Annotated in this window: 41 protein-coding genes and 2 pseudogenes (2 of these 43 only partly in view); 33 read left to right on the top strand and 10 right to left on the bottom strand. The window is 46.3% G+C overall.

Translation table 11 applies throughout. The features are described 5' to 3' along the window. The 13 genes from mraY to mutT form a co-directional block, all read left to right on the top strand. Positions 1-692: the 3' portion of a phospho-N-acetylmuramoyl-pentapeptide-transferase gene (mraY, locus tag ACJJIY_RS22225; RefSeq protein WP_444893034.1), read on the top strand. The gene continues 394 nt to the left of window position 1, outside the view; 692 of the gene's 1,086 nt are visible here — the last part of the coding sequence; the start codon falls outside the window, past its left edge; the stop codon is at positions 690-692. 8 nt (positions 693-700) lie between these two features. After that, positions 701-2,083 carry a UDP-N-acetylmuramoyl-L-alanine--D-glutamate ligase gene (murD, locus tag ACJJIY_RS22220; RefSeq protein ID WP_444896369.1) on the top strand — a complete coding sequence of 461 codons (1,383 nt, stop codon included), beginning with the start codon at positions 701-703 and terminating at the stop codon, positions 2,081-2,083. Beyond that, positions 2,080-3,303 (top strand): putative lipid II flippase FtsW, encoded by a 1,224-nt coding sequence (ftsW, locus tag ACJJIY_RS22215; RefSeq protein WP_444896370.1) that lies wholly within the window; start codon positions 2,080-2,082, stop codon positions 3,301-3,303. The genes murD and ftsW overlap by 4 nt, the downstream gene beginning before the upstream one ends. Next, a complete protein-coding gene (gene murG / locus ACJJIY_RS22210; protein WP_444896371.1) occupies positions 3,303-4,400 on the top strand; it encodes an undecaprenyldiphospho-muramoylpentapeptide beta-N-acetylglucosaminyltransferase in 1,098 nt (365 codons plus the stop codon). Before ftsW ends, murG begins: the two co-directional genes overlap by 1 nt. A 29-nt stretch (positions 4,401-4,429) precedes the next feature. Then, a complete protein-coding gene (murC, locus tag ACJJIY_RS22205; protein WP_413663009.1) occupies positions 4,430-5,893 on the top strand; it encodes a UDP-N-acetylmuramate--L-alanine ligase in 1,464 nt (487 codons plus the stop codon). 130 nt (positions 5,894-6,023) lie between these two features. Beyond that, positions 6,024-6,713 (top strand): cell division protein FtsQ/DivIB, encoded by a 690-nt coding sequence (locus ACJJIY_RS22200; protein WP_445359683.1) that lies wholly within the window; start codon positions 6,024-6,026, stop codon positions 6,711-6,713. Positions 6,714-6,828: 115 nt separating this feature from the next. Continuing rightward, positions 6,829-8,064, top strand: a complete 1,236-nt coding sequence (gene ftsA, locus ACJJIY_RS22195) for a cell division protein FtsA (protein ID WP_282933862.1) — start codon at positions 6,829-6,831, stop codon at positions 8,062-8,064. Between the two features lie 88 nt (positions 8,065-8,152). Further along, positions 8,153-9,394 carry a cell division protein FtsZ gene (ftsZ, locus tag ACJJIY_RS22190; RefSeq protein ID WP_444896373.1) on the top strand — a complete coding sequence of 414 codons (1,242 nt, stop codon included), beginning with the start codon at positions 8,153-8,155 and terminating at the stop codon, positions 9,392-9,394. A 394-nt stretch (positions 9,395-9,788) separates the two neighbouring features. Then, entirely contained in the window at positions 9,789-10,703 is a 915-nt protein-coding gene (gene lpxC, locus ACJJIY_RS22185; protein ID WP_282933860.1) for a UDP-3-O-acyl-N-acetylglucosamine deacetylase, read from the top strand. Between the two features lie 157 nt (positions 10,704-10,860). Continuing rightward, positions 10,861-11,796, top strand: coding sequence for a M23 family metallopeptidase (locus tag ACJJIY_RS22180; RefSeq protein ID WP_413663007.1), 936 nt, complete (start codon positions 10,861-10,863; stop codon positions 11,794-11,796). Between the two features lie 163 nt (positions 11,797-11,959). Further along, entirely contained in the window at positions 11,960-14,710 is a 2,751-nt protein-coding gene (gene secA / locus ACJJIY_RS22175) for a preprotein translocase subunit SecA (protein ID WP_445358846.1), read from the top strand. Positions 14,711-14,942: 232 nt separating this feature from the next. Beyond that, entirely contained in the window at positions 14,943-16,145 is a 1,203-nt protein-coding gene (argJ, locus tag ACJJIY_RS22170) for a bifunctional glutamate N-acetyltransferase/amino-acid acetyltransferase ArgJ (RefSeq protein ID WP_445358845.1), read from the top strand. Between the two features lie 9 nt (positions 16,146-16,154). Next, a complete protein-coding gene (gene mutT, locus ACJJIY_RS22165; RefSeq protein WP_444896376.1) occupies positions 16,155-16,553 on the top strand; it encodes an 8-oxo-dGTP diphosphatase MutT in 399 nt (132 codons plus the stop codon). 53 nt (positions 16,554-16,606) lie between these two features. Here the strand turns inward: mutT and yacG are convergent, their stop codons facing one another. The 5 genes from yacG to pilB all read right to left on the bottom strand — a co-directional run bounded on the left by yacG (position 16,607) and on the right by pilB (position 21,571). Next, a complete protein-coding gene (gene yacG / locus ACJJIY_RS22160) occupies positions 16,607-16,822 on the bottom strand; it encodes a DNA gyrase inhibitor YacG (RefSeq protein ID WP_108734183.1) in 216 nt (71 codons plus the stop codon). A 52-nt stretch (positions 16,823-16,874) separates the two neighbouring features. Continuing rightward, the gene (coaE, locus tag ACJJIY_RS22155) at positions 16,875-17,483 is read right to left on the bottom strand and encodes a dephospho-CoA kinase (RefSeq protein WP_445358844.1); all 609 of its coding nucleotides are present in this window, start codon (positions 17,481-17,483) and stop codon (positions 16,875-16,877) included. A gap of 111 nt (positions 17,484-17,594) precedes the next feature. Then, positions 17,595-18,479, bottom strand: a complete 885-nt coding sequence (locus ACJJIY_RS22150) for a prepilin peptidase (RefSeq protein ID WP_444896378.1) — start codon at positions 18,477-18,479, stop codon at positions 17,595-17,597. An 11-nt stretch (positions 18,480-18,490) separates the two neighbouring features. Then, positions 18,491-19,705, bottom strand: coding sequence for a type II secretion system F family protein (locus tag ACJJIY_RS22145; RefSeq protein WP_444896379.1), 1,215 nt, complete (start codon positions 19,703-19,705; stop codon positions 18,491-18,493). Positions 19,706-19,858: 153 nt separating this feature from the next. Then, a complete protein-coding gene (gene pilB / locus ACJJIY_RS22140) occupies positions 19,859-21,571 on the bottom strand; it encodes a type IV-A pilus assembly ATPase PilB (protein WP_445358843.1) in 1,713 nt (570 codons plus the stop codon). 365 nt (positions 21,572-21,936) lie between these two features. On the opposite strand from pilB, the gene ACJJIY_RS22135 reads away from it, so the two are divergent. Then, positions 21,937-22,407 carry a pilin gene (locus ACJJIY_RS22135; protein ID WP_445358842.1) on the top strand — a complete coding sequence of 157 codons (471 nt, stop codon included), beginning with the start codon at positions 21,937-21,939 and terminating at the stop codon, positions 22,405-22,407. A gap of 75 nt (positions 22,408-22,482) precedes the next feature. Further along, positions 22,483-23,151 carry a hypothetical protein gene (locus ACJJIY_RS22130; protein ID WP_445358841.1) on the top strand — a complete coding sequence of 223 codons (669 nt, stop codon included), beginning with the start codon at positions 22,483-22,485 and terminating at the stop codon, positions 23,149-23,151. Between the two features lie 287 nt (positions 23,152-23,438). Here ACJJIY_RS22130 and ACJJIY_RS22125 read toward each other — a convergent pair whose 3' ends face one another. The 3 genes from ACJJIY_RS22125 to imuA form a co-directional block, all read right to left on the bottom strand. Further along, complete coding sequence (locus ACJJIY_RS22125; protein WP_445358840.1) at positions 23,439-26,612, bottom strand: error-prone DNA polymerase; 3,174 nt, start codon at positions 26,610-26,612, stop codon at positions 23,439-23,441. An 82-nt stretch (positions 26,613-26,694) separates the two neighbouring features. Then, positions 26,695-28,200: a Y-family DNA polymerase gene (locus tag ACJJIY_RS22120; protein WP_445358839.1), complete on the bottom strand. Its 1,506-nt coding sequence runs from the start codon at positions 28,198-28,200 to the stop codon at positions 26,695-26,697. A 21-nt stretch (positions 28,201-28,221) separates the two neighbouring features. Next, the gene (gene imuA / locus ACJJIY_RS22115) at positions 28,222-28,929 is read right to left on the bottom strand and encodes a translesion DNA synthesis-associated protein ImuA (protein WP_445358838.1); all 708 of its coding nucleotides are present in this window, start codon (positions 28,927-28,929) and stop codon (positions 28,222-28,224) included. 206 nt (positions 28,930-29,135) lie between these two features. Here imuA and dcd point away from each other — a divergent pair, with 206 nt between their 5' ends. The 6 genes from dcd (at position 29,136) to ACJJIY_RS22085 (ending at position 37,506) form a co-directional block, all read left to right on the top strand. Then, positions 29,136-29,705 (top strand): dCTP deaminase, encoded by a 570-nt coding sequence (gene dcd / locus ACJJIY_RS22110; protein WP_282933840.1) that lies wholly within the window; start codon positions 29,136-29,138, stop codon positions 29,703-29,705. A 33-nt stretch (positions 29,706-29,738) separates the two neighbouring features. Beyond that, the gene (locus ACJJIY_RS22105; protein ID WP_445358837.1) at positions 29,739-30,947 is read left to right on the top strand and encodes a BaiN/RdsA family NAD(P)/FAD-dependent oxidoreductase; all 1,209 of its coding nucleotides are present in this window, start codon (positions 29,739-29,741) and stop codon (positions 30,945-30,947) included. Positions 30,948-31,660: 713 nt separating this feature from the next. Further along, positions 31,661-32,467: a TnsA endonuclease N-terminal domain-containing protein gene (locus tag ACJJIY_RS22100; protein ID WP_152454496.1), complete on the top strand. Its 807-nt coding sequence runs from the start codon at positions 31,661-31,663 to the stop codon at positions 32,465-32,467. Positions 32,468-32,469: 2 nt separating this feature from the next. Beyond that, positions 32,470-34,614, top strand: coding sequence for a TnsB C-terminal domain-containing protein (locus ACJJIY_RS22095; protein WP_152454495.1), 2,145 nt, complete (start codon positions 32,470-32,472; stop codon positions 34,612-34,614). A gap of 59 nt (positions 34,615-34,673) precedes the next feature. After that, positions 34,674-36,068, top strand: a complete 1,395-nt coding sequence (locus ACJJIY_RS22090; RefSeq protein ID WP_216646257.1) for an ATP-binding protein — start codon at positions 34,674-34,676, stop codon at positions 36,066-36,068. A 22-nt stretch (positions 36,069-36,090) separates the two neighbouring features. Next, positions 36,091-37,506, top strand: coding sequence for a TnsD family Tn7-like transposition protein (locus ACJJIY_RS22085; RefSeq protein WP_445358836.1), 1,416 nt, complete (start codon positions 36,091-36,093; stop codon positions 37,504-37,506). A 9-nt stretch (positions 37,507-37,515) separates the two neighbouring features. Here ACJJIY_RS22085 and ACJJIY_RS22080 read toward each other — a convergent pair whose 3' ends face one another. Beyond that, positions 37,516-38,631, bottom strand: coding sequence for a hypothetical protein (locus ACJJIY_RS22080; protein ID WP_152454493.1), 1,116 nt, complete (start codon positions 38,629-38,631; stop codon positions 37,516-37,518). A 327-nt stretch (positions 38,632-38,958) separates the two neighbouring features. Between ACJJIY_RS22080 and ACJJIY_RS22075 the strand changes: the two genes are divergently transcribed. The 3 genes and pseudogenes from ACJJIY_RS22075 to ACJJIY_RS22065 all read left to right on the top strand — a co-directional run bounded on the left by ACJJIY_RS22075 (position 38,959) and on the right by ACJJIY_RS22065 (position 42,260). Beyond that, positions 38,959-39,564, top strand: a complete 606-nt coding sequence (locus tag ACJJIY_RS22075) for a 3'-5' exonuclease (protein ID WP_216646256.1) — start codon at positions 38,959-38,961, stop codon at positions 39,562-39,564. Between the two features lie 447 nt (positions 39,565-40,011). Further along, positions 40,012-41,217 (top strand): annotated as a pseudogene (locus ACJJIY_RS22070) (IS256 family transposase). A 102-nt stretch (positions 41,218-41,319) separates the two neighbouring features. Beyond that, positions 41,320-42,260, top strand: a pseudogene (locus tag ACJJIY_RS22065) (IS1595 family transposase). Between the two features lie 57 nt (positions 42,261-42,317). Here the strand turns inward: ACJJIY_RS22065 and ACJJIY_RS22060 are convergent. Continuing rightward, positions 42,318-43,061: a transglutaminase-like domain-containing protein gene (locus ACJJIY_RS22060; RefSeq protein ID WP_152454492.1), complete on the bottom strand. Its 744-nt coding sequence runs from the start codon at positions 43,059-43,061 to the stop codon at positions 42,318-42,320. 516 nt (positions 43,062-43,577) lie between these two features. Between ACJJIY_RS22060 and ACJJIY_RS22055 the strand changes: the two genes are divergently transcribed. The 9 genes from ACJJIY_RS22055 to ACJJIY_RS22015 form a co-directional block, all read left to right on the top strand. Next, on the top strand, positions 43,578-43,979 hold the full coding sequence (locus ACJJIY_RS22055; RefSeq protein WP_282933837.1) for a hypothetical protein: 402 nt from the start codon (positions 43,578-43,580) through the stop codon (positions 43,977-43,979). 75 nt (positions 43,980-44,054) lie between these two features. Further along, on the top strand, positions 44,055-45,386 hold the full coding sequence (locus tag ACJJIY_RS22050) for a TolC family protein (RefSeq protein WP_152454491.1): 1,332 nt from the start codon (positions 44,055-44,057) through the stop codon (positions 45,384-45,386). Between the two features lie 14 nt (positions 45,387-45,400). Then, entirely contained in the window at positions 45,401-46,750 is a 1,350-nt protein-coding gene (locus ACJJIY_RS22045) for an efflux RND transporter periplasmic adaptor subunit (RefSeq protein WP_152456399.1), read from the top strand. A 13-nt stretch (positions 46,751-46,763) separates the two neighbouring features. After that, positions 46,764-49,895 carry an efflux RND transporter permease subunit gene (locus tag ACJJIY_RS22040; RefSeq protein ID WP_152454490.1) on the top strand — a complete coding sequence of 1,044 codons (3,132 nt, stop codon included), beginning with the start codon at positions 46,764-46,766 and terminating at the stop codon, positions 49,893-49,895. A gap of 457 nt (positions 49,896-50,352) precedes the next feature. Then, complete coding sequence (locus ACJJIY_RS22035) at positions 50,353-50,970, top strand: cation efflux transmembrane domain-containing protein (protein WP_253868658.1); 618 nt, start codon at positions 50,353-50,355, stop codon at positions 50,968-50,970. A gap of 2,386 nt (positions 50,971-53,356) precedes the next feature. Next, positions 53,357-54,544 (top strand): LuxE/PaaK family acyltransferase, encoded by a 1,188-nt coding sequence (locus ACJJIY_RS22030; protein WP_152454489.1) that lies wholly within the window; start codon positions 53,357-53,359, stop codon positions 54,542-54,544. A 28-nt stretch (positions 54,545-54,572) separates the two neighbouring features. After that, complete coding sequence (locus ACJJIY_RS22025) at positions 54,573-54,953, top strand: iron-sulfur cluster assembly scaffold protein (protein WP_152454488.1); 381 nt, start codon at positions 54,573-54,575, stop codon at positions 54,951-54,953. Then, the gene (locus ACJJIY_RS22020; protein ID WP_152454487.1) at positions 54,950-56,131 is read left to right on the top strand and encodes a cysteine desulfurase family protein; all 1,182 of its coding nucleotides are present in this window, start codon (positions 54,950-54,952) and stop codon (positions 56,129-56,131) included. The genes ACJJIY_RS22025 and ACJJIY_RS22020 overlap by 4 nt, the downstream gene beginning before the upstream one ends. Positions 56,132-56,143: 12 nt before the next feature. Continuing rightward, positions 56,144-57,671, top strand: partial view of a fatty acyl-AMP ligase gene (locus tag ACJJIY_RS22015; protein WP_152454486.1) — the 5' portion only. 182 nt of this gene lie beyond the right edge of the window; the window shows 1,528 of its 1,710 coding nt (coding positions 1-1,528); it begins with the start codon at positions 56,144-56,146; its stop codon lies beyond the right edge, outside the window.

The raw sequence follows: 57,671 nt of genomic DNA, 5'->3' as shown, positions 1-57,671 counted from the left end.
GGAAATATTTCTGGCAATCCGTTGCCGGATTGGGTGCAGCTATTTATCTGTATATGAGTGCTTCAAGCCCGGCAGAGACCCAGTTTTTTGTTCCCTTTTTTAAAGATGTTGCGATAAACCTGGGACCGGTATCTTTTATATTGCTGACCTATTTTGTCGTTGTTGGCTCCAGTAATGCGGTTAACCTGACTGATGGCCTTGATGGCTTGGCGATTATGCCTACTGTGATGGTGGGTGGAGCACTTGGGGTGATTGCTTATCTATCCGGCCATATGGAGTTTGCTGACTACCTGCATATTCCCGCAATTCCAGGAGCTGGGGAGTTGGCGGTGTTCTGCGCTGCCCTCGGTGGTGCCGGACTCGGGTTCTTATGGTTTAACACTTATCCGGCCCAAGTGTTTATGGGGGATGTGGGCGCTCTGGCACTGGGGGCGGCGCTGGGAATTATTGCGGTAATTACTCGTCATGAAATTATTCTGTTCATTATGGGCGGTGTGTTTGTGATGGAGACGGTTTCCGTAATTTTGCAGGTGGCATCCTTTAAATTAACGGGGAAGAGAATTTTTCGCATGGCGCCTCTGCACCACCACTTTGAGTTAAAAGGGTGGCCGGAGCCACGAGTCATTGTGCGCTTTTGGATTATTACCGTCATTCTGGTCTTGGCTGGTTTGGCAACACTGAAAATTCGATAAATAGATAAATGAGCCTGATCGCGACTTCTTCACAGCAGAAAGTGGTAATAGGTCTTGGTGCTACCGGAAAGTCGGTGGTGCGCTACCTGCTGCGTCACGGCCATACGCCGGTCGTGGCAGACAGTCGCGATAACCCGCCGGGGCTCGAAGCTTTCCGTCAGGAGTTCCCTGAGGTTGCGGTGGAAACAGGTCCACTGCGCCCGGGGACAATACTCGCTGCGAGCTTGATTATTGCCAGCCCGGGAGTTGCGCTTGCTGAACCCGTATTGCAGCAGGCGATTGCGGATGGGATTCCTGTGGTTGGGGATATTGAGTTATTTGCCCAGGCTCTGACTCGGATGCAGTCGACAGCAAAGCTCGCCGCGATCACCGGCTCCAACGGAAAGAGTACAGTGACCACACTCCTGGGGGAGATGGTTGAAGAAGCGGGGCTGATAGTTGGTGTGGGTGGCAATATCGGTGTACCGGTGCTGGATTTGCTTGAGAAACCTCTGCCGGACATCTTTGTTTTGGAGCTTTCCAGTTTTCAATTGGAAACCACCTACTCGCTGGCGCCTACTGTAGCCACCATTTTAAATATGAGCGCGGACCATATGGACCGCTACCCCAGTATGGTGGAGTACCACCGGGCCAAGCAGCGTATTTATCGCGGAGCGGATCAGTTCGTGATAAATCGCGCGGACCCTTTATCCCAGGGGCCTCTTTCCCGAGAGAGACGGGAGTGGAGTTTTGGGCTTGATCAGCCGGATCTCAATCAGTTTGGCCTGCGCTTGCATGAGGGGCAGAACTGGTTGGCTCGAGGCACAGAAGTTTTAATGCCTGTGGCCGATTTGGCTATGGTGGGTAAGCATAATATTGCCAATGGTTTGGCAGCCCTGGCAATGGGCTATGCACTGGACCTGCCCACTGAGGCGATGCTAAAAGTTTTACGCAACTTTCGCGGGTTGAAACATCGCTGTGAGCGCGTGGCTGATTTTGAAGACGTTGTTTATGTTAACGATTCAAAAGGCACCAATGTAGGAGCAACCCAGGCGGCATTGGATGGCTTGGCTACGGCAAGCAGTAAAATAGTGCTTATTGCTGGAGGGGATGGCAAGGGTGCTGACTTTGCTCCCTTACGAAAAAGTGCAAGAGCACTCCGGGCCCTGGTTTGTATCGGTGTAGATGGAGACAAAATAGCAGGTGTCTTTGATGGCCTGTGCGAGATTCGCAGGGCTAGCACAATGATAGAGGCCGTCGCTGAGGCCAGGCAATTAGCTAATAGTGGTGACTATGTATTGTTATCACCGGCATGTGCCAGCTTTGATATGTATCGCAACTTTGAAGCCCGTGGTGATGATTTTCGCCAGGCCGTTCTGGAATTGTGCGATACCGCTGGAGGCTCCCGGTGAGTGCCCAGGTAATCAAGACTCAAGGTAGTGAATGGCAGGATGGGCTGCTGCTACTCAGTGTTCTGGTTCTGGCTAGCATTGGTGTGGTGATGGTTGCTTCAGCATCTATCGCCTTTGCTACGGATATTTATGGTGACCCCTGGTATTTCCTCAGGCGTCATTTGGCTTTTTTGATGGTTGGCGGATTAGCTGGATTTGTCGTTAGTCAGATTCCCCTGTCAATTTGGTCGCGACTGTCCTGGCCATTATTACTGTTTGCTTGCCTGCTATTGATCGCCGTGCTTGTGCCGGGGATTGGGCGGGAGGTGAACGGTAGCCGGCGTTGGCTGGTATTTGCAGGCATAACTGTGCAACCCGCGGAAGTGGCTAAGTTCTGTCTGCTAGTTTTTTTTGCCAGTTTTTTAACACGTCGAAATAAGCAACTACGCCATTGGACCAGCTTTATGGTGCCAGTGGTGATTCTCGCAACGGTTGCTTTGTTACTGCTTTTACAGCCGGACTTCGGTTCGGTGGTTGTAATTTCAGGCACCGTGCTGGCAATGGTTTTTTTGGCGGGAGCGCGTCTTCCCCATACTTTTTTATTGGTAGCTGCGGCTGCGAGTGGACTGGCGTTAATGGCACTGATGAGTCCCTATCGCTTACAACGATTGCTGACGTTTCTGGATCCTTGGGGGGATCAGTTTGCCAGTGGCTACCAACTTACCCAGTCCCTGATTGCATTTGGTCGCGGAGAGTGGTTTGGAGTTGGTTTGGGCAATAGTGTGCAGAAACTGTTTTACCTGCCTGAGGCCCATACGGATTTTATTTTTGCCATTCTGGCAGAGGAATGGGGAATGTTGGGTGGCGTAGTGCTGGTAGGGCTTTTTGTTGTTCTCACCTACTCACTGCTCCGCCTGGTAAAAGAGGCCCTGGTGCAGGAGAAATTTTTCGCTGCACTTCTAGCTTTTGGTATGGCAGTGTTATTGGCAGGACAAGCTTTCGTGAATATGGGCGTTGCTTCAGGCCTGTTGCCGACTAAAGGGCTAACACTGCCATTTGTCAGCTCTGGTGGCAGCAGCCTGATTGTATGTTGTGCATTACTCGGCTTGGCGATGCGGATTCGGGCTGAACTAAAAGAGCCTGTTGAAAACGGAAGCGGGGGGCTTGAGCTATTGCGTCAGCTGCCAATATTCCATTCACCCAAGTCTAGTGTGAAGGGCAGCAACGGAGAAACGGTTTGATGTCTGAAGTAAATAAGCGTTTTTCTGGAAAGAAGTTTTTGCTGATGGCCGGTGGTACCGGCGGTCATGTGTTCCCAGCGTTGGCTGTGGCTAAAGCGTTGCAAGAGCAGGGAGCTGTTGTCGAGTGGTTAGGCACTGCCCGTGGGATTGAATCCCGATTAATACCTGCGGCGAATATTCCTTTGCACTGCATTAAAGTGGAGGGTATTCGGGGGAAGGGAAAGTTGGCCTTACTTAAAGCCCCGTTGCAAATTTTGCGGGCAATTGCTCAGGCCAGGACAGTTGTTAAGCAGGTACAACCCGATGCAGTACTCGGCTTTGGTGGCTTTGCGACCGGCCCAGGGGGCGTTGCAGCCCGTCTCGGGGGGATACCGTTGATTATTCACGAACAAAATGCTGTTGCCGGAACGACAAACCGCTTGTTAGCGCGGATTTCCAGCCAGGTGCTTGAAGCATTTCCCAGTGGGTTACCCGGTGCTAGGCAAGTGGGCAATCCAGTGCGCAAAGAGATTGCAGAATTGCCTGAGCCAGAAACTCGAATTGGCAGCCAGTCGTCTCTGCGCCTTTTGGTATTGGGCGGTAGCCTCGGTGCTGTAGCAATTAATGAACTGGTTCCTAAGGCAATCGCATTGCTGAAACCCTCCCTGCGCCCGGTAGTGGTCCACCAGGCTGGAGAGCGCCACCTTCAGGCTGCCAAAGATGCCTATAAAGAGGCGGCAGTAGAAGCTGAGGTGGTCCCTTTTATTGCGGATATGGCTGAGGCCTACCGCTCTGCGGACCTGATTATTTGCCGTTCCGGGGCTTTGACTGTTTCTGAAATTTCAGCTGCGGGAGTCGGTGCAATCATGGTGCCTTTCCCCTTTGCAATTGATGATCATCAAACGCGTAATGGCGAATGGTTGCAAAATGCTGGCGGAGCGATTGTTATGCAGCAGCGGGAAATGGACGAGCAGAAGTTATCCGGCTTGTTACAAAGCCTGTTAGAAGATCGTCAGAAACTATTGCAAATGGCGACCTCCGCGCGGCGCGCGGCAAAAACTGATGCGACTGAGCAAGTGGTTAACGCTTGCAGAGAAGAGCTGGCCTCGGCCAGGTAACACAGAATAAGTGGACGAAGGTTAAAGTAATGTCTTCAGTGCGGACAAACGAAGATAAAAGTTATGCGGTACCGGCCATGCGCCGTATCCGCCGTATCCACTTTATTGGTATCGGTGGTGCCGGTATGAGCGGCATTGCAGAGGTACTGCAGAACCAGGGCTACGAAGTCTCAGGTTCTGACCTGCGTGAATCTGCGGTTACTGACAGGTTGCGCAAGTTGGGTGTTAAAGTCCAAATTGGGCACAGTGAGGAAAATGTTCGCGGCGTTGATGTTGTGGTTAATTCCTCTGCCGTACATGGCGATAACCCGGAGCTGATTGAAGCGAGAGAAAAGAGAATCCCTATTGTACGCCGTGCCGAAATGCTCGGTGAACTGATGCGCTATCGCTATGGCATTGCTGTGGCAGGAACCCACGGAAAGACCACCACGACCAGCTTAATCGCCTCAATCTTTGCGGCAGACAAAAAAGATCCGACCTTTGTTATCGGTGGCCTGGTCAACGCTGCAGGTGCCAATGCTGCCTTGGGCGAAAGTCGTTATTTAGTGGCTGAAGCAGATGAGAGCGATGCGTCTTTTATTCACTTACAGCCGATGGTGACGGTGATTACCAATATCGATGCAGACCATATGGAAACTTATGGTGGCGACTTCGAGAAGGTAAAGCAGATCTTTATTGATTTTGTTCACAACCTGCCGTTTTACGGTTTGGCGGTAGTTTGCGGGGATGACGCCAATGTTCAGGAAGTTATTCCCAAGTTTTCCCGCCCGGTTCTGACCTATGGATTTGATGAGGGTAATGACTATCGCATCGTTGAAGTAAAGCAAGAACCACTGCGCAGCCATTTCACGGTACAGAGACCCAAGGGTGATCTATTGCAGGTTTCTGTGAATACACCGGGTATTCACAATGTTCTCAATGCGACTGCAGCAATTGCTGTAGCTAGTGACGAAGGCGTTAGTGATGAAGCAATTCGCCAAGGTCTAATAGGCTTCCAGGGCGTTGGTCGTCGATTCCAGATCTACGGTGATTATGCCGTTAGCGATGATACCGAAGCTGATAAGGTGATGTTGGTAGATGACTACGGTCACCACCCACGCGAGGTAGCGGCTACCGTAAAGACAGTTCGAGATGGCTGGCCGGATCGTCGCTTGGTAATGATTTATCAGCCCCACCGTTATACCCGTACGCGGGACTTGTTTGAAGACTTTGTCCAGGTCCTCTCTGAGGTGGATAAGTTAATTTTGCTGGATGTATACAGTGCGGGTGAAGCGCCAATTGCTGGTGCCGATGGCAGAACGCTTGCGCGAAGTTTACGCAACAGGGGACAGGTAGATCCGATTTTTATGGAAACTATCGATCAGGTTCCACCGGTATTAGCTGATCTGTTGGAGCCAGGTGATATTGTCCTGACCCAGGGAGCTGGCAACGTCGGAGCACTTTCGCAAAGGTTGGCTGATTGGCGCTTGGGCGAGCGCAGCGGCGAGGGCTAAGTAGCTAGTGAAAGGAGCTGGAACGAAATCAGCCGGGAGAAAAAAAAAGACAGCTCGCGGAGCGAGCCCTCTTGGAACCGATGATCCCGAGAAGCTTCGTCTGAACTGGAAGCGGTGTTTTTTTTTATTGGTGTTGTTCGCAGGCTTTAGTGCTTTGCTCTATGGTGCAGTTTGGTTATGGCGATGGGTGCCATCGGTTGAGTTGAGTAATGTTGATGCCCTAGAGCAAGTTGAAGTACGCGGGGCTTTTAATGCGGTAACTGAAGAAGAGTTAAGAGAGGTGCTTCTTCCTCACTTGAAAGCGGGCTTTTTTTCAGCGGACATTCAGGCGATGCAGCAGACATTACTGTCTAACCCCTGGATTACTTCCGCCTCGGTGAGCAGGCGTTGGCCGAAGGGCGTTGAGGTTGATATCACTGAAGCGCAACCTCTCGCCACCTGGGGTAAAGATAAATTGTTGGTAGCGAATGGGGATCTGTTGCCGCGTCCGTCACATATGGGGGTTCAGTCCCTGCCCGAGCTTGCCGGGGATGAAGAGTTGGTAGAGCGGATTATGCTGCAATACCGCGCGCTTGCGGGGTTGCTGACCACGCGGGATATGGAGGTTAAACGGTTGTCATTTGACGACCTAAGCGGTTGGCATCTGGAGTTAGTGTCGGGAATTGAATTAAAACTTGGCCATGATGCTTTATTGGAGCGAGTACACCGTTTTTTGTATTTGAGTCGGGGTGTACTGGCGCCGCACTTGCAAAAAGTTGTCAGCGTCGATACGCGCTACAGCAATGCGGTAGCGGTTCAATGGAAAGACGAAGAAAAGTAAACATCGAGGCAGCCCGGGTGGCTGTTTTATAGATAAAAGTTTAAAAGCGAATGCTGTGTTCTGGTCCGATAGCAGAACCTGAAACAGAATGCAGCTCAGCGAGGTTGGCACGAAAATGACACAGGTATCCGATCAGCGCATGATTGTTGGACTGGATATAGGCACCTCTAAAGTAGTCGCTATTGTCGGTGAAGCTTCCGGTGATGGGGAACTTAATATTGTCGGTATCGGCTCTCATCGTTCCACTGGAATGAAAAAGGGCGTAGTGGTTAATATTGAATCAACCGTGCAATCTATACAGCGCGCTGTGGAAGAAGCTGAGTTGATGGCGGGTTGTGAAATTCACTCTGTGTACGCAGGGATTGCGGGAAGTCACATTCGCAGCTTGAACTCTCACGGTATAGTTGCGATTAAGGATCGAGAGGTTACCCAACAGGATCTCGATCGTGTTATTGATGCTGCCAGGGCTGTCGCTATTCCTGCGGACCAGAAGATTTTGCACACGCTTCCGCAGGAATACCTGATTGATAATCAGGAAGGGGTAAAAGAACCTCTCGGAATGTCTGGTGTTCGCCTCGAAGCAAAGGTCCATTTGGTCAGCGGTGCAGTGAATGCTGCACAGAATATTGAAAAGTGTATTCGTCGATGTGGTCTGGAAGTAGAAGATGTCATTCTTGAACAATTGGCTTCAAGTTACGCAGTCCTGACCGAAGATGAAAAAGAGTTGGGAGTATGCATGGTAGATATTGGTGGGGGAACTACCGATATTGCTGTGTTTACTGGTGGATCTATTAGGCATACCGGTGTGATACCGATTGCTGGAGACCAGGTTACCAATGATATTGCCATGGCTTTGCGCACACCGACACCGCACGCAGAAGATTTGAAAATCAAATATGCGTGCGCGTTGGCAAAACTCGCTCGCGAAGGTGAGACCATTAAGGTACCGAGCGTTGGTGATCGCGCGCCTAGGGATTTATCCCGACAGGCATTGGCCGAGGTCGTTGAGCCGCGCTACGACGAATTGTTTACATTAGTACAGGCGGAGTTACGTCGCAGCGGCTTCGAAGATTTGTGTGCGGCGGGTGTAGTACTTACCGGCGGCTCTTCAAAAATGGAGGGCGCGGTTGAACTGGCTGAGGAAATTTTTCATATGCCGGTTCGCCTAGCAGTGCCTCAGGGTATTGCAGGTTTGACGGATATCGTCAGCAACCCAATTTATTCCACTGGAGTTGGATTATTGATGTATGCGATGCAGCAGGAAGAGGCTCGAGAGGGCAAAATACAGCCTGTGCGCAACGATAATCAGTGGTGGGACAAGGTAAAGCACTGGTTTCGCGGAAATTTGTAATAGAGTGCAACCAGATTTAGCCATCCGGTGAAGGATTTTTTTTAGGCATGGCTGTAAAATTCGACATGAGCAAGAAAGGGGAACAGCAATGTTCGAACTAGTTGATAGCGTACAGGATAAGCCTGTCATCAAGGTGATTGGTGTCGGCGGCGGTGGTGGTAATGCTGTTAAGCATATGATCGCCAATGATGTTGAGGGTGTAGATTTTATCTGTGCAAATACAGATGCACAGGCCCTCAAAGATGTTGAGGCCCGCACTATCCTGCAACTGGGTAACACAATTACACGCGGTTTGGGCGCAGGGGCAAACCCGGATATTGGCCGTCAGTCCGCACTTGAAGATCGCGATCGCATTGCTGAGGTATTAACCGGTGCGGATATGGTATTCATCACTGCCGGTATGGGCGGTGGTACCGGTACCGGTGGTGCTCCGATTGTCGCTGAGATTGCAAAAGAACTGGGCATCCTTACCGTTGCGGTAGTTACTCGCCCATTTAAGATCGAAGGGCGCAAACGCACAGTTGTAGCTGAAGAGGGTATCCTCGAGCTGCGCGATAAAGTTGATTCTCTGATTACTATCCCCAACGATCGTTTGCTGGAAGTACTCGGTAGCAAGATCACAATGAAATCTGCTTACAAAGAGGCAGATAACGTTTTATTGGGTGCTGTACAAGGCATTGCCGACCTGATGATTCGTCCGGGCATCATGAACGTGGACTTCGCCGATGTGCGCACCGTAATGTCTGAAATGGGCATGGCGATGATGGGGTCCGGTTCTGCCGTCGGTGAAAACCGTGCGCGTGAAGCGGCTGAGAAAGCCGTGCGAAGCCCGCTACTGGATAACGTCAACCTGGCAGGTGCTCGCGGTATCCTGGTAAATATCATCACCGGTAGCGAAGAGGCGGGCTGTCAGGAACTGACCCTGGGTGAGTACTCTGAAGTAGGTGAGATTGTCCAGGAAATCGCCTCCGATGAAGCTACTGTGGTTATCGGTACAGCGGTAGATGATAAGCTCGGTGATGAGATGCGGGTTACCGTTGTGGCCGCAGGTCTTGGCGAGGGTACTCCTGCAGCGCGTCCGGCGAAGGTGGTGGATAATACCCGCCGCCCAGAGCCTCGCGAGCCTGTTCGTGAAACCCGTGAGGTTCGCGATAGTCACAGCGCTCACACTGGCCACAGCTCTGCGGGACTGGCAAGCCGCGAGGCCATTGATCCGCGCCCTCGTGCTGAAGCGGAGCGCCCCAAGCGCCCGGCTCCTGCCCTGAATCCCGCTGATGCGGATATGGAGTACCTGGATATTCCAGCCTTCCTGCGCCGCCAGGCAGACTAGAAAACGGTACCGCAGAGGCAGAACACCGCTCATGTCTGCCCGGCTCCGGCTGGGTATTGCCGCTGCGGTGCGGCTTTTGCTCGGGTCTACCTTGTCGAATGGGTGGGCCCTTGCCCCGTTTGTGTAGATTTTGATCAGAATTGGTGAGTCGCAATAACTATCTAAAATAATTAACAATTATTAACAGCGCTTGCGGAGCTTAGGATCTTAGAATGCTGTCATAGCGACATGCGTTGGCGCTGCAATCTTTGCTTGATCTATCCTCATATAGGTAGGTGGTGAACAGTTGTGGTGACCACTCGCCCAGAATTGGTATTGGCGTCGCAATTGTGCTAGTATCGATGGCTTGCTGCGCCTTAGGGGCGTAGTCCACCGACGGGGAAAAGATAGTTTCATGATCAAACAGCGCACGCTTAAGAATGCTATTCGCGCCACTGGCGTAGGTCTGCACACTGGCAAGAAAGTTGTACTTACCCTTAAACCAGCGCCCGTAGACACCGGTATCGTGTTCCGTAGAACCGATTTAGACCCGGTTGTTGAAATCGAGGCTCGTGCGGAAAATGTCGGCGACACTCTCCTTTCAACCACCCTGGAAAAGGGTGATGTTCGCATTGCGACGGTAGAGCATTTGCTCTCGGCAATGGCGGGCCTTGGCATTGATAACGCGGTTGTCGAGTTATCCGCGCAAGAAGTGCCCATTATGGATGGCAGTGCCGGCCCATTTGTATTTCTAATTCAATCTGCAGGTATCCAGGAGCAAGCAGCTCCGAAGAAATTCCTGCGAATCAAGAAGCCGGTAACTGTAGAGGATGGCGATAAGGTTGCCAGCTTCCTGCCTTTTAATGGCTTTAAAGTGTCCTTCACAATCGACTTTGACCACCCGGTTTTCCAGGGGCGTAACCTGAGTTCATCCGTGGACTTCTCCAGCACCTCCTTTGTGAAGGAAGTGAGTCGCGCCCGTACCTTTGGCTTTATGCACGAGATCGAGTACTTGCGCTCCAAAGGCCTGGTTCAGGGCGGTTCCGTTGATAACGCAATTGTGATTGACCAATACCGTATTCTGAATGAAGGCGGGTTGCGTTATGAAGACGAATTTGTGAAACATAAAATTCTGGATGCGATTGGCGATCTCTATCTTCTGGGAACCAGCCTGATTGGTGAGTTCAAGGCCTTTAAGTCTGGCCATGCGCTGAACAATAAATCCCTTCGCAACCTGATGGCTCAGGAGGATGCTTGGGAAATGGTCACCTTTGAAGGTGAGCAGGAAGAAGCACCGATCTCCTATATTAAGCCTATTTTGGCAGTTTGATACTTTCGCAAGAAGCCGGCATTATAGTGCCGGCTTTTTTGTATGATTGTTTCACAGAGAAAGCCTATAGATTTTTGGTATCCTTATCGGTTTGGCACCTCGGCTTGTGAGCTGGGGACTAACGAAAATTAAAAATGTCGAACTCCTCACAGTTCCTATGAAAGTAATCCTGGTTAATGAGCGCGGTGCGACTCGCAGCTTTAATTTTGGCAGTTTGAGCAAAGCCCTGTTGGGGTTGTGCTTGCTGAGCCTCCCTGTGGGTGCATTTCTGCTGGGGGCGAATTTACCGGTTACTAAAACTGACCTATTTGATTCCCGAACGGCCAAGGCCTGGAGCCGCGCACTGCGCAAACAGCAGGAAGAAATTGCTGAAGCAGACAGAGAGGCGCGGGAGCAGCTGGCAGCTCTTACCGTTAAGCTTGCAGAGTTGCAGGCGCGTTTAACTCGCCTTGATGCACTGGGTGAGCGTTTAACCTCTGTTGCCAATCTCGATGAAGGAGAGTTTGAGTTTGGCAGTGCACCTGCTATCGGTGGGCCGGAAGACCCCGGAATCGCAGGTGCATCGGAGTTGCCGTATCAGCCACCGGAATTCCTGGATGTTATTGGAGATCTCTCTCATCAGATTGAGGATCGCCAAATGCAGCTGAACACACTCGAATCCCTGATGGCGAACCTCAAGCTTGAGGACGAGCAGTTTTTAGCGGGCCGCCCGATCAGCAAGGGGTGGATGTCTTCCCGTTATGGTTATCGCACCGATCCATTCACTGGCCGTAGGACCTGGCATAAGGGTGTGGATTTTGCTGGCAAGATGGGCTCCGATGTTGTTTCAGTAGCCGCAGGTGTTGTCACCTGGGCTGATGAGCGCCATGGGTATGGTCAGTTGGTAGAAATTAATCACGGCAATGGTTATTCAACCCGCTATGGGCACAATAGTGAGCTGAAAGTGGGATTGGGTGACGTGGTCAAGAGGGGGCAGACTATTGCCCTGATGGGTTCCAGTGGCCGTTCTACCGGGCCCCATGTTCACTTTGAGATATATAAGAACAACCGCACGGTTGATCCAGCTAGCTATATCCGCCGCACAGGCAGATAAGAACTATCCTTCCTTTACGCGTAATTGTTGGTAGCTTGGCATAAGAGTTGCCAGCGCTTGCGCCTTCCTGTTTACTTGCACCCCTCGCATAAAGGAGCGTCGGTGCATCGATCTGCCCGATATTAGCGCCGACAGCGCAAATAAGATAAGTGGTTTCTAGATAATGATTGGCAAACTGATTAAATCGGTCTTTGGTTCAAAAAATGACCGCGAGCTGAAGCGCATGCGACGCGTCGTGGGAAAGATCAACGCTTTGGAAGAGGATTTCCAGAAGCTTGACGATGCAGGCCTGCGGGCTAAAACGGATGAGTTTAGGCAGCGACTCGCTGACGGGGAAAAACTCGATCAAATCCTGCCTGAGGCGTTTGCGGCGGTGCGTGAAGCGGGTCGCCGGGCCATGGGTATGCGCCACTTCGATGTTCAGCTGATCGGCGGGATGACCCTGCATGAAGGGCGTATTGCAGAAATGCGTACCGGCGAAGGTAAAACCCTGGTTGCAACCCTGCCGGCTTATCTGAATGCACTTGAAGGCAAGGGCGTTCATATTGTTACGGTGAACGATTACCTCGCTTCGCGGGATGCCAATTGGATGCGTCCGGTGTATGAATTCCTGGGTATGACGGTGGGAGTTATTGTTTCCCAGCAGCCACCGGAAGAAAAGAAAGCGGCCTATGAGGCTGACATTACTTACGGCACTAATAACGAATTCGGTTTTGATTACCTGCGTGACAACATGGTGTTGCGCAAAGAGGACCGTACCCAGCGCCCTCAGAACTTCGCTATTGTCGATGAGGTGGACTCCATCCTGATCGATGAGGCGCGTACTCCGCTAATCATTTCTGGAGCCGCCGAAGACTCGTCCCACCTTTATATGGCAATGAATAAGTTGGTTCCCCAGCTGGAGCGTGCCGAAGAAGGTGGGGAGGGGCACTACACCGTTGATGAAAAGACTCGCCAGGTTGAGCTGACGGAACAGGGTCACTTGTTGATCGAGGACCTGCTGTCACGCAGCGGGTTAATGAAGGAAGATCAGTCCCTTTACGCCCCCGGGAACCTGGGTCTGTTGCACCACGTGCACGCTGCCCTGCGCGCGCATGTACTGTTTAATCGCGATGTGGATTACATCGTGCAGAATGGCCAGGTGGTGTTAATTGATGAGCACACAGGTCGGACCATGCCGGGTCGCCGTCTCTCCGAAGGCCTGCACCAGGCGCTGGAAGCAAAAGAGAGTGTGCAGATTCAGAGTGAGAGCCAGACTCTCGCTTCTACAACATTCCAGAACCTGTTCCGCTTCTATCCCAAACTGTCGGGAATGACCGGTACAGCGGATACAGAGGCGTTTGAATTCCAGCAAATTTATGGCCTGGACGTGGTGGTGATCCCCACCAATAAGCAAATTCAACGTGAAGACCTCAATGACCTGGTTTACCTGAGCCAGGAAGAGAAGATGGAAGCGATTATTGAGGATGTGAAGCACTGTCGCGAAAAGCAGGCTCCAATCCTTGTAGGTACCGCTTCTATCGAAACCTCTGAAGAAATGTCCCGCAAGTTGCAAAAGGCGGGCATTAAGCACCAGGTTCTCAACGCGAAATACCACGAGCGCGAAGCGCAGATCATCGCCCAGGCGGGTCGCCCGGGTGCAGTGACTATCGCTACCAATATGGCTGGTCGCGGTACCGACATTGTTCTCGGTGGTAACTGGGAAGCTGAAGCGACGGCCTTGGGGCAGGAAAAAGATCGCGAACTGACTGAAGCGGAACTCGCACAAGTCAAGAAAGATTGGAAGAAGCGTCACGAGCAGGTGATCGCTGCGGGCGGTCTGCATATTATCGGTACTGAGCGCCATGAATCCCGCCGTATTGATAACCAGCTGCGAGGTCGTGCAGGTCGTCAGGGTGACCCGGGTGTTACTCGTTTCTACTTATCTCTGGAAGATAACCTTATGCGCATCTTCGCCTCTGACCGGGTGAAGAATTTTATGCAGATGCTGGGTATGGAGCGCGGTGAGGCGATTGAGCACCGCATGGTTTCCAACGCTATCGAAAAAGCCCAGCGCCGTGTTGAAGGTCGCAACTTTGATATTCGCAAGCAGTTGTTGGAATACGATGACGTGGCCAATGACCAGCGTCAGGTGATTTACGGCCAGCGCAATGAGCTGCTGGAAGCTGAGGTTATCAGTGATACCATCTCTGCCATTCGCGAAGATGTGGTTGACGGCATTGTCTCCGGTTCTATTCCTCCCCAGAGCGTAGAAGAGCAGTGGGATATTCCAGCCCTTGAGCAGCAGCTCTCTGGCGAATTGGGTATCCAGTTGCCGGTTCAGCAGTGGCTCGATGAAGATCGCACTCTGCACGAAGAGAGCCTGCGGAAAAAGATTACTGTCGCCGCGCAGGAGGCTTATGCGGCAAAAGTTTCCCGCATTGGTGAATCTTCCGGTGATGCCAATCTGATGCCGACTATCGAGCGTCAGATTATGCTGCAAGTATTGGATCAGTTGTGGAAGGAGCACCTTTCCAGCATGGACCACTTGCGTGCGGGTATTGGTTTGCGGGCTTACGCCAACAAAAACCCCAAGCAGGAATTCAAGCGCGAGTCTTTCCATCTGTTCCAGAGCATGCTGGAGAACCTCAAGCATGAAGTAGTGCGTATTCTTGCCCACGTAGAGCCGATGACTCGTGAGCAAGCGGAAGAGATGGAGCAGCGTCGCTTGGAAGAGCAGCGCAGGCAGCAGCTTGAGCTGCAACACGCTCAAGCTTCGGCGCTTCCAGAAAGTGAGCCCAAGGAGCAGCAGCCGGCTACCCCGGCACCGGAGCGTCGCGGTCCTAAAGTCGGGCGCAATGATCCCTGCCCCTGTGGTTCCGGGAAAAAGTACAAGCAGTGTCACGGCAAGCTGGCTTCCTCTACCCAGAGCTAATTTTCTACCGCTTGGATTCAGAAAGTGCCCCGCTTAGCGGGGTATTTTTTTAACCGGTAGAAGAATTATCTGCGGAAAAAAATTTTAATCCCGCAGATAAGTTTATTTTTGGCTTGCCTTACTGAGGTTCGGCTTTGATAATGTCGGCCGCTCATTTATTTCCGCTATTCCGTTTGGGTGAACTGGGGTCTAGGTTTACCTGCAGCTGTGATAGCCCAAAGTCGTTATTCTTATGCCTGAATTATCCATACCCGCTGTCGAAGGGGTTCGCCTCGCCAGTGTGCCTGCCAGGATCAAAGACTGGGAACGCAATGACCTGTTGTTGGTTGAGCTTGCTGAGGGAACTTCAGTTGCAGCCACTTTTACCCAGAATACTTTTTGTGCGGCTCCAGTAACGGTGGCCAAAGAGCATATCGCCAAAGGAGAAGTGCGAGCCCTGGTGGTTAATGCCGGCAATGCTAATGCCGCTACTGGGGTAAGGGGACTGGCGGATGCCCGGGCTACTTGCGAGGCGGTGGCAGATGCACTGAAGATTTCTGCTGAACAAGTATTGCCTTTTAGTACTGGTGTCATTGGTGAGCACTTGCCGATGGAGAGGTTACTCACTGCTATCCCGGGGTCTGCTGGACAGCTTGATCCCGCCGGATGGGAATTGGCGGCCGAGTCCATTATGACTACGGACACCCGGCCAAAGATTGCGAGCCGCAAGTTAATGATTAATGGTGAAGAGATTGCCGTTGTTGGTATAGCCAAAGGTTCCGGTATGATCCAGCCGAATATGGCTACCATGCTCGCCTATGTCGCCACTGATGCCGGTGTGACGCAGCCCCTGCTAGATCAAATGGTGCGCGAAGTTGTTGGGGCCTCATTTAATCGGATTAGCGTAGATGGAGATACCTCGACGAATGATGCTTGTGTTTTGATGGCCACAGGTGCGCGGGGGGAGATGATCAGCAGCTCTGAGAACACTGGCTACCTGGAGCTGTACAGAGCAATTTCGGAAATACATATAGAGCTAGCCCAGGCCATTGTCAGGGATGGTGAGGGGGCGACCAAGTTTGTTACCGTACAAGTGGATGGCGCGCTCAACAGTGAAGAGGCCTTGACGGTAGCTTTTGAAGTCGGTGATTCTCCGCTGGTGAAAACTGCACTTTATGCCTCAGACCCCAACTGGGGTCGGCTGGTTATGGCGATCGGCAATGCTATCCAAGGCGAATTAGACACCGATAAGGTGGAGATCTTCCTCGATAATGTACAGGTGGTAAGTGCCGGTGGGCGCGCATCTGGATATCAAGAGCAGGCTGGAGAGCAGGTATTTTCAAAACCTGAATTTACTATCCGTATAGAGCTGGGTCGCGGTGCCAGCAGTGAGCACATCTGGACCTGTGACTTCTCTCACGAGTATGTCACCATCAACGCAGAATATCGGACTTGAGGTAGTAGAGTGAGTAAGGTTGTCCATGTTGCTGTCGGTGTAGTAACCCGAGGGGACGGCAAGATCCTGATTGCCCGCCGTCCCGACCATTTGCATATGGGGGGGCGCTGGGAATTTCCCGGTGGCAAGGTGGAAGCTGGTGAGTCTGTGCAGGAGGCGCTCTATAGGGAGCTACTTGAAGAAGTGGCTATTGAAGTACAGGAGTTGCAGCCTCTGGTAGAAATTCGTCACGATTACCCTGAAAAAACCGTGCTGCTGGATACCTGGCAGGTAACGCAGTTCACGGGTGAGGCTCTTGGACTAGAGCAGCAGGAAATCAAGTGGGTGTCTGCTGGGGAGCTGGATAACTTCCAATTCCCCGATGCCAATCAAGCAATTATTGAAGCGGTAAAAGGGCGTTTCTCCTAAGCTTCATCTTGAACAGCTGCTTGCAGGCAGCTGTTCAAATGGGTTGGATGGCCTTAATGGCGGGGCTTGTTCGGGTCCAGGTCATCACTCAGCACATCGTCATACACTGACTCCCCGGGAATCTTGTGTCCCTCACTAGCCCATTCGCCGAGATCAATCAGCTTGCAACGTTCGCTACAAAAAGGTTTGAAGGGAAACTTATCGCTCCACTCAATGGGCTTTTTGCAGGTAGGGCAGTTGAGTGTCGGCGTTACGCTGGATTTAGGCATAAGTTAGCTTGGGCTCTAAAGTGATCTGAATCGGAATTGTACTCTAATTAACTTAGCTCGACTGTTCTGGCCGAGCAATCCGTAAGTATTCCCGGTGGAGCTGCTCTATTTGAGCTTTGAGTGAGGCTAAGTCACTAGTGTTATCCAGCACATCATCCGCCTTCTCTAATCGTTGCTCCCTTGTCAGTTGGGCTGCCATGATTTTGCGAATCTGTTCCTGCTGACTGTTATCTCTTGCGCTGGCGCGCTCAAGCTGCAAAGCCTCGGGTAGATCGACTACACAAATCCTGTTAACGAGCTCATATTGGCCTGACTCAATCAGGAGGGGGGATTCCAATATTGCGTAGGGCCCCTGACTTGCGTTCAGTGAGGAAGTTATTTCTTCTCTAATCAGTGGGTGTAATAGACTTTCCAGCCATTGACGTTCGCCTGGGTCGTCAAATATCAGTGTGCGCAGTTTGCTCCGGTTTAATTCGCCACTTTCCAGTAAGGCATCGGCCCCGAAGTGTCGGGCTATCTGTTCCAGGGCGGGCTTTCCCGGTTGTACCACAACCCTTGCCGCCCAGTCTGCATCTACTACATTAATGCCCAGGTCACGGAAATACCCAGCTGCTGCTGACTTTCCGCTGCCGATCCCGCCGGTTAAACCTACGGTAAACAATGGCTGTCCTCCCCAAGAATAAATAAGGTTGCGGTATAAATAAAAACCCCGGCCAGATAGCTGGCCGGGGTTATAGTAAAGCAAATGGTAGGACAATAGTGAGTTGGTCGTTTAGTTGCTGAGGCCAGAAATATTGAAATACCAGCTCATAATTTGTTCCCCCCAAAGCATAGCGATCCACCCGGCTCCGGCGAGATAAGGACCAAAAGCGATAGGCAGATTGCGATCCCGCCCTACGGCGATACTCCAGGAAATGCCAGCAGCTGCGCCAACAGCAGCGGAAAGTAGGATGACCATTGGCAGCACTTGCCAGCCAAACCAGGCGCCAATGGCTGCCAGGATTTTAAAATCTCCAGCCCCCATACCTTCCTTGCCGGTAACAATCTTAAAGATGTGGAACACTAGCCAAAGAGATAGGTAGCCGGCGATAGCACCAATTACTGCGTCCTGCAGAGAAGCAAATGCTCCCCAAATATTGATTAGCAAACCGGCCCAGAGTAACGGTAGAGTAATGCTGTCTGGAAGCAGCTGCTTGTCAAAATCGATACCCGTTAAGGCGACCAAGGCCCAGGTAAAAAAGCATCCAGCCAGTGCCTGCCAAGTGAAGCCCAGCTGCCAGACAACGACAGCGGTCAGAATGCCGGTAATCAGTTCTATCATTGGGTAGCGCTTGGAAATAGCGGTGCCGCAGGAGCCGCACTTGCCACGAAGCAAAAGGTAGCTAATGATGGGGATATTTTGCCAGGGCTTGATCTCCACTTTGCACTTGGGACAATGGGAGTGAGGAAGTACCAAATTAAAGGGCTTGCCTAGTTCACGCTGCTCTTCACTTGAGGGTTTTATGTCAAAGTAATTGTAGAAATCCCGCTTGTAGCTATGTTCCATCATTACCGGGAGGCGCAAGATTACAACGTTGAGGAAGCTGCCTATTAGGGCGCCAAAAATAAAGGCGCTAACGAGAAGTAGCGCCGGATATAAGGATAGATTTTCGAGCATTAAAAAGTTTCTTATACCACTCGGCCAAGCTGGAAGATAGGTAAATACATGGCGATCATTAAACCACCAACGAGTATGCCGAGTACAGCCATAATCATGGGTTCAAGCAAGGTGGTTAGGTTGTCGACCATATTATCTACAGCCTCCTCATAAAAGTCGGCGACTTTTCCAAGCATTTCATCGAGTGCACCAGATTCTTCACCAATAGCAGTCATTTGTATTAGCATGGTGGGGAAAAGTCCAGATGAACGGAGGGCAGCATTAAGAGGAATACCCGTTGCTACAGCGTCCCTAATTTTTAAAGTTGCTTCTTCATAAACACTATTACCTGTAGCACCGGAAACTGATTTTAGGGCATCAATTAAAGGTACGCCTGCGGCAAAAGTTGTAGAAAGGGTGCGAGCAAAGCGAGCTGCTATTGAATTGTAGGTTATTTGCCCTAGGATAGGTATTCTTAGTACAAGCCTATCAATAAATTCGGCAACGCTTTTATTACGTTTTTTCGCTTCAAGAAGACCGCCTATTCCGATGACGGCAGCAGCTAGAAGAATAAACCAGTTACGTTGCATCCATTCAGATAAGCTGACTACAAGCTTGGTAAAAGCCGGTAAATCGGCGCCAAAACTTGAGAATGTCTCAGCGAACTGAGGAACTACCTTAATAAGCAATATAGAAGTCACAATGATCGCTACTACAATAACCGCAATAGGGTAAGTCATTGCTTTTTTAATTTTTGCTTTTAATGCCTCAGTTTTTTCTTTATAGGTCGCAATCCTGTCTAGCATAGTTTCAAGTGCGCCAGATTGCTCACCAGAGGCTACTAAATTACAGAACAGATTGTCGAAGTGCAAAGGGTGCTTACGCAGGGCATCCGCAAATGTAGTTCCTGAGGCGACATCCTCCTTGATTTTGAGTATTAACTCTCTAACCCCCTGATTATCCAAGCCATCAGCAACAATTTCAAAACTCTGCACCAAAGGAACGCCGGCTTTCATCATGGTGGCCATTTGGCGAGTAAAGAGTGCGATATCCGCTGGTTTTACTTTCTTCTTTCCACTACCAAACAGAGCCTTTGGTTTTTTTTGGACTCGATTGGCAATAATACCTTGCTTTCGCAACTGGGCTTTGACTAAGGCCGGGCTGGTCCCGCTAATCTCCCCTTGCACCTTGGTACCCTTGCGATCTATGCCTTTATAGATGTACTCAACTGCTGTGGCATTAGCCATGGTTACTGTTCCTGTTTTCATTCTCTCATAAAAGGCTGTCAAACTTGCAAAAGGTAGCCTTTTATTCTTAGCTCATCCTAGGAATAACTCTAAAGTGGGGCTAAAAGGCTCCCTGCAAAATTTCAAGTGCGCTATGTATCCCCGAAGGCGCCGCTAGTCCTGGGTGACCCTATTCGCCTCTTCCAGGCTGATGACTCCCATTACAACTTTTCTTAAAGCTGAAATCCTTAGGTTATTAAAGCCTTCCTTAAGGGCTTGGTCGGCAATCTGTATTGAGTTGCCGCCTTCCATTATAATTCTGGAGATACTGTCTGTAATGCGAACTACTTCATATACACCTACGCGGCCTTTGTAACCCTTTGAGCAGTGTTCACACCCAACCGGCTGAAAAATTGTCCACTCCTCTTCAGGGATAGTGACTGTGGAAAAGCCTTCGGCTTTTAATACCTCATCGGGCAATGTGATTGGTTTTTTACATTCGCCACATAGTCTGCGAGCCAGGCGCTGTGCAATAATTACACTTACGGATGTGGCGATATTGAAGGTGGGTACCCCCATATTCATAAGTCGAGTTAGGGTTTCGGGGGCGGAGTTCGTATGTAGAGTTGATAATACTAGGTGGCCCGTTTGCGCTGCTTTAATTGCAATTTCAGCAGTTTCTAAGTCCCTGATCTCCCCCACCATAACAATGTCGGGATCTTGTCTTAAAAAGGAGCGGAGTGCTTCGGCGAAATTGAGCCCGACCTTGGTTGATACGTTAACTTGGTTTATGCCTTCTAGATTTATTTCAACAGGGTCTTCCGCGGTGGAAATATTGAGCTCTGGAGTATTTAGAATATTTAGGCCAGTGTAGAGAGAGACCGTTTTACCTGAGCCGGTGGGCCCTGTAACTAGAATCATCCCTTGGGGTTGTGCAAGGGCATCCATGTAGAGCTTCTTCTGCGCATCTTCATAGCCTAGAGCGTCAATACCAAGCTTGGCCGAGGATGGATCTAGTATACGAAGTACGATTTTTTCCCCCCAGAGGGTGGGCAAGCTGTTTACTCGAAAGTCGATAGCCTTGGTTTTCGACAGTTTCATTTTTATTCGGCCGTCTTGGGGTACCCGACGCTCGGAGATGTCCATTTTAGACATCACTTTTAGGCGAGCGGACAAGCGTGTTGCCAATTGTATGGGAGGCTTGGCAATTTCATGTAAAATCCCATCAGTGCGAAAGCGCACGCGAAAAGATTTCTCGTAGGGCTCAAAGTGAATGTCCGAAGCGCCGGTTCTTATTGCGTCAAGTAAGACCTTGTTTACAAATCTGACGACAGGGGCTTCGTCACCACCGGGTTCACTGTCACTGTTTTGTTCGGTCTCCGTATCATCTACATCTAATCCATCAAGGGCTTCGTCGTCTATATCACCGAGTCGTGAGCTAATATCATCACTGCCAGATAAATAGCTCTCGATAGCTTTGGCTAGTTTATCGGCTTCAACAAGGACCGCATCGGTATTTAGCCCGGTATTAAAGTTGATTTCAGTGAGGGCAGAGAGGTTGGCTGGATCAGCAACAGCAACAAATAATCGATTCCCCCGCTTAAAAAGTGGAAGGGTAAAGTGTTTGCTGATTAATTTTTCATCCACGATACTCTTGGGAATTAGATCAAAGTCATAACTGCCAAGGTCAAAAAGTGGACATCCAAAGGCTTGCGTAGCAATTTTCGCGAGCTCTTTGCTACTAAGAAGCTTGGATTCAACGGCATGCTGTGCAAAAGTTAGGCCTTCCCGTTTAGCGGCCTTAATTGCCTCCTCTGCTGTAGTTTCCTCCAAAACCTGGTCTGCTACTAATCGCTTGGCCAGTCCGCTTAACAAGGGGGTTGTCATAGTTAATACTGCCGCATTTAGTTTCACTGGGGAGCGAAGCCGCCAATCCCTGCGCTTGAAATTTTCGCCATTATAACAGTGGATGCAAGGGAAGGGAGTACGAGGACTGTGGTGTATGGAGCGTATGGGATAGGTTACGAGATAGCGCGAATTCAAGCAGGTGGTGACAATTTTTGTCACCACCTGCTTGAATTTGTCAGTATCTGTAATTCCTGTGTTAGTTATAAGATTGAGTGCAATTGATGAAGTATCTTGAAGCGGGCAGTGGTATTGGGCCTTGTCTCTCTTGGCACGAAGCTTGTATATTGTTCCGCGACTTCCTCACGGGATTCACTAAATCAAAAGTCTGTATGGAGACGGTTACAATGAAAAAGCAACAGGGTTTTACTCTTATTGAATTGATGATCGTGGTAGCGATCATTGGTATTTTGGCGGCAGTAGCACTGCCTGCCTATCAGGATTACACCTCAAAAGCCAAAGGCACAGAAGTGATGATGGCGGCCGCTTCTTGCCGTACGGCGGTGAGTGATGTTGTTAATAACGCACTCGACCCAGATGTTTCTGGGATCCTGCCTAGTATTTGTAATTTTGTACCAACAAAGTATGTTAAAGCTGGACAGGTTTCTGCAAATGGTGTGATCACTATTACTGCGGATGAAGCGGAGCTTACTGGTTTAACAGCTTCCACCAACCAAATTGATTTGACCCCTTACACCTCTACTGGTGCTGTTGTTGGTACTACTGATGGCGGCAAGCAAATCTTTGAGTGGAAGTGTGGCCCTAATGCGACTAATGCATACCCGCGTCAACTTCTGCCAGGAAGCTGTCAGAACTAAGGTTTAAAACTCTTAAAGGGCGTGAATTCACGCCCTTTTTTTTGTTTATTTTTTAATTCTATATTTGTTAATTCAGTGAAAGATCGTTTACAAGCATTCTCTATACATCTCGCTATTAGCTTTCTGTTGTTTATCATGCTCGGGGCTTTTATTCGTTGGGTTTGGTATCCAGGCTTCTTATTTGAGGTGGATGGTGGCTGGCAAGGCATTAAAATAATTGCCGGTGTGGATTTGATAATAGGTCCGTTATTGACGCTACTTGTGTTTAATAAAGCTAAGGCGAGTTTGCGTAAGGATTTGGCTGTTGTTGGTTGTTTACAGCTTTTATGTATTGTTGGTGGTATGTGGGTTGTTGGAGATAGCCGCCCCTTGATAGTTGCTTACTATGACGGGAGCTTCTCGACCGTCAATAAATATTCTTTTGAAAATAATCATGTCCAGCACGAAGATGTGGTAGGGCATGTCTCTTGGCTTGGGCCAACTTGGGTTTCTTTGGAGTTGCCGGATTCTGCAGTTGATCGAGAGCTTATCTTGTCAATGTGGGACTTTATGGGGGAGGATATTGCTACTAATGTAAATTTATATGCTCCTTATGGGGAGAATAGCTTTGAGCGGGTAAAGGAAATTCAGCAAGATAAACAGGACTACTTGAAAGTCCATAGTTACTCAGCGCGGTATTATCGTGGAGAGCTATTGGTAGATGTTCGTTCGGGAGAGGTTGTTGAACTGCTTTCTAAGCTATAGCACTCGTAACACATGCTCGCACTAGGTAGCTAGTATAAGTGGCGCTCGTATATCTGCTGGAATTTTCATTGGGTTCATGTGAGGTTTTTAGGTTGTTTGCGTGGAGGCTAACCGGCCCGGAGCCCGCACGCCCTCCTCTTTTACTTGTGCGGGTGTAGCAGTTGTCTGATGCTTGTTTGGGGTTATTCCATTATGAAGTCATTTTCATAGGGTCCAGTATTTCTTAGATATGCCAGGGGATAATGATCTTCAATTTCCTAGTAGAGTCGGTGAGTATTCATTTGCGGTTAGAAAAAGTCTCTAGTCTCTTGAGTGGTTTCCCATTTTAAGCTTTCTAGTTTATGTCCAACCAGGTGTATTGTTTTATAAGTATTTTGATCGCTGTTATTTGTCGACTGCAATAACCCACTAATCAATAAAACTTTCCTGCTTATGATTTCGGTTCTGTATTTTTCTTGTAGGGCTTTGTGAAGTACTACATTGACAGAGCCAGTTTCATCTTCAAGCGTTAAAAATATAACCCCTGAAGCACTTCCTGGCCTCTGTCTGCAGGTAACTACTCCTATTACACTAATATATTGGTTATCTCTGCAATGAGGAAGGTCCTCGGCAAAGGCACACTTATGAAAGCGTTTCCTCCTGCGTAAAATCGCAATTGGGTGCTCTGCTAAAGATAGGCCAATGCTCTGGTAATCACTATCGGTGTTATCTTTTATTGTGGTTTTAGTTTGAAAAAAGATTTTACGATCAATTTTCTTACGATCTAAGGGGGCCCAGCTATCTCGGTAGCGGTTTTGACCAAGTGAGGCGAAAGCATTGGCTCTGACAAGATGAGTAAGCTGTTCCTCATCAATGCTTGTGCTACTTTGTACCTGTGCTAGGGAGTAAATCCTTTCTTTGCTTCTTAATTTTCTAATAGTTTCTGCTGTAATTTCTTTGAGTCCTTTAATTAGGCGCATACCTAAACGAATGGCAGCTACTGTGGGCCCATTGCTTATTTTTTGGCTGGATGCCAAAGGTGAATCATTGGCTTGTTGTTTGTCTCTATTATTATAATTTATAATAGGGGGGGTATGTAAAAAAGAAGAACCTGCTACTTCTAGGTTATGGTCCCAAATGCTATAGAGCACATCAATGGGTAGTACCTTAACTCCATGTCGCTGGGCGTCATAAACCAGTTGCGCCGGTGCATAGAAGCCCATAGGTTGGCTATTGAGTAGTCCGCAATAGAAGGCCGCTGGGTGATGACGTTTTATCCAGGCGGAGAAGTAGGCTAAAAGTGCGAAGCTAGCAGAATGAGACTCTGGGAAACCGTAAGAGCCAAATCCTTTCATTTGATTAAATAATTGTTCTGCGAAATCTTCCCTATAGCCATTACTTTGCATTCCCCGCACAAGCTTATCCCTGAATTTATACAAGTCCCCATTTTTTCCCCAGCTGGCCATGGCTCGGCGAAGCTCATCAGCTTCACCGCCGCTAAACCTTGCTGCGACCATCGAAAGTTGAATAACTTGTTCTTGAAATATAGGAACACCGAGAGTGCGCTCAAGCACTGGGCGTAAACTGTTATGAGGGTAGCGCACGGTCTCCAACCCCTGCTTGCGTTTCAAATAGGGGTGTACCATGCCGCCTTGAATTGGCCCGGGGCGGACAATGGCGATTTCTATAGTAAGCTCATAAAAATTTCGAGGTTGTAATCTTGGCAACATGCTCATTTGAGCGCGAGATTCAATTTGAAAGACTCCAACGGTATCGGCCCTGCACATCATTTCGTAGACCTGTGGATCTTCGGCGGGAATATCCTGCAATCGCAATTTGGGGCCGTATAGAGCAATATAGTTCAGGGATTTACGCAGTGCAGTTAGCATACCCAGGGCGAGCACATCGACCTTCATTAGTTTTAAATCTTCGATATCCTCTTTGTCCCATTGGATTAGGGTGCGATCCTCCATAGCGGCATTTTCAATTGGAACCAGCTGGTGCAATGGTTGTTCTGTAATAACAAAACCGCCTACATGTTGCGATAGATGTCTTGGAAAACCATATATTTGCAGCAGTAACTGTGGGAACATTTTTCCTATTGCGCTGCTCGGATCTATTCCCACTTTTTGCATCTGCTGGGGGAAACTATCTAGAGTGTCCCACCAGGCGCGTTCAGCAATAAGTTGTTCTATTGTGGCAGCGTTGATACCAAGGGCTTTGCCGATATCCCTTACGGCGCTTTTAAAGCGGTAGGTGATCTTACTAGCGGTAAGTCCAGCTCTTTCGCGGCTATATTTTGTGTAAATATACTGAATAACTTCTTCACGTCGTTCGTGCTCAAAGTCTACATCAATATCTGGGGGTTCATTGCGTTCCCGTGAGATAAATCGTTCAAATAGCAGACCAATTTTATGAGGGTCTATTTCTGTGATGAATAGGCAGTAGCAAACTACTGAATTGGCTGCAGAGCCACGCCCCTGGTATAAGATATGATTTTCCCGGGCAAACTGGACTATATCGTAAATGGTTAGAAAGTAATGCTCATATTCCAGTTCTGCTATTATTGCGAGCTCTTTATTGATAATTTCATCTATTCGCTTTTCAGGGCCCTGTGGCCAGCGAGCAGCTCTTCCTATTTGTACTAGCTTCTTTAAATAGCTACTCGCATTACTTTTTTGAGGGATAACTTCTGATGGGTATTCGTAACTGAGTTCGCTCAAGCAAAAAGTACACTGTTTGGCAATGAGGTTGGTATTGTCTATAGACTCTTTGGAGTGTAACGACTGGATATCACCTAAGCTGCGAAGATAACGTTCAGCATTTTGCTCAATACGATACCCTAGATTATCCAGGGTACAGTTATGGTAATTTGCGTTGAGTACATCTTGTAGTGGCTTTCGGCTATAGCAGTGCATCAAGACATGATTGGTTGCAACCAAGGAAATATTCTCTCTTCTTGCAAGCTCACTAATTCTATTGGACTTAAGGCTTTCCTCTGCGTGTAGGTGATTGTTGATGGCAATGTAAAGCCGTTCGCTGAAGGTTTGCTTGATTTCTTCAGGTATTTCTATCTTATTAAAATTTGGAATCCAGATGGCAATTAGGTTTTTGCATAACTCTACCAGGTCACTTTGATAAGTAATGTAGGTTCCTTTTTCCGCTCTTAAGCGTGATTTTGAAATTAACTGGCATAGCTCGCTGTAGGCAGTTTTGTCCGGAGCCAGTAGAACTATTTCTGTGTTGTTATGGAGCCGGAAATAACTGCCAAAAATTAGTTTAAACTCGGGATTTTTAGAGTCTGTAGACTTGATGGTTTCAAGTTCTTTATAGGCTCTAACGGCTCCGGAAAGGGAGCATTCATCGGTGATAGCAAGGGCTGTATATTGCAGGTTGTAAGCAGTTTGGACTAATTCCTGCGGATGCGATGCTCCCTTCAGAAAAGAAAAGTTGCTTTGACAAAAGAGTTCGGCGTACCTCATGCTGATTCTCTCGGCGTCTATCTGTTGATTGTGATGGGATTTGGGTTTTGGTGAAGATCAGTATTAAGAAAGGGGTTTAGGCTTAGCTATAAACGCCATGTAAAAACCACTCTTCGGTTGTAAGATCCTGAAAGACCCAGTAGAGCTCATCTCTTTTATTTCTTGCGATATAGTAATCCCGCCCATGACGCCCGTGCTGCCACCAATAGCCATCAATTCGCTCTGGCCCTTGTAATAGTTGTAGCTCTCCCTGATAAAATAATTTGTGCTCGCTACTTTCCAGTTTGGTTGGATGAGCTAATAGCCAGTTGGGGCGCGGTGCTTGGATGGGCTTAATTTGCTGTCCCTTAGCGTTACTTTTAATTATCAGGGTATCTGTATTTTGCCAGGCCTGCTCTGGTAGGTAGCTTTCTTTTAGGGCAATTCCCGAGAGTGCTTGATGACCGAGGCGGGCTTTTAATTTGTCTATTAGCTGTTGATTGCGTTTATGTTGGCTGCCTTCACCAAATAAATCTTCATCCAGTGATCCTTGCTCCAAGGGGAGTAAATGCTTGCAATTTAAGCTGATGGACTGCACTGGCTGATCAAGAGTTACTCTTTCCATTTGCAGCTTGGTTAGTGCTACTAAGCGTTGAGGGTCCAACTGCGGAGTGGAGAGTTCTACGGTTATTTCCTGAGATTTATTTTGGCCGAAATCCATATGCCAATTTAACTGTTGTGTGTAGAGCTGGCGTCGCTGCAACTGGAAGCATAATTCCCTTAGCAGGCGACCGATAGGAAATAGCAGCTGTTCGCTATTATCCAAGGGGCTGGGGAAAAATAGCTCGCTGCGGAATTGTGCTGGGGGCTGATAACTACAGACTGGATCTTGGCGAGTTCCGTTCAGGCGTGCCAGGTAGTCCACAAATGGGCGACCAAAACGAGAGCCTACCTCAGAGAGTGGAATAGCGAGCAGCTGGCTTACTCGCTTGATACCACATGCGTAGAGCTTGGAAATAGTTTTGTTGTCGCAATTAAGGAGCTTGGATGGGGCAAAGCTAATCCACTGTCTCCACTGCTGAGGGCTGGGCGGAGAATCTGATTGCGCAAGCCAGTGCCGGTGTTCGGTCAGTTGGCTTAGCATATGAGCTGCACTGGGGCTGTGGCCGAGGCCCATCAGGCTGTGGATTCCCATCTGTTCAAGCTCATCGCTCAGCTGCTGTATCAATGCCTTGAAGCCACCGCTGGCCTTTAGGCAGCCGCTCAGTTCCAGGTAGAGGTGGGCGGGAGTGCTCTCACCATTGCTCATAGGCCCTGCGGACTGAGGTGATACAAGTGGTGTAAAGCTGTATGCCCACTGGGCCAGTTGCTGTAACTCTTGTTGTTCCCGCTGGGAATCGCGTTGTAGCAGCTGTAGGTCTGCACAGAGAGCAGACGCAGTGGCAATACTGAGTCCGGTCTCAACGCCGCATTGGGATGCCGCCGGGTTTCTATCAATCACCAACTGTTTTTCAACCACAACTTGGGGTAGAGCCTCTTCTCCTTGTTGCTGAGCGCGGGTCAGAACTTCTAACGGAAGCCTGGGGAATTGAATACAAAGCCATAGCATGGAGCTACCCCTTGAAACCGTTCAGTGCATTGGTTGGTCCCGTCGGACCAGTTTTGCTGCTCTTGCCAAATAGAGGTTTTGGCCAGAGTTTCCGCCCAATTGTTTTAAAAGCCTTAGCGCCAGCTCTCCTTCCCTGGGTGTGAGCTGTAGGCGCAAGCTCGCGGGTGAGGGGTTTGCTGTTTCACACTGAGGGCGAAAATGGAAGTGCAGACAGTCCCCATTGCGGGCAGCGAGCTGCAGGCGACGAAGATCTTTATGGTTCAGGGATTGCCGCCCCTGCCAGCTGAGTAAGGCACCACAGCTTCCGGATTGTAGGGATTGCTCGATCGCCCAGAGAGTATCCTTGGGGCCTCGGGGGTGCAGGATCAGCAGGTTCTCAAGGCGGATACCGCTGTTGGCTAATGAGGGCGCATAGGGGATATGGGGTGGATTGACCAGTATGACCATTTGCCCCCTCTGAGTGAGATTTGCCAAGGCCGGTAGTATTAGGGTGAGTTCACCGATACCCATCTGGTCCATGAGTAGCTCAGTAGTGGCCCCTCTTGGCCAGCCGTGGTTCGCTAGGAGGGCATCGAGGCTTGGATAACCACTGGCGATGCCGTTTCGCTGCCGTCGGGGTTCATTTGCTGCTTGCCAGATATCGGCTCTGGTGAGTAGCTGTGCCAGTTTCTGGTGTTTTGCCTGGCGGTCTAACTGATTGTTTTCTATGAAGTTTTCTGCGCTGCCCACGATTCCACCACTGAATTTTAGTCCGATCCGGCCACTATCTTCGTCTTGAGCTGTATGTGTATACAGTGATACTGTTAATTTATACAGTATCTATCCAGTGGCAACAAGTGAGAATTCATTGGATAGGCACTTTTTTGCACAGCCTAAACCGGCTATGATTCCGCCTCTTTAATTGAGCACTAATTATTCTATTCAGGGGGGACGGAGTGAGTATCAAGTCCGACAAGTGGATTCGCCGCATGGCAGAGCAGCACGGTATGATTGAGCCTTTTGAGGCCGGTCAGGTGCGTCATAACGATAATGGCGATCGACTCATCTCCTATGGCACCTCCAGCTATGGCTACGATGTTCGCTGTGCTCGTGAATTTAAGATTTTCACCAATGTTCACTCAGCGACAGTTGACCCCAAGACCTTCGATGAAAACAGCTTTGTGGATGTTGAAGGCGATCACTGCATTATTCCGCCAAACTCCTTTGCCTTGGCGCGTACAGTGGAGTATTTCCGTATCCCGCGCTCTGTATTGACGGTTTGCTTGGGTAAATCCACTTATGCCCGTTGCGGTATTATCGTCAATGTGACGCCACTGGAGCCGGAGTGGGAAGGTCATGTGACTTTGGAGTTCTCCAATACCACTAACTTGCCTGCGAAGATCTATGCCAACGAGGGTGTGGCACAGATGCTGTTCTTCGAATCCGATGAAGTTTGTGATGTGTCCTATGCAGATCGTGGTGGCAAATACCAGGGCCAGCGCGGCGTTACCCTGCCTCGCACCTGATCACCGGTCTTACTGCAGTACTATTTCCTACCTATGACAGAGGTTTCTACCAGCCAGCTACCGGAAAGCGTCGATGTATTGGTCATTGGCGCTGGGGCAGCTGGACTAATGTGCGCGGCTACAGCGGGCCAGCGCGGGCGCAACGTGTTGGTCCTGGACCACGCCAACAAAGTCGGAAAGAAAATCCTGATGTCTGGTGGTGGCCGTTGCAACTTTACCAATCTCTACACCAGTGCAGAGAACTTCTACAGTAACAACCCCCATTTCTGTAAGTCCGCCTTGGCTCGCTATAGCCAGTGGGACTTTATTGCATTGGTGGAAAAGCACGGGGTTGCCTATCACGAGAAAACTCTCGGTCAGCTCTTTTGCGACAATAAATCAAGGGATATTGTCGACTTGTTACTAGCGGAATGCCGCGCGGCTAAGGCACAGATCCGCACGCGCTGTAGCATTACTCAAATTCGAGCTTTGGGGCAGGGGTATAAGGTCGAAACCAGTATGGGGACGGTTACCTGTGAATCCTTGGTCGTGGCTACTGGAGGCCTTTCTATTCCCACCATGGGGGCGAGCGGGTTTGGCTATGAGATCGCTGAGCAGTTTGGGCTTGATTTAGTCCCAACTCGAGCAGCGCTAGTGCCATTCACCCAGCATAAACGGCAATTGGAGCGTCAGGGTACCTTGCCTGGAACCTCCCTTTCAGTGACTGCTTCTTGCGCTGAAGGTAGTTTCCAGGAGCAGATGCTGTTCACTCACAGGGGACTGAGTGGGCCAGCGGTTTTGCAAATTTCCAGCCACTGGCGAGAAGGTCAAACGGTAATATTTGACTTGGCTCCAGAGAAAAATCTGGCAGAGTGGTTACCGCTGCGCCGACAACAGAGCCCGGATGGCCACTTACACAGCGTTTTGGCTGAGGTTTGGAGCAAAAAGTTAGTACAGTTTTTCCTGCAGCGAGCGCAAATTACCAGCCGCCCCCTAAAACAGTTTGGGGAGGGGGAATTACAGCAAGCTGGGGAAAAGTTACAAAGCTGGAAATTGGTACCCGCGGGCACTGAGGGTTATCGCACTGCTGAGGTAACATTAGGTGGCGTCGATACTGCACAGGTCTCTTCCCGTACTATGGAATGTAAAACCCGGCAGGGGCTTTATTTTATTGGTGAGGTTCTCGATGTAACCGGCTGGCTCGGCGGGTTTAATTTCCAATGGGCTTGGGCTTCAGGTCATGCTGCAGGAGAGGTGGCTTAATGGTGTGCCGGTACAATAAAGTTTGAACACTGTAGAAAAAGTTTGAACACTGAATAATAAAGTTTGAACACTAATTATAAAGTGTGAATATTGCCACATCTGCGAGTGCACTCAGCGGGAGAGGTAGTCGTGCAGCCTATGCAGCAGGAATAAATGAGGATGAATATAACAATATATCCTTCGTTACTAGTTCAAAATCGATAACAAACCAAATCTTATATATAGATATTAAGTGCAAACTGTTGATTTGAATGCCACCTTTTAAGGCCTTCCGTATTTTAAGCCAAGCTCAGAAGTTGTGTAAGGCTTTATATGGCTCACAAAATACTCATTAAATGAGTCATAGAGCCTATTTCTATGACTCACAAAATACCCATTAAATGAGTCATAGAGCCTATTTCTATGACTCATAGTAGATTTACTTTGGCTGAAAATTTTATGAGATATTTTCTTTTTATAAGAAATTATCAAGACAATCCTTAAATCATATAACATAAAAAAATCAGATTTATAATAGGTAGAAACACTCTACGGTTTAGGCGTAGCGGTCCTACGAATTTGTAAGATCTGCTAAATTTCATAATGTTTGAATAAGGATGAACACAACCACTTAAATATGACCTCAGTATGTATACTATAGATACCGGATTAATAAATCTTACAGACCTAAGATGTTAATGCTTTAGTCATAAATCAGATTGGGGTGAAAAGTTTTGGCGCGACACAGAAGGTTAGAGAGGCTAACTGATTTTCAAAGAGCTCTGAAAAACAAGTATGGGCTGGGAGCTGGAGAAGAATACAAACCCTGGCTGAGAGTTCAGGATGTTAAATCTAAGGGAAATAGTGGAAAAATTCAGGGTATTAAAGTTAATAGAGAGCATCATACCCTCTCAGAAAACGAAAGCTGTCTCTTCTATCTGGTTGAAAACTGTGATTCAGTAATCGATATAAGGGAACAGTTTCCCCTTCTCCCCCTAGACTTTTCTATCAAGATTGCAAAGAATCTAGATATAAATCATCCAAAAGTGCCTGGTTCTGGATCATACAATGTCATGACTACAGACTTTGTTTTGACTTGCACAGATAAACACGACTTTTGGTATGAGGCTATCTCTGTTAAATCAGCCCAAGAACTATCAATAAAGCGTACAGCTGAAAAATTAGAAATTGAACGTATTTGGTGGGAGCTTCTGGGGGTAAATTTCCATATATATACTATGAATGAAATATCGGTTATTCAATCTAAAAATATTCAGTGGTTTACCTCTGCATATAGACAAGGACGTAGATTTAAGGAAAGTATAGAAAAGCAAGCCATAAAGACATTACATGTCGGGATCAATTTGATCGAAGATATATGCAATGGATTCTGTAAAAATGTAGATGTTAAGAACGATGAAGCTTTAGTACTTTTGAAGCATTTAATCGCTATTAAGAAAGTTGAGGTAGACTTAAGTAAACCGATAGCAGAGTCTGGAGTTATAGATATAACAAATATTCTTTCATCAATCGGTAGGTAAGCATGCGAGTTGAACGAAACAGTGTTTGGAGTATAACTGATATTGATGGGGTTGATAGTGGTGTGTATCGTGTTCTTGAACTTTTTTATGATATAAATATTCTGGTTCTTTTTAATCTTGAAGAATCTGGAGGTTTAAGAAGGCCTATTAAGATTGATAGCTCCAGATTTTTGTGTGCGATTAAAGGAGGAGCTGTGAAAAGAAACTTTAGTCCTCTTCCCTACTATCAGCTAGCTGATGAGGGGTTGATACCTGAAGCTCATATTAAAAAACGTGATAGAAATATTGAGCTGATAAGTGAGCTAATAGAAAATCCAGATTTTCTCCTTGAGATTTCTACTGAAGAAAGAAGCAAAGTTCTGGTAAATCAGGCGAAAAGTAAAGGGGTAAGGGCTCAGAGAATATATAGGTTATTAAATCAATATTGGAGGGGTGGGCAAGAAAGAAATGCCCTCCTGCCTGCTTACAAGAATTCTGGAGGAGCTGGAAGAGTTAGGGTCTCAGGAGGTCTTAAACGTGGAGCTCCAATAAGAATGCTTACACCGAGCATGGAAATACATCAAGGGGTTAACACTTCGGAAAATGATAAGAATAATTTTATTTTAGCGATGAAGAAGTATGGCTTGAAAGGGCGTCGAGTTCCATTTAGTCAAGTTTATGAAAAAATGTTGAAGGAGCTATACTCACAAGAACTAATACTGGCAGAGAGTGAATCTAGGTCGCCGAATGTTCCATCATATCGTACTTTTATATATTGGGTTAAAAAATTAATCCCAAAAAATGAAATAATCCGAAAGCAAACTACAGTGGGTGACTTTGAAAGAAACAAGCGTGGGTTAAGAGGAGCTGCGACAGATCATACCGAAGTTCCTGGAAGTTGCTTTGAATTGGATTCAACAGTACTGGATGTTCATATTGTCTCTGAATTTAGGCGCTCTCATGTTCTAGGTAGGCCTACTGTTTATTGTGTGGTAGATAAAGAAAGCAGGATGATTGTTGGGCTTCACGTTTCTATGGAATATGCTTCTTGGCGTGCGGGTCGTCAAGCTCTTGTCAATAGCTTTACGGATAAGAAAAGTTATTGTTCTAGGTTCGGTATCGAAATCGAAGATCATGAATGGCCTTGCCATCATATCCCCCAGCGTTTGCTTTGCGATCGAGGGGAGTTTATATGTAAGAGCGCTGAAAAATTAGCCGTTCCATTAATCGGTCACCTGAGTATAGCTCCACCTTATCGCGCCGATCTTAAAGGCATTGTGGAACGAAGATTCGAAATATTGAATAAAAATCTAGTCCATGAATTATTAGGGACAACTAGAGGACATCATTATATTCGAGGTGATCGTGATCCACGTCTCGATGCAACATATACATTAGATGAAGTAACAAAATTACTTATTGATGAGGTTATGGAGCATAATAATTCTCTATTTGACGGTTTAGCTGCACAATCCGTCTTGTTAGTGCAAAATGGATTGCCCCCTACACCGCTTAATTATTGGAATATCCATCTAAAAAAGCATCGGCATGCTTTAAGTAGATCAGAGGAGTCCGAAGTAAGGGCTAAACTTCTACCTGCGGTAGAAGTATCTATGACGAGTAAAGGTATCCGCTTAAATGAGGATATGTACTATGAATGTGACCGGGAAGAATTTCAAGAATGGAAAGTGCTTGCCAGGTCTACCAAGTGCTGGAAAATGGAAGCTCGTATCGATCAAGATAACTCTTCATTCATATATGTTCGCCTTAAGGAGCGCGAAGGGTTCACTAAATGCAACTTGATGAAGTTTTCTGCAAGCCTTAGTGATAAGCATCAAGCTGATATATTGTATTTTAAAGATTGGAAAAAGAAAGAAAAATGTAAAAATAAACCAGGTAAAAAGTCTATAGAAAGACATAATAGACGTAAATTAGTTAGCCAAGTAGCAAAAAGTGAAACAAAAAAAGATGTACAAGATAAGAGTAAGACTGAGCGAATAAAGGGAATGAGAACACGAAGAAAAGAGGCGGTTCTTGATAGACGAATTGAATACGGTGAATCCATTAGAGAAGAGAAATCAGAACTATATCCCGATGATGAGAACTTAGAGTCAAAAAGGAAAAATGAAGCTGTCTCATTAATAAAAAGGAAGAGGCGGAACCAGTGAGAGGTGTAAATTATGCAGAGTATAACATTGCAATACTCCCGGAGCATCGGGGGAACCCCTTGATCGAAGCATTACCAAAAAAATTGAAAGATGAGGATTTGGTAGAAAAATTAAGTAGCTATCCTTCATTTTCTGAAAACGAGAGAAAGTTGAGTGCTTTCGAGCGTATTGAATACCTTACAAGAATCGAAGAGTTAAGGCAGCCTCTTCCAGTATATCTAGAATGCTTTAGAGCAATTGAAATTGCGATTAAGAAAGGTTATTCAAGCAAGAATCCCCTGTCGCCGACAACCATGAACTATTTACACTACCCTGTAGACCAACGATCTAAAGTTGCTCCTAGAACAGGTTATTTCAAATCTAACGGGAGTGGTATAACTTTACTTGGGGAAAGCGGTGTCGGAAAAAGTTGTATGCTAGAGCAGATTTTAAATTGTTTTCCAGAAGTTATTGAGCATCGTAAATACCAAGGTGAGCCTTTATATATTAAGCAAGTAGTATGGGCTAAAGTAGATTGCCCAGAAAACTCAAGTATCAGAGCCCTTTGTCTTAAGATTTTATCGGAAATTGATAGAAAGCTTGGAGGAGAAGAGACTAAGCCAGAAAAAACGAGTGATCTACTTGTTAAGCAAATTGAAGCTAAAATAAAGTCTAGCTTTTTAGGTGTCATAATAATAGATGAAATGCAGCATTTAAATTTGGCAAAAGCTGGAGGCGAAGATAAATTTCTGGGGTTTCTTCATAATCTTATGAATGAATTGGGAGTTCCCATTCTTCTGTGTGCAAACCCTCCTTTTGACAAATTATTAGGGAAAACTCTAAAGACAGCAAGACGTGCAGAAAGTCAAGCTTCTTTTACTATGGACTTGATGAAAAATGATGAGGAGTGGACCATGTTTGTTGAAGAACTTTGGGTGTTGCAATGGACAAAGGAAAAAACTCCTTTAACTAAATCTCTTAGTGACAAATTATATGATCTATCTATTGGTAATATGGATCTGGCTGTAAGAATTTATAGGGAGTCTCAGCGTTTAGTAATTGGTTCAGATAACGAGTCTATAACAGAATATGTCCTGGAGTATGCAGCAAAAAAAGCTATAAATTTCTCCAAAAAATCTGTAGATGAAGCAAGGATAAATAGGCTTGAAAAATTTCGGCGTATCAGAAGGGAAAAGAGTAATAATAGGTCTAAGGTCGAAACTAGTGAAATTTCCGTTAAATCTATAGATACTTCGAAATCAGAAGTTATGATTATCCCCGGAGATTTAAATCGCCCCCAGCACCATGAATTTCATCAGAAGCTATCTTACTTGCAATCTATTGGTGACTTAAATGAACTTATTAAAGATCCAGACTTGATAAGGCGAGCATCTATTGCAGAGAATCCTGAAGCTGAGTTAAAAAAAATGGAAATTTTATTTAAAAATCCGATCAAGCATCTATCCTCAAAGTAAGTTTCACCCCATATTTGACAATATGCTCCTGCCCAAAGCTTTTCCTGATGAACTTTTCTTTAGTCGAATTATTCGCTTTGCTACTATTTCTGGATTAAAGGGTAAAGAGTTTAATAAAATATATCTTGCTGAGGAGAGGGCCTCCATACACCCCTTTTTGACATCGAATCTAAAAAAACTTTCAGCCCTGACAGATGATGAAACGTACGAAATTTTATTTGGTCAGACATTGGCTCCAATATATATATTTTATTTGCCTAAGTATTCAAATAACATAATAAAATTTATGTTGAGTAATGATAGCGCGAGATCAATAAGGGAAAGTCAGCTCCCATCATTTGGTGCAGGTTCTTCGCTATGCTTGAAATGGTGTCAAGAGTGCGCCTGTAGCGATATAAATCAATATGGAGTTGCTTATTGGCATAGGTCGCATCAAATCCCTGGGGTCTCTTCTTGTGGTATACATCCAGTACTCTTAGAGAGAATTGACTTACTTAATCGTCAACGAATTAACCTTGGATTGTTACCATCAGTGACCTGCTGTGCTAAAGAAGCATCTAGTGTTGAATATAAGGTAGGTAAGTTTGGATATGATTTTTTAAGAAAGATCAAATGGCCTATTCCGTTAATAGATGTTACTTCAAAATATCGCCTTAAATTAAATAATATGGGCTTGGTAACGAATAGTGGCCGTATTAGGCGTCTAAAATTAATGCAAAATTTTTATGTATATTCACAGCAGTATCGGCCATTTTATAATAGCTCGCTCCCAAAATCTTCTGAAGACTTCAGATATGTTTCTCAACTTTTAGTTCAAGGAGCAAGCCATAATCCCTTCCAGCACATTTTTTTCTCAAGTTGGCTTTTTTCTACCTTCCAGCAATTATTAGAGGATCATAATAGTGTAGAGTTTGAATTCCAAACCCGTAAAAAGGATTTTGCTATGAGGACGAAAAGGAAAGAGAGGAAATGTATTGATATTCTACGAAGCAGGTCGCTTAATGAAACCTCTAAAATTACAGGGAAAAGTAGAACTTATCTGAAAAGACTTGCAGCGCTCCACGATATCCCCTTGAATCTTAAGCCAAAGAAATTATCTAAGGCTTGTAGAGATGAAATTATTCACCTTGGGTATACAAGAATGAACCGGCATCGAATAGCTACAATTTGTAAAATTGGTGTAGGATCAGTAGAACAAGTTATCTCAACTCATCCTGAACTAGTAACTTATCGTAAACGATGCCATATGGAGTCAATGCGACGTCGCTATAGGCTAAAAATCCTTAAATATTACAAATCCCACCCTAAAGCAATTCGTAAAGATATTAAGTTACACTGTAATAAAGCCTTTTATTGGTTGTATTTATATGATCGTGAATGGCTAGAGGTTGCTCTACCTAAACCTCTAAAGGCTAAGGGGAGGTATCCTAAAAAATAGAGAACATATTTATTGATTGAGAGGTGCAGGAAGGCCTAAGGGATGTTTATAACCATACTTCTTGCGAAACTCATATCTCTGTATGTTTAGCCAAGTAATAGCACATCTTTTTGTAAAGTCAATATAATTATTGCTGTTAATTTCCATTCTTGAATAATCGCTTTCACGAGAGCTAGCTATAACACCAGAAATTGAACAGTCAGTGAAAGAATCTATATTCCATCGGGAACAAGATGCGCAGGCTCCCTTTTTATCTTTAAGTATAGGGAACTCCATTCCCCATCGTTTAACTTTTATAGTTTCAAAATTTTCTTTTTCGAAGTTTTTAATGATTTTATAGTTTGATTGCAATTCTTTACTGTACACATCATAAAAACTCATATGACAATATCTCTTCAATCTTGCTCTTAAGAGGTTCAGGTCGCTCTTCGTGGGTTCTGCTGATCTCCTATCAGAAAATTTCCCAATGTAATTTTTCTGATAGGATAAAGTCTGAACAAAATATTCTATGTAGGTTAGTTTTGCACAGGGAGAAAAGTAAAGTTTCCACTTACTTATGGGGTCCTCATAATGTTTATTATTGTAAACTTCTGAAGTTAAATGTTTTATTGAGCTGGATACTTTCTCCCAGTTAGCCGATAAAACACCTAAAATCACGCTTTTAATTTTGTTTTTTACTGAAGGGGTTCTTTTGATTTGCCATAACGGACAGTTATGCTTTTCGCAATATGATATATATAACCACTTGCTTTCGAAAAACGCATGGCCCTGATTTGCAAGTTTTTCTTCAATACACCTTTTACAAAACTTAATAGGTATTCGTTTTCCAGTAAATTGTCCATGAGAGTAGTTAAGAATTTGCGGGAAGCCTTTAAAATGTGTAAATCTATTTCTGCTAAAAGTGTCCTCTGTTCCGATAGAGTAAGTAGAGTCAAAAATGTCAATCAGTACTTTCTCGGGATAAAAAGTGAAATATTTTTTGGCTGTATCCGGAATTGAAGGGTACTCTCTCCATCCACCCCCGCCAGCTATTAAGCTATTTATATTCCGAAACCCAGCTTTTATAAAAACTCTTAATATAAAGGAATGGATGGATTCACCCGGCTGTTGCAGTGCTCTAAACATAGTTATACCATATTGTAAAGATAGAAATATTGTGTGGTTTGTAGTTTCTCTATCTAGCTTGCTGATAAGTTTGTTCTGAGAGCTATAGAGCTTCATAAATATACACACATATATTTTGAAATGGCTTATTATTTTTTATGAATACCTAATGATATACCAAGAAATCTAATATTTAATAATTAAAAGTACTTAAAGGACATGTTATTGTTTCCATATAGTATATCCCTTGAAAAATTTACAATACTCTATTGAGCCATGTCAATTGATGACGGGCTCGTTCTAAATATCTCACTCTGTTTATATGTATATTATAATTTTCGTATACTAATGGGATTTTTTTCATTTTTAAAAAATACTATAGGGTTTAGCATGGTTTTTCAGAATTGCTTCAATGGTATTAAGCACCTGCTGATTGTAGATCTTGAGGCAACTTGTTGGAATGATCGCCCACTATCTGTTGGGGTAATGGAGGTCATTGAATTCGGACTTGTACTGACTACTTTGGATGGTGAAATCTTAGCTAGTCATAGTCAATTTGTTAGACCAATGATTAATCCGAAACTTAGTAAGTTTTGCAGTGAACTTACAGGTATCAAAAATAGCATGGTGGCTAGTGCGCCTGATTTCAGAGAAAGCACGAGTCTCCTTAACTTATGGTTATCTCATTATGAGTATCAAGCCTGGGCTAGCTGGGGGGAATACGATTGGAAGCAGATCAAAGTAGAGCTGATACGGCACGGTTGCGCGCCAGATTTTTTTGCTAAACCGCATATCAACCTGAAAGCAGTATGGCAAGAAAAGACAGGTAAGAAGCGTCGTTCAGGACTTGGATCTGCTCTACAGTCTCTCGGTATTGTCTTTGAAGGTCAGCAGCATCGCGGTGTGGATGATGCACGTAATATTTCGAGAATACTTCCTTACTTGACTATTTAAAAAATGTATCGTTGGTTTGATGCGAATAGGTGATGTACTTATTATAAATATAATTTTGATTGTATGAGAGGCTTAACCTCTGCCTTTCATGTCATAGAAATTTGTCTCATTTATTCATAGATGGCTATTGTATTTTATGACTCTTAATCTTTTATTGCGGGAAGATCAAGAGTACTCGATTTAATATTGTTTAGATACTCCGCTTTGATTGGTTGTTGATATGAAAGTTAAATTATTTTATATGATTATGTAATCCTGGGTTTGTTCAAAAAGATTGTTTTATATTTTCTGGGACTCATTATAGATATCGTATCTAAAGGAAATGATACCCACCATATCTCCTATAGTGGCAGTTAAGTTACATATTTAGATCTCAGACTAGAGCTAGAGGGGTAGTGTTCAGAATTCTGTGTCATTTCTTTACTATTAGCAAAAAAGAGATGACCCATGACCAAACCTACTTTCGATATGGATGCCGCCGTCAAAGCCTTATGCGAGGGTAAAGACCTCAATGGCAAAGATGGCATCCTCACCCCTCTGATCAAACAACTCACTGAAGCTGCCATGAAAGCGGAGCTGGAAGAGCACCTCGCCAGCGAGGATAAGCCCAACCGCAAGAATGGCACCACCTCAAAAACTATGAAAAGCCCCGCTGGCAGCTTCGAGCTGCAGGCGCCGCGGGATCGTGCCGGCACCTTCGAGCCTCAAATCGTCAAGAAGCATCAAACTCAGCTTACCGACGAACTGGAACGCAAGATTACCGCCCTGTTTGCCCTGGGTAACAGCTATCAGGACATCCGCACACATATTGCCGATATCTACGGAATGGAGCTTTCCAACGGCACCATCAATGCCGTTACTGACAAGCTGCTGCCTGAACTACAAGCTTGGCGTGAGCGCGACCTGGAGGCTGTCTATCCTATTGTCTGGCTCGATGCTATCCATTACAAAATCAAGGAAAACGGTCGTTATGCCAGCAAGGCCATTTACACGATTCTTGGCCTCAATATCGAAGGCAAGAAGGAGTTATTGGGGCTCTACCTATCCGATCAAGAAGGCGCACATCATTGGCTGAGTGTTCTGACCGATCTCCACAACCGTGGGGTCAAAGATATCCTCATTGCTTGTGTTGATGGCCTGCAGGGTTTCCCTGAGGCCATAGAGAGCATCTACCCTAAGACCGAGATCCAGCACTGCATCATCCATCAGATCCGCAACTCACTAAAGTATGTAGCTTCAAAGAATCAATAGGCCTTTATGGCCGATCTCAAATGCATCTACAAGGCGGCAACGCTCAATGCCGCCGAGCACGCTTTGGACGAGCTGGAGACCAAGTGGGGTGACAAATATCCAATGGTGATTAAGTCCTGGCGGGGTAAATGGCCGACTCTCTCGGCCTACTTTAAATACCCGGAATACGTCCGCACACCGATCTACACTACGAATGCGGTGGAGGCTGTACACAGGCAGTTCCGCAAGTTGACCAAGACCAAGGGCGGCTTCGCCAATGAGAATAGCTTACTGAAGCTTCTCTATGCCGGTATACTAAAAGCCTCCGAACGCTGGACGCACCCAATTCAAAATTGGAATCTGACACTATCACAGCTGACGATCCACTTCCCAGATCGACTGGAGAAATACATCAGCCTATGAGGCTATTTGGCTGACACAGAGTTTCCTAATTACCACCCTTGCTAAGTCACATGTAACTGTATATAAATACAGCTATCATGTTGATCTGTAAGGGAATACACCATGGCTCGCAACAAGGTACAGTTCCAGAAGGGTATTAGTTTGACCCAATTCCTTAAAGCTTATGGTACAGAAGAGCAGTGCTTCGATGCTCTCTGTCAATGGCGTTGGCCAAATGGCTTCTGTTGCCCTCACTGCGGACATGACAAACATTGCAACCTCGCTTACCGCAAGCTCAAGCAATGTAACCGGTGTCGACGTCAGACATCGATTACTTCTCGTACGATATTTGACTCCACCAAACTGCCCCTTACTACTTGGTTTCTCGGTATCTTTCTGATTACCCAGGATAAGAAGGGTATTTCCTCTATGGAGCTGGCTCGTCATCTGGGTCTCTCTTACAACGCTGCCTGGCGTATGAAGCAGAAACTCATGCAGGTGATGATGGAGCGGGACCAACAGTACAAGCTATCCGGTTTTATTGAATTGGATGATGCCTATCTCGGTGGTGAACATACTGGATGCAAGCCGGGGCGCGGAGCTAAGGGTAAAACTCCCTTTGTGGCTGCCGTTGAAACTACCAAAGATAGACGTCCTACTCGTATCAAGCTCTCTATTATCAAGGGCTTCAGGAGCAGTGAGATTTCTACCTGGAGCAAAAAGCATCTTTGCAGCGGTAGCATGGTTATCTCAGATGGCCTTGCATGCTTCAATGCTGTCACAGAGGCTAATTGTGTACATGACAAGATTGTTTGTGGTGGTGGTCGAGCTTCTGTTGAAGAGCCTGAGTTCTATTGGGTGAATACGGTACTCGGCAATCTAAAAAGTGCACTGCGTAGTACCTACCATGCGATTAGGCCGAAATATGCGCAGCGATATTTGGCAGAATTTCAATATCGATTTAATCGACGGTTCGACTTATCAGCACTCATTCCAAGACTTTTTTTTTCTCTCTTCGGACACCTCCAATGCCGGAAAGACTGCTGAAAATTGGCTTAGTATAGGTGGTAATTAGGCAGAGTTTTGAACACCCTCGCTAGAGGTGGTATCGCTATACTTTATCAGCTTAATTCTAAGGTATTACATTTACCTAAGCCCTTTGCTCGAATCCGTTTAACATTGATATTTATTAAATGACGGATCACGAAGCGAAATAGTAATTTCTTAATGCCAGTTAAATTACTTCCATAGAGCAGATAAAAATCATCAGGTTGCGTATAAACTCCGAAATCGTCTGCGATACCTTCTTTCTGTATAAATGTATCTTTATCCTCCCAGTCAATGGGTGGGTTTTGTAGGCATTTTGTGGCAATACCATAGCCTTTAAACTCAGAGCATTGATTACGGAACCCTTCTTGGACTTTGTTCAGGTATGGGCGGTCGATAATATATCCTTCAAGGTTGATCCACCTATCATTTGAATATACTTCAACCCAGCTGTGGATAATTCGTTCAGGTACGATATAGAATAGATAACTAGGTATGGCACCTTTCTGAAGGTCTTTAAAAATAGTAAATCCATGAATGCGTGTAGGAATGCCAACAGCGCGAAGCAAAGCCATTAGCAATGTTCCTTTAGTGTTACATTGTCCGTACCCGTCTTTCAGTACCCTGCTAGCCGGAATACGATCATCACTATTGTAACCAAATAAAATATCATCACGAACAAACTTATAGATGGCACCAATGGCGTCATACTGAGATAGCTTACGCCATTTCTTATTTTCAATTAACATCTGAATGGTTTTATTCTCAAAGTCAAGCATAGGGGTTTCTGATAAGTATTCACGAGTAAGTGTCTTCATTCATTTGTTCTCCAAGGTAAGTTATAATGTGGGCTTATTTAAACTCTGCCCTCTCGTATAATTGAATAAACCTCCTAAGACTTCACGAAAGCTCTCTTATCAAAATCATTCCTAAATGAATGTCGCATAGACTTTTATTTGGGCTGCTTATTCAAAGTTAATCCCCCACTTTCATGCAAGGTTAACGGTTCCTGAAAGAATTTTAATCTACTTAATGAATTTAACATTAGTATTATGATCTCGCATCCCGATTACTTGAAGAATATAGCCCTTTTAAAGCTCTACCTTTCCAACCCAAATTCCGTGGACTATGGGACCGATAGACTCCTTACTAGTGTAAGTGTCGTTAACTGTAAATTGACCTCTTCTAGAGGCTGACTCCTCACTTGGAGAGAAGGTGTGACCAAATAGCCACTTTGGGGTTAATGATAACTTTAGGGCAGTGAGTTAAGTTGAGGTGTCTGAATTTACTTGCTAGAATCCCATTCAGTAGATTCTGGTCTCTTTGTAACTTTTATGAATGTAGTTCGACTATCATTTCTATTAATTGTGCTTATGGTCTTTCAGACCGCAGGTGCATTCTATGATAGCCATGAAGAAGTTCAGGAGGTAACGAATCACCTGTCTCTACATCATGATGAAGATCTGCCCGGCAATTTACCGTTTCAACCGGACAGCTCCCCTTCTGATTTAAGCTTACAGATCCCCTCCAGCGGGGATGAGGCTGATCAATCTTCGTTTCTTCTGGATTTATGTAATCACTGCTGTCATTGCCATGGAAGTACCTTTACCGCCCTGGTAGGTCAATCATTACTCTCTATTCTGAGCGGAATCGTTAATTATCGAGAATTCGGCAATACACGTGTTCCCAGTGGTTATTTTACCCCTCTACTCCGCCCACCTATAACCCAAGTCTGATTGCTCTAATGCCGCGCGAGTAAGGAGAGCTACAAGGCCCCCTTGCGCAATTAAAAACTGACTTGGGAGATACCCATGGATTTTTACTGCACGCTCACTGAGAGTGTGATTCGTCGTCGTGCCATATTCCAGTTGATGGTGGCGATAATGTATTTAGCTGCGCAATCAGTATCCGCGCAGGAGGGGGATTTACTGACATTACCAGATGCGATTGAGCTGACGCTCGCACAGAATCCGGAGCTTGCGGTATTCCCATTACAGAGAAGAGGTCTAGATGGTGCTGAAGAGACTGCAGCACTGCGGCCTGCGTTAAGCCTAGGAGGTGAGGCTCAATACAAGAACTTTGGTGATGGTGGCTCCAATAATGCGCCAGATCCCGAGGATGATGCCGACAATGAGCTTGAGTTGACGGTAACTTTATCCTCCGTAATTGAGCTAGGAGATAAACGTAGAGCTCGAATAGATGTAGTCAATGCCCAGCGTAATTTACTGATCGCGGATGAGCAAGCTAAGGCGCTAGATCTTCTGGCAGAAGTTATCCGTCGCTATGCTCAGGTTCTTGCTGCCCAGGAATTAGCTGTATTGGCTAGGGAGAAGGTATTACTCGCACGTGAAACGCTAAGCGCTGTCAGCGCCAGAGTCAGCGCTGCTGCTAGCCCGGTTTCTGAACGCCTACGAGCGGAGTCCGCCCTGACAAAAGCAAGCCTCGCTAAGCAGACGGATGAGAGCATGCTAGTGTACTACAGGCATGCCCTATCGGCTCTGTGGGGACAGCCGAGTATAGATTATCGAGTAGACTCCAGTGAGCTCTATCGTTTTGAGCCCGGCGCTAGTTTTGAGGAACTTTATGCGCGTGCGCAGGAAAACCCAGCTATAGCGCGCTTTGCTTCCGAAGAGCGACTGAGTGCTTCACAGCTTCGTCTCACCCAGTCCAACTCAAAGCCTGATGTTGGATGGTTTGCAGGTCTTCTCGTGAATCGGGCTGTTGACGAAACTACAGCTTTAGCTGGTTTCGAAGTTCCACTCTTTACCGCAAAACGCAATCGTGGTGCCGAGCTAACAGCAATGACTGAATTGGATGAGGTTATGCTCCGTCGTGAGGCGGCATTACTACAACTTTATCCTCAGCTATTTCTTGCCGTAACCGGTCGCGAACAGGCCCTGGCTACTGTCTCCAGTTTGCAGGATTCTGTAATCCCTAAGCTTCGCGAGGCATTGACTGAAGTAGATCGTGCCTATCGTCGTGGCCGGAGTTCTTATCTTGACTTAATTGTTGCTCGGGAAGAGTTGCTCGATGCTGAACGTGCACGAATCGAAGCAGCGCGGTCTGTACTTCTTTTCGGCGCTGAGATTGAGCAGCTTACAGCAGGGCCTTTAGGTTCCGAGAGTGTAGGAAGCGGAAAATAATTTTGGATTTAGATATGAGCAGATTAAGTAAAGTAATTCGCCTGGCAATATTATCCATACTCCTCATTTTCTCTGGATTTTGGATTGCAAGCCTGGGTCATGCAAATGGTGGTCATGATGAACATGTTAAGCAAGATGAAGAGCTGGGCTCCAATGATAGCCATGATGAGCATGATGAACAGGAAGGGAAACAATTCTCTAGTCATGGACATAGTGATAACCATGGCGGACATGATGAGCATCAGGAGGAAAAGGGCCCCAATGGTGGCCGTTTACTGACTGAGGGGGATCTAACGGCCGAGTTGCTTATTTATGAAAGTGGTGTAAAGCCAGAGTTTCGAGCCTGGATTTCTCTTAATGGTAAACCTTTAGAGAATGCTCGTGTTTCCGTAGAGCTTGAAAGACTTGGTGGAAAAGTGGATCAAATACCCTTTGCCTGGGAGGATAGTGTTGGGTATTACCGCGGTGAAGGCGTAGTAAAGGAACCTCACTCTTTTGATGTTGCCGTTTCTGTTTTTTACAACGGCGAGCGCACAAGTTGGGATTATGAGTCCCATGAAGGTCGAGTGCAGATCTCTGAACAAATGGCAAAAAAGGCAGGCATTAAAACTGCAATTGCTGCTCCAGGTATAATTAAAGAAAGCGTTACCTTATATGGTAAAACTGCGATAGATCATCGTAACCTCAGTCATGTGCGTGCACGTTACCCAGGAACCGTAATCACTGTTAAAAAAACGCTTGGCGATTTGGTAGCGAAAGGGGAAGAGCTTGCTTCTATCGAATCCAATGACAGCTTGCAAATTTATCCATTGGTCGCTCCTATTAGCGGTCAGATAATTGATAAGCAAGCCAGCCAAGGTGAATTCAGTGGCGAACGGGTGCTGTTTACCATAGCTAACTACGACCAGCTGTGGGCTGAGTTGCAAGTATTTCCGATGCGTCGCGATCAGATCAAATTAGGGCAACAGGTTTCAATTACAGCTGGTGAGCGTTCTTTTGAGTCAACTATCAGCAGCCTTGCTCCGAGCAGTAATGGTCAGCCCTTCGCGATTGCAAGAGCGGTGATTGAAAACCCCAATGAGCTCTGGACTACCGATCTAATGGTCCAAGGCCAAGTAGTAACCAATGAAAAATCTGTGCCTTTAGTGGTCGAGAATCGTGCACTACAACCTTTCCGCGATTGGACGGTGGTATTTATCAAAGTGGGAGAAACCTATGAAATTCGTCCACTAAAACTCGGCCGTAGCGACGGCACTGTAACCGAAGTGCTGAGTGGCCTCAATGAGGGTGATCGCTATGTCACCGAGAACAGCTACCTGATCAAAGCGGATATTGAAAAGTCCGGCGCTGCACATAGCCATTAAATGAGGCCAGAAGATGATTGAAAGTATACTGCGCTTCTCAATTGAGCGGCGCTACTTCGTACTGTCCCTGATCTTTGTATTGGTGGGCCTGGGGGTTTGGAGTTATCAGAGACTTCCAATTGATGCGGTTCCCGATATCACCAATGTTCAGGTACAGATTAATACCGAGGCTCCTGGTTATTCACCTTTAGAGGCGGAGCAGCGGATTACTTACACTGTGGAGGCGGCACTCGCCGGCTTGCCTAATTTAGAATATACCCGTTCGCTCTCTCGCTACGGTTTGTCCCAGGTCACTGTTGTTTTTAAAGAGGGTACAGATCTCTATTTTGCTCGGAACTTAATTAATAGCCGTCTCAGTAGTATTAAAAGTCATTTGCCTCCGGAGTTAGAGCCTGAAATGGGTCCCATTGCTACCGGACTCGGTGAGATTTTTATGTACACAGTGGAGGCTCTGCCTGGCGCCACCCAGCCCAATGGGCAGCCTTACGACGCCACTTCACTGAGGGAAATTCAAGATTGGATTATAAAACCGCAATTATCCTTAGTCCCCGGAGTTACTGAAGTTAATACCATCGGTGGCTATAACAAGCAGTATCACGTAACACCCGAACCTCGACAGATGCTTAACTTTGGCGTATCCATGGAAGATATCGCTCTAGCGCTGAGCCGCAATAACGAAAGTCGCGGCGCTGGTTACTTGGAGGGGAATGGACGGCAACTTCTGGTGCGTTCACCAGGGCAGTTGCGAAATATTGCCGAAATTGAGGATGTGGTAATTACCAGTCGCGCCGGGGTGCCGGTTAAAATTTCGGATGTAGCCGAAGTAGCTATTGGAAAAGAGCTTCGCACCGGTGCTGCCACTCGCGATGGTGAAGAGACCGTATTGGGCACAGCTATGATGCTGGTAGGGGAAAACTCCCGGGAGGTAGCTCGAAGTGTAGCGGAAGCCTTAAAGCGAATAAAATCAACCGTACCTGAAGGTATTAAGGTAGAGGCGGTTTATGATCGGACCACTCTGGTAGATAAAGCTATCGCTACAGTGCAAAAAAACCTTGTTGAGGGTGCGCTGCTGGTTATCGTGGTATTGTTCTTGTTGCTGGGAAATATTCGAGCCGCCTTTATTACTGCAGCGGTAATCCCGCTTTCCATGCTTGCCACCATTTTCGGCATGGTGCAAACGGGTGTTTCCGCCAATCTGATGAGTCTCGGAGCCCTTGACTTTGGCCTGATTGTCGATGGGGCCGTGATAATTGTGGAGAACGCGATTCGCCGACTTGCCGAAGCCCAGCATCGCAACGGAGGCAAGCTGCCCCTACAAGAGCGTTTGGAGCTAGTATTCCAAGCTACCAACGAAGTGATTCGCCCAAGTTTGTTTGGTGTTTTGATCATTACCGTGGTGTATATCCCTCTATTTTCGCTTACAGGTGTGGAAGGGAAGATGTTCCACCCCATGGCTGCCACTGTAGTGATGGCTTTACTCGCTGCACTGGTGCTTTCATTGACCGTTGTGCCTGCAGCAGTTGCTGTTTTCCTGACAGGTAAAATCAGTGAAAATGAAAACAAAGTTATTGTTGCGACCAAATCTTTATATAAACCACTGTTGATTGCTGCAATGAAAGTGCGCTGGTTAGTACTTTCTGGGGCTCTTGCATTAGTACTGTTCTGCAGCTGGCTTGCAACAACACTGGGTTCTGAATTTATTCCTCAGCTCAATGAGGGTGATATCGCTTTACACGCCCTGCGTATTCCTGGTACCGGTTTAGAGCAATCTGTAGAAATGCAAAGCTTGTTGGAGCAGCGTATTAAGGAGTTTCCTCAAGTAGATAAAGTATTCGCAAAAATTGGTACACCAGAAGTAGCAACAGACCCAATGCCGCCAAATGTAGCCGACAATTTTGTGATCCTGAAGCCCCGTGACCAATGGCCCGATCCGAAACTGCCCCAGGAACAATTGGTTGCTGAAATCGAAGAAGCTGTGCGTCAGTTACCGGGAAATAACTACGAGTTCACCCAACCAATCCAAATGCGCTTTAATGAACTAATTTCCGGCGTACGTGCAGACCTGGGTATTAAAGTATTCGGTGATGATCTGGATCAGCTGGTGGCTTCTTCAAATGAAATTCTCGGTGTGCTAAATGGAATTGAGGGTGTTGCTGATGCTCGTGTAGAACAAGTGGAGGGTCTACCGATTCTATCAATAGTGCCGAATCGAATCGCACTCGCCCGCTATGGAATAGATCTGCAAACCTTGCAAGATTTGGTTTCAGCGGCTATTGGAGGTGAAGAGGCTGGATTGATTTACGAAGGCGATCGCCGTTTTCATCTGGTAGTGCGTCTGCCGGAAGGCTTGCGACGAGACTATGAGAACCTTGGGGATTTACCTGTTCCGTTACCTACTGGTAGCCCATTGGGTAGCTATGTGCCCTTGTCAGAAGTTGCTAACTTGGAAATGACCCCTGCCCCCAACCAGATCAGCCGGGAAAATGGTAAGCGCCGTGTTGTGGTAACTGCCAACGTCCGCGACCGTGATTTGGGGTCCTTTGTTGAAGAGGCGAAGAGCCGTATTGATCAGCAGGTCTCTTTGCCTGCAGGTTACTGGCTAGTATACGGCGGCACTTTCGAGCAATTGGAATCCGCCAGTACTCGCCTCTCAATAGTGGTTCCACTGACACTATTGGTAATTCTGGGACTTCTGGTGATGGCCTTTGGTTCATTCAAGGATGCCTTAATTATTTTCAGTGGAGTACCCCTGGCGCTTACTGGAGGTGTCTTGTCCCTATGGTTGCGCGATATGCCTTTATCTATTTCTGCTGGAGTAGGATTTATTGCACTATCTGGTGTGGCGGTGTTAAACGGTTTGGTAATGCTCTCCTTCATCCGACAACTTCGTCAGCAAGGTGGTGAGTTGCTCACATCCATTATCGATGGTGCTATGATCCGCCTGCGTCCAGTATTGATGACTGCGTTGGTTGCAAGTCTCGGTTTTGTTCCTATGGCTTTGAATGTAGGTACTGGAGCAGAGGTTCAAAGACCACTAGCTACGGTGGTAATTGGAGGCATAATTTCTTCTACTCTCCTAACCTTGTTTGTACTGCCATTGCTTTATCGGATAGTGCATGGAAGAGAAGGTATATTGAAAATATAAACATAATTTATGATGCTCACCTTTGCTTATATTTAGGTAGGGGTGAGCAAAATTTTAATGAAAATATTTAAGTGTTTGTTGGTTCATTTTTGAGCATGAAAGAAATGGATGCGCTTGATATTTATATAAGATAAATAGAAAATAATAGATGTTTCTATTGCCTCAATGGAGTGACGGGTTTTTAGTGTGTAGGTTTAGTATGAGTTTACTGCTTGCAGATTTTTATTCTAGTTCAATGCCAACCTTTATAGGTCCTAAATTGAGTGGGCGGAAGTGCTGGTGCCCTTGATCTCTGATTTTAGTGAATTGTAATTTGACTTCTCATGAGGTTGACTAATAAATATGATCTGAATTTTTAAAGAAAGACAGGATCTAGCCTCGAGAGAGAATTTGAAGTAAGTAATTGTTGATGTTTAAAACATAAATATCCCTAAGTGGAGTTCTGTTTAGAGAGGGCATGAATATGTCTGAATGTGGTTGCGGTGTAGAGCAAGCAGATAAATTAGAGAGAAGCACTTTAATGGTGCTGCTAGTGATCAACGCAATTATGTTTGTGTTTGAATTAATTCTTGGATGGTTTGCTCAGTCAACAGGACTGATTGCTGACTCTCTAGATATGTTGGCTGATGCTGCTGTGTATGGGATCTCTTTATTTGTTGTAGGTAGAGGGGTTATATATCAAGCTAAGGCAGCTAATGTCAGTGGAATAATTCAAATTATATTGGGATTGTGGGTGTTGTATGAGGTTTGTAGGAGATCACTTTTTGGAAGCGAGCCAGAAAGTATACTAATGATATCAATAGGGGCCTCTGCCTTGTTAGCAAATGTTGTTTGCCTCCTAATAATATCAAAGTATAGGGAAGGGGGTGTACATATGAGAGCCGCTTGGATTTTTTCAGCCAATGATGTTGTCGCAAATTTAGGAGTGATTGTGTCAGGACTACTAGTGGCGGTAATCGATAGTCGTTTTCCTGATCTTGCTATAGGCTTAATAATTTCGGCTGTTGTCACTCGAGGTGGTTTTTTGATTCTTAAAGAGGCGAGGGAGTCCACTCGAAAAGCCAAAATATCCTAAGTGACCTTAAGGTTTTAATAGTATGAGTAATATCAACTTCTTAGTGGCTTGTCTAAAATAGTTTGTAGATCAATGGGAGTCTTACCTGAAGATGCTTGTCACTAATTTCTGAGAGCAAAAGATGCAATGATCCCTTAAGGTTTGAGTTGGCGAACTTATGAGTGCTTTTCTCTCATAGAGCAGTTTTGTGCATCCATTTTAATGCGTTATGACATGACGCACTTTTTTCACCTTTGACCTAGATGGTCTAGGCAGAAATTTTATTATTATATGCTGCCGAATATTCCCTTACAGCCTCCAAAGGATCTAGTCGAAGTATTGTTAGGTGTTGAATATCTTTCATTGGGGCATAAAAGCCTAAGAAGTCCTCAAGTGTTTTTTTTATAGCTCTAAATTTTTAGCCGACTGTAACTAAAAATTGATACGTACCTTCTGTTGAAAAGAATATTGAGCCGCGACATTAATGTCTACTAGGTGAGCTTCATGGCAAAGTATGGTGCAATGCTTTAGATCGGTGATTTGATCTATATCTCTTCAGTCTTAAAGCCGTATGGCAAATAATTGTCGAGCAGCTGTTTCATCGAGTTAGATGTTTCAGAAAGTTCTCTGTCGCTCATATTCTATAGGTAATATTGGTAATGATAACGATTTTCAATTAAGTGTGTGGTTCTGTGCCTGTAAAAATTTATACTCTTCATAACTTCCGGTCTAGTGGATACTTTTGGTGGGAAAGTTGAGTTTAATAATTTAACACTAAGTTAGGGTGAAGTATGGGGCTTAATTGGGAGGTGGCTCGGAGGTACTAGGAAGGTGTTCTGTTTCTTTTGATACTAAATATCGCCATTGCTAGATGAAATAAGAAAATGTTACGTAGATTGCGTGTGCCGTATGCTCTCTCATTTTGCAAAGTACTCCTAAAGTTAGCTAGAAATCAGATCTTATCTTCAGCCACATCTACGAGGTTTGGTATGCGCTTTATAATTGAAGCCGATTTTGTAGTGCTTCTTTAAGCTGGCCGGCAAAGATAATGTTTTTCAGTTCATCGGCGGATGTAGGTAAATCTATCCCTGGTGCTCAGCTTTCAGCATTTTTAGTTTGGTGGATGCTTCTAAAGTGCCTGCTGAATAGATATTTTCCCATGGTAATAAAATGTGTAAGCACGATTGGGTATTTCTGAGGGATGTCTAAAGCGGTATTCTGGTTTTTTGTGTGTTGAAAATGGCCATTGTTTCTGTGGTTTTAATTGTGCAATAGGGAATCTCGCAAAGATAATGTGGATAATTTTTTATTGATAGTTAAAAAATAAAGAGTAATAAATAGATTATTATGGATGGTTGTCATAAATGAGACTGAGTTTTCTATTTTAGTCATGAGAATTAATGGCGTTTAGTTGGTGTAGGTAAAAGAAAAGGAGGTGGAAGTACAGTTGCGCCTTACTTGGTACTATTCTCCTTAAAGTAGATCGTTGTAATAAAAAAATATCCAATAAATTACTTGGTGTTGCGGGGCGTGTTGTTAATTGTGGTGTGGTTTATATGAATGTGATGTATCAATCTTTACTTAAAAATACGAATTTTCTGCTGAAAAATAGCAGGGAGATTAAAGATTGAGGAAAAACGACAATGTAAGCTTGAATATTTGTGCGAATTTACTCTACCCCTAAGATTGAATTAATTCTATTAAGCTTGTCATCAAATAGTTTATATTTGTTAATTGGCTGGTCACAATATGTTACCAAAATATAAGCTGTAATTTGCTGTAATTGGCGGCAAGGTGCTTTCTTGGGTTTCCCGTTGGGAGTCGGAGTTCAGGTGTGAGTGCAAGCTTCAATAGTAAAAAAAATATGTATAAAGCCTGTTCGTTTTGTTGTGAGTTCATGATCGCAAGATGATTTTTATGTGATTGGCGGACCGATTGTTCTGGCTAATTTTTAGAGGTAATTTGAAGGGGTAAGATTGTAAGTGGGTGTAAGTGAGAGGGGCTGGTCATGTAGCAAAAAAAAACCATACTACGCGGCAAGAAAAATAAAAAAATAAAGAAAATTACTTTGAAGTGATTGTTAAAATTTCTAATGTGTTTAATATTTCTCTCGGAAAATAATAAATAGAATCGATAAGTAGAGACTCTTGATGGTGGTCAAAGATTTACCCGGCAGATTTACCCGGCAGATTTACCCGGCAGGTTTACCCGGCATGATTCCCGGATGGGTCTTTCAGTCGAGTTCTAAATTCTCTGATGTTTAAACCATTCTTAATTCAAGCTTTGAGGTTTTTGTTAAGTTTTTTGATATATATCAGCTTGATTAAAACAGTAAAAAAATAGCCTAAATGCCTCCGCATAGACGATTGAGGCCGTGTCTTATTTGACTTTAAAAATGGAGATTGAAATGTCGATACAGTTACAAAACATACTCAAGGAAAACGGGTTAGACCCTTTAAAGGTGGCACTGTCATCTGTGGCGGAACTCTATTCGATGACAGAGGATAACTTACTGGATTTCAAGACAGGCTTGATCCATGAGGCATTCGCTTATCACTATGAGAACAATGCTTTTTTCCGCTCCGCTTGCGATAGCAAAGGAGTGACACCGGATATGATCTCAACCCCAGCTGACCTGATCAAAATACCTCTGATTCCCATTGAGCTTTTTAAATCAAACGATAGCCATAAGTTACTTTCAGTCAGCCTACGTGATGTAGAGCTAGAAATGCGAAGCACAGGTACCTCTGGTATTCCCAGCGTTTCGCGCCGCTGCGCGGACACCGTTGACAATGCGGTGCTGGGGATTTACTCGATGTATCGCGAATTCCTAAAGATCTCCAAAGGTGCCGGCCTTTATCTTTGCCCCTCAACCGAGGAAATTCCTGAAATGGGCATGATCAAGGCCCTCAATATGCTCGCAGGTCTGCTGGACACTCATAGATTCATGGTTCGGCAAGAATCTTTTAAGCCCGAAGAGGCCTTAGAACAGCTTGAGGATTGGAATGATAAATTCAGTCGCCATTTGATTGGTCCTCCATTCCTGATCAATCGTTTTATCAGCTACCTCAAAGCTACCAACACCCGAATTAAACTCGATAAGAGTAGTTACATCATCACTCTTGGGGGGTGGAAGCGCTTCTCAGGCCAGATGTTGTCACGTGCAGAATTCAACAGTGAATGTATCGAGTACTTGGGCGTTGAAGAGAGCCAGATCCGTGACATCTACGCCTTGGTTGAATCCAATGTCATTGCTATTGACGATGAGTATGGAATCAAGCATGTCTCCCCCTTCGTTCATTTCTCGGTAAGAGACCCCAAACAACTAGATCGAGAGGTCGAACCGGGCCAGACCGGCCAATTGGCAATTCTTGACCCTCTCGCACGTTCGACGCCTGGTTTCATGCTTACTGAGGACTTGGTGCGACTGTTGCCTGAAGCGAGTCGTTCGGGAAGAAGTGGTCAACGCATGCAGTATGTAATGCGCCTACCTGAGTCAAAAGAATTTGGTTGCTGTGCGGTTAATTTAGATAAGCGGCTTGAAGATTTGGACGCAGAGCAGGCTGCTAGCGGCAGTTGTCCAGTCGTCGCCTAATTACAGCTGTCCAAGATGGAGCTACAACATGTACAACGACATCATCATTGACAACTTTTCCGACCCGGCTCATGTCGGTGATATCAACGAACCCAATTACGAATATGAAATTGGCAATCCAGTATGTGGAGATCGGATTCGCGTTCAGATCAACATCACCAATGGACTGATTGACAGTGCTCGCTTTAGAGCTTGGGGCTGCGCTACTTCGGTGGCGACGGCCAACATTTTCTGTGCCTCGCTTGAGGGGTTGGCACCGGAACAGCTTGCCGGGAGAACAAGTAGCGAAATAGAAGGCATGCTTGGTGAACTAGAGCCATCACAACACCATTGTGTTGAGATTTTGCAGCAGCTTCATCATAGGTTGCTGAGCTTAGTTGGCAAAGATTGTCGGGAGGTGATGCCATGACAAATGCTCACTCGATTGAGGGTTACTTCGACTACAACGCCACAACCCCGGTGTCGGAGGCTGTAGCTACGGCTATGTCCTCTGCGCTTCGGCTCTTTGCTAATCCATCGGGGCGTACGCTTCCTTCGACCAGTAATCGTGAGCTAATCCAGCGAGCAAAGACCCATGTCGCTAGCCTACTGGGTACCGCGCCGGAAAAAGTTTTCTTTACCTCCGGCGGTTCTGAAGCCAATAACTGGGCTATTAAAGGAAGCCTGATGAACGACCTGGGTAGGGCCGGCCATATCCTAACCACGGCGATTGAGCACCCTTCAGTTCTAGAAACTATCCGATACTGCGCCCACCAATTCGGATTCGAAGTCACCTGCTTGAAGCCGGGACCGAGTGGCGCCGTCAGTTTTGAGGCTGTCGCTGAAGCTATCCGGCCTGACACCAGATTGATTTCCATGATGTATGCGAACAATGAAACCGGCGTTATTCAACCTGTGGATCAGGTGGCAAGGCTGACCCGCTCCCGAGGCATTCCGTTCCATGTCGACGCAGTGCAAGCAGTAGGTAAGCGGCCTCTTGATGTCGAGGCATTAGGTGCTGATTTTGTTTCTTTTTCCGCACACAAATTCTATGGTCCCAAGGGTATTGGCGGCCTATATATCCAGAATATAGATCGCATATCTCCCTTGATTCATGGTGGTGGACAAGAGATGGCAATGCGCTCTGGTACCGAGAATTTGGTCGCTATCGCCGGACTCGGTGAGGCTGCTGACGAATGTCGCAGGGAGCTTGAGTACTGGGATCATCACTGTCTGAAGTGCAAACAGCACTTGATCGAACAGCTTGGCAAATCCTCTATCGAAACACATATCAATGGTGCTAGTCATTATGAGGGGGCGATTTCCAATACCTTAAACCTATCGATTCCAGGCATTCGGGGTGAGGCGCTTGCTCTGTTAATGGAAAAGAAAGATGGGATTGTGGTGTCGATTGGCTCTGCATGCAGTAACAACAAGACCCGTCAACTATCGCCTGTATTACAAGGAATGGGGCTAAGTGATGAAGAAATACAAAGTGCGATCAGGATTAGCTTCGGCCGCTTTACCAGCCTTGATGATATAGATCGTTTTGTTGATTCATTGCAGCGGTGCGTGGCACAGCTCAAAAGCATGAGCTTTAAAGGGTGAGGAGTTGGGCTCATGACGGATAAGATTTTTCCAGCTCAGCGCTTCATGGATCAGTTCGCCCGACACGTGGTTAATGAGCCTAGCCGTACCGCCTGCGTATTCCAGCCTCATGGGCCTGATAGTGCTCTATCGCTGAGTTACGGTGAACTGAATCAGCAGGTACTGGAACGGGCCCGACTGTTAGTCGAGCGCGGATATAGAGGCCAGCCGCTTGCTCTGCTTTTCCCTGCTGGTCTTGATTTTGTGGTCAACTTCCTCGCCTGCCTCGCGGCTGGCGTCATTGCTGTACCCCTGAACCTGAGTCGCAATGCTCAGCAATTAGAGCGCACTGTTCGTATTCTTGGTGATGCAAAGACCAAAGCCATTCTGACGACCGCTGAGACTCGTGAACAGCTATTTGAGCAATTAGCAGAATTACCGGCGATTAATTTGGGCGACCAGGCCTGGATTGATGAGCAGCAGGTTGGTGCTGCTAAAGATGTAGAGTTACCTCTTCCGGCTCCAGATGAGTTGGCGTTTGTTCAGTACACCTCAGGCTCTACTGATCTACCCAAAGGTGTGATGGTAAGTCACGCCAACATTATCGATAACCAATTGGCTATCCAGCAGGCGTGTGGCCACCGCGAAGGTGTAATTGCTGGCGGCTGGCTGCCACAGTTCCACGATATGGGACTGATAGGCCATATGCTGCAGCCATTGTTCCTTGGTGGTACCTACGTCTTCATGCCACCGATGAAGTTCGTTCAGCGTCCACGCCGGTGGTTAGAATTGATATCTCACTATCGAATTCATAGCTCTGCTGCACCTAATTTTGGCTATGAGCACTGCATCAAGTTCATAGGTGAGCGAGAGGACTTATCGGGATTAGACCTGAGTTGCTGGAAGGTGGCTTTGAATGGCTCTGAGCCTGTCAGCGCCGACACTATGAGGATATTTGCTGAACGTTTCCAGCCTTACGGTTTTTCCTCTACTGCTTTCTTTCCCTGCTACGGCATGGCTGAAACCACTTTGTTTGTCTCTGGAGGACCGAAAGGCGTAGGCATTGAAACCCTGGCTTTCGATCCCGCAGCATTTGACTCTGGTCGACTGCAATCTACTGGTGAGGGGCGTCAAGTGGTTAGCTGCGGTCGTATCACGCCAAGGATGATTTTGAAGGTTGTTGATCCGGAGAGTGGCCGGCTAGCAGATGAGGGTTGTATTGGTGAGATATGGATTAGTGGTGCCTCAATAGCACAAGGTTATCTTAACAACCTTGAGATTAGTAAGCAGCAATTCGGTGCTCGTATATCGCCCTGCGACGGTCATTATTACCTCAAAACCGGGGACATGGGCTTCGTCCGTGACAATAAGTTGTATATCACCGGGCGGATTAAGGAAATGTTAATCCTGCGCGGCCGCAACCTTTATCCATACGATATTGAACGTACCTGTAGTGACCATCCTGATGCGGCAGGCAATAACGGAGCCTCGGTTTTCACTGTGGATAGCAATGGCCAAAACCGACTGGCAGCCATTGTTGAGATTCGCCGCCACGCCTTTC

Source organism: Microbulbifer maximicatervae (SeqCode) (genome assembly GCF_052468155.1).
Note: the sequence above shows the minus strand (reverse complement) of the source record. Positions and strands in the feature narration are given on the sequence as shown.

Coding starts and splice junctions, on each gene's coding strand:
- murD (WP_444896369.1), top strand. CDS start 701: ATGAGCCTGATCGCGACTTCTTCACAGCAGAAAGTGGTAATAGGTCTT.
- murG (WP_444896371.1), top strand. CDS start 3,303: ATGTCTGAAGTAAATAAGCGTTTTTCTGGAAAGAAGTTTTTGCTGATG.
- murC (WP_413663009.1), top strand. CDS start 4,430: ATGTCTTCAGTGCGGACAAACGAAGATAAAAGTTATGCGGTACCGGCC.
- ftsA (WP_282933862.1), top strand. CDS start 6,829: ATGACACAGGTATCCGATCAGCGCATGATTGTTGGACTGGATATAGGC.
- ftsZ (WP_444896373.1), top strand. CDS start 8,153: ATGTTCGAACTAGTTGATAGCGTACAGGATAAGCCTGTCATCAAGGTG.
- lpxC (WP_282933860.1), top strand. CDS start 9,789: ATGATCAAACAGCGCACGCTTAAGAATGCTATTCGCGCCACTGGCGTA.
- ACJJIY_RS22180 (WP_413663007.1), top strand. CDS start 10,861: ATGAAAGTAATCCTGGTTAATGAGCGCGGTGCGACTCGCAGCTTTAAT.
- secA (WP_445358846.1), top strand. CDS start 11,960: ATGATTGGCAAACTGATTAAATCGGTCTTTGGTTCAAAAAATGACCGC.
- argJ (WP_445358845.1), top strand. CDS start 14,943: ATGCCTGAATTATCCATACCCGCTGTCGAAGGGGTTCGCCTCGCCAGT.
- yacG (WP_108734183.1), bottom strand. CDS start 16,822: ATGCCTAAATCCAGCGTAACGCCGACACTCAACTGCCCTACCTGCAAA.
- ACJJIY_RS22150 (WP_444896378.1), bottom strand. CDS start 18,479: ATGCTCGAAAATCTATCCTTATATCCGGCGCTACTTCTCGTTAGCGCC.
- ACJJIY_RS22145 (WP_444896379.1), bottom strand. CDS start 19,705: ATGGCTAATGCCACAGCAGTTGAGTACATCTATAAAGGCATAGATCGC.
- pilB (WP_445358843.1), bottom strand. CDS start 21,571: ATGACAACCCCCTTGTTAAGCGGACTGGCCAAGCGATTAGTAGCAGAC.
- ACJJIY_RS22135 (WP_445358842.1), top strand. CDS start 21,937: ATGAAAAAGCAACAGGGTTTTACTCTTATTGAATTGATGATCGTGGTA.
- ACJJIY_RS22125 (WP_445358840.1), bottom strand. CDS start 26,612: ATGAGGTACGCCGAACTCTTTTGTCAAAGCAACTTTTCTTTTCTGAAG.
- ACJJIY_RS22120 (WP_445358839.1), bottom strand. CDS start 28,200: ATGCTATGGCTTTGTATTCAATTCCCCAGGCTTCCGTTAGAAGTTCTG.
- ACJJIY_RS22105 (WP_445358837.1), top strand. CDS start 29,739: ATGACAGAGGTTTCTACCAGCCAGCTACCGGAAAGCGTCGATGTATTG.
- ACJJIY_RS22095 (WP_152454495.1), top strand. CDS start 32,470: ATGCGAGTTGAACGAAACAGTGTTTGGAGTATAACTGATATTGATGGG.
- ACJJIY_RS22085 (WP_445358836.1), top strand. CDS start 36,091: ATGCTCCTGCCCAAAGCTTTTCCTGATGAACTTTTCTTTAGTCGAATT.
- ACJJIY_RS22080 (WP_152454493.1), bottom strand. CDS start 38,631: ATGTTTAGAGCACTGCAACAGCCGGGTGAATCCATCCATTCCTTTATA.
- ACJJIY_RS22075 (WP_216646256.1), top strand. CDS start 38,959: ATGGGATTTTTTTCATTTTTAAAAAATACTATAGGGTTTAGCATGGTT.
- ACJJIY_RS22060 (WP_152454492.1), bottom strand. CDS start 43,061: ATGAAGACACTTACTCGTGAATACTTATCAGAAACCCCTATGCTTGAC.
- ACJJIY_RS22055 (WP_282933837.1), top strand. CDS start 43,578: ATGAATGTAGTTCGACTATCATTTCTATTAATTGTGCTTATGGTCTTT.
- ACJJIY_RS22050 (WP_152454491.1), top strand. CDS start 44,055: ATGGATTTTTACTGCACGCTCACTGAGAGTGTGATTCGTCGTCGTGCC.
- ACJJIY_RS22045 (WP_152456399.1), top strand. CDS start 45,401: ATGAGCAGATTAAGTAAAGTAATTCGCCTGGCAATATTATCCATACTC.
- ACJJIY_RS22040 (WP_152454490.1), top strand. CDS start 46,764: ATGATTGAAAGTATACTGCGCTTCTCAATTGAGCGGCGCTACTTCGTA.
- ACJJIY_RS22035 (WP_253868658.1), top strand. CDS start 50,353: ATGAATATGTCTGAATGTGGTTGCGGTGTAGAGCAAGCAGATAAATTA.
- ACJJIY_RS22030 (WP_152454489.1), top strand. CDS start 53,357: ATGTCGATACAGTTACAAAACATACTCAAGGAAAACGGGTTAGACCCT.
- ACJJIY_RS22025 (WP_152454488.1), top strand. CDS start 54,573: ATGTACAACGACATCATCATTGACAACTTTTCCGACCCGGCTCATGTC.
- ACJJIY_RS22020 (WP_152454487.1), top strand. CDS start 54,950: ATGACAAATGCTCACTCGATTGAGGGTTACTTCGACTACAACGCCACA.